Origin of the sequence: Halobellus rarus (assembly GCF_024494595.1) — an archaeon.
In the GTDB taxonomy this organism is placed as follows: domain Archaea; phylum Halobacteriota; class Halobacteria; order Halobacteriales; family Haloferacaceae; genus Haloquadratum; species Haloquadratum rarum.
Window position 1 is genome coordinate 168,776 of the sequence record NZ_JANHDI010000010.1, and the last position, 43,384, is coordinate 212,159.

Here is a 43,384-nt window from a genome sequence, read left to right on the forward strand (position 1 = left end):
GCTATCGGTCTCCAAATGTTCGGTGGCTGGTCTCGTGGCGGCCGAGCGCGTGGAGATTCTCATATTCTCTTGTTGGGTGATCCTGGCTGCGGGAAGTCGACATTCCTCCAAGCAGTTGATAAGCTAGCCCCACGGTCAACATACGCATCTGGAAAAGGAGCAACAGCAGCGGGCATTACGGCTGCTGCAGTGGCCGATGACTTTGGTGACTCCGAGTGGGGACTTGAAGCCGGAGCACTCGTCTTAGCCGATGGAGGGATCGCCTGCCTCGATGAGATCGATAAAGTTCCAGAGAAGGCGGTCTCCTCAATGCACGACGCTCTTGAGAGCCAGAAAGTCCGAGTCAACAAGGCAGGCATCAACGCGACGCTAAATTCACGGACGGCGCTGCTTGCTGCAGGAAATCCATCAGAGGGTCGGTTTGACCCGTTCCAATCCAGAGCTCAGCAGATCGATCTGGGGCCTACGTTGATGAGCCGATTCGATCTGATGTTTATGGTCTCTGATTCGCCGGATTTGGCCGATGATCGAGAGGTGATCGACCATATGATTCGCTCACGGCGGGCAGCAGCAAAACAAGAACTCGGAGACGAACTAACCGAAGAAGAACGACAGAGCGTCGAGCCAGCAATTCCGGCGGAGACGCTTCGAGCGTATGTCGCGTATGCGAAAGAGGAGGTAACACCGTATCTCCCCGAAACGAACAGTGATGCGCGGGAGTATCTCCGTGAAGAGTTTCTAAAGCTCCGACTGGCTAACGAGGAAGACCAAGAGAATCCGGTTCCAGTAACGTTTCGACAGGAGGAGGCAATCGAGCGGCTAGCAGAAGCTTCTGCACGGGTTCGTCTCGATGATAACGTTTCGAAAGACGATATCGAGCGAGCCCTAACCCTCGTTAGAACGTCGATGAAACAAGTTGGGATTGACCCTGAGACGGGGTCATTCGATGCAGATGTAATCGAGACAGGACAGTCGCAGAGTCAACGGACACGGCGAAAGCGGATTCTCGCCATTATCGAGGACCAACAGGAGATCACGGTTGCAGAGATAGCCGACATCATAGATGAGGAAGAGACGAAGATCAAAAACGACATTCAATCGCTGAAAAATCGGGGCCAGGTATACGAACTACAGGGCCAGCTCAGGGCAACCTAGCGGCAGGATCTGTATTCAAGTCATCAATGACCGAGATAGTCTCCTAAAGAATTATACTATCATAGATAGCATAAGCGTCTAAAATAGTTATGACATCAAAAATAGCAATAAGCAATCAGAAAGGCGGTGTAGGGAAGACAACTGTCGCGATCAACGTTGCGGGAGCGCTTGCCAATCGTGGCCACGAAGTACTGCTCGCCGATTTGGATCCCCAAGGTCACGCAACCGAGGGAGTAGGATTAGCAGACACGTATGATTCCGCCAAACCACACTTCGGAAGCGTTCTCGAGACGATCGACGAAAATCGAACAGTTGCGGAGATTGTCTATTCACACGAAGCGTTTGATGTCATTCCCTCAAACGTCGATATGTTCACGCTTGAAACGGATCTGACGGGTGCGATGCGATCTCGGGAACGACTGGAATTACTCTTCGATAATCTCGATCACGACTACGATTTCATAATCGTCGACTGTCCACCCTCGTTGGGGCATCTCACCGATAATGCGCTACTCGCCTGCCAAAACGTGTTGATCCCAGCGCTTGCAGAAGGAACCTCCATTCGTGCGCTTGAGATTCTGTATGACCAAATAGAATCAATCGAACGGGGCTACGACGTCCAGATTACCCAACTTGGACTCGTGGCGAATCGCGTGGAACACGATGGGGAGGCAAAGGAAATGATGGAGTGGTTTGAAGATACATTTGAAGGACAGCTTCCTGTCTGGGAGGTTCGAAAGCGCGTCGCATTAAAGCGAGCGTGGAACAACGGTGTTTCTATCTTTGAACACGAGGAAGAATCCGATATGGAATCCGTATTTACTGCCGTTGCGACACATTTGGAGGGGACAGTATGACGGACCGAGGCAACCGATCAGACCGTCTCCGGGAACGGTTTCAGGGAGATACAGAAGATCAGGAAGACCCCAACACAGAAGAGATATCGTCTAATACGTCTAAGACGACTATGACGACCGACGATAGCGATTCTACTCTGTCAGAGACAGGTAGTGCTGTCAAGGACCGACCAAGCGTTCTGATGTATCTTCCCGAGGAGATCCGGCAGGAACTCGATATTCGATTTGATGAACTCAATGCCAAACACAAAAGACAGCACGGCGAAGCCCTCGAGAAGAATCGAGATTATTACCCGGCTGTTATCGAGGCAGGCTTAACTGATAAAGACCTCAAAGACATCTTAGACATCTAAAGACATTAGACAGGAAGCGTAAGGCATAGTCCTTCGACAGAGGGAGCTAACGAGATTACCTGTGCCTTCCGATGGAGTTCTGCTCGCCGATCCTCAATTCGTTGTTCGAGTTTAGAGAGTCGCTCTCGCTGACCCCGAATTGCGATGTCCATATTGGAACCGGCCTCGGCCTTCCGCTCGTACTCGTCGATGAACTCCTCGATTCGTTGCCGCTCAGCATCGGCGTATTCCTCGAGGTCATCGAGCTCTTGTTGCGTCTCTCTTCTGCGACGCTCGTGGAGATCTTCTCGAAGCGACTCGACGTGCTTGCTAACGTAGCTATCCGCAGCTTCGCGTAACTGCGGCTGTTCCTGAATGAGCGATCGAACACTTTCCGCATCCGGCGTTCCCTTGATGCTATCGCCCTGTATGACGCGTTCTCCCAGTCGATGCCGTGGATCGTGGTGGTTTCGGTCAACGAAGACCGGGAGCAACTCTTCGCGGATGACTTCGCCAGTCCCGTCTTCGAACCCTACCCGGTACGTGTAGGTGAGTCCAGGCTCGTCGACGAACGGGAGGAGCTTCAAACCGACATTGCCGTTCTCGGTCGCGAGGACGTGTTCCATCAGTCGCTGGACGAGGTCGGCATCGGGAGAGACGTAATCAATCCCCTCGTGATCCATCGCGAATTCCCGGCTGAACGTGAATGGTCCATATTCCTCGTCCGTGCCGTCGTAGAGCGGTTCAGGAAGCGTTGCTCGATAGAGGTTCGTTCCTGCCTTTTCAACGTCACCACCGAGCGTCTCGACGCCACGTTCGACGAACTCATGGATGTCTCCCTCGCTGCCATAGACATCCTCGGAGTCATCCATTACCTCCTGAATCTTCTCGCGACTCTCTTGATCGAACGTACTCGTATCGATGAGACTTCGCTCGTACCACTCCTGAAGCGTCTGTTGGCGCTCGTCGATGAGGTCTTCGAGTTCCTCCTTGGTTGCACTCGGAGGCTCCTCGTTCCGAATGGATCGCATAATGAGCGAGTCCATATTGATGTCGTCGAGCATCCCGAGGACATCGGCAGTGTTGCCGAGTTGGCCGCGAATGCTCTCAACTTTGCTCTGGAGCATCTCAAAAATCTCTCCCTCTCGAGTGTCCTCGAACGAGAAGTTCCAGACCTTGACTTCCTTGTCTTGCCCGTAACGGTGGATGCGCCCGATCCGTTGTTCGAGACGGTTCGGATTCCACGGCAACTCGTAGTTCACCATAATATGGCAGCTGTGCTGGAGGTCGATTCCTTCACTCGCCGCGTCGGTCGCAAAGAGTAGACGGGACTGGCCGTGGTTGAACTCCTCTTCGATGCGAGCACGCTCCTCCTTATCGACGTCGCCGTGGATGACGAGAATTTCGTCAGCCCACGGTTCGTCTTTCACGAGGTCCAGAAGATACTCGAGGGTATCGCGGTACTCGGTAAACAGTAGTACCTTCTCGTCGGGCTGTTCCTCCAGGAGCTGTTGGATGTACCTACGAACTTTCTGGGCTTTCGAGTCGACAGGAATGCCTTCGGCGAGTTCGACGAGATCCCGAAGCGTTTCGATCTCCTCTTCGAGTTGGGCGTCGCTTTCGGTGACGGTCAACCCAGCGAGTTCTTCTTCGGCGTGCTGTTTGTCGTCTTCGTCGAGGTCTTCACCGTCAAGATACGCAGCCGCTTCTTCCGAAAGATCCGTCCCCGTCGACTGTTCGTCAACGAGATCTCGCAATCGACGACTCAACGTCGCCTGAATCGCTCCGATACTACTGACGAGCCGTTTTTGCATAAGCGCCATCGCGAAGCCGACTGCAGGCTCGTTTAGCTGCTCGGAGCGGTTGTAGACGTGTTTCACGTAATCGGTGACGGCGCGGTAGAACTGGCGCTCCTCGTGGCTCATCTCGATGCCGACCGTCCGGACATCTCGGTCAGGGAAGATGCGCTCGCCGTCGTCGTCATAGATCGTCTGTTTGCCACGGCGGATCATCACTCGATCGACGGCGTCCGTCGAGAGGTCGCGATCCTCCGCGACGAGGAACGGGTCGATATACTCGACGAGCGAGCGGAATGCCTCGCCCTTGCCGTCGTGGGGCGTCGCGCTGAGTAACAACAACGAATCGGAGTTGCCCGTGACCCGCTCGACCATCTTCGACGTCTGGCTCGGGGATTCACCACGCTTGGCGGCCTTGTGTGCCTCGTCGACGACGACAACATCCCAGAACGAATCCTCGAGTGCGGGCTGGAATTCGTCCTGCCGGAGAAAGGCCATACTCGTCACCATCCGTTGGTGGTCTTGATCCCAGATATTCGCCGCATCTCCCAGACGGCGTCGCTCGCCTTCGACCCACTCTCTGTCCGCCGGCGTGAGGTCGATGTCGAAGAAGCGGTCCATATCTCGGATCCACTTTTTCTGAAGGTGGGCCGGGACGACAAACAGCACGCGATCGGCACGATTTCGGGCGGAGAGTTCTTTGAGAACTAGTCCGGCTTCGATTGTCTTCCCGAGACCGACGTCGTCGGCGATGAGCGCCCGTTGACGGAGCTTTTGCATCACCCAGTTGACCGCGTCGAGTTGGTAGGGTTCGAGTCGGACTAACGAATTCGAGATGCTCAGTAGCTGGCCCTGTTCGTGCGCGATCTGGAGCTGAAGCGCTTGGGATCGGAGATCGAACCATTCGGCCGAGACGAGATCGTGGTCGGGATGGAGTTGGTCAGCTATCGACGGCTCCAACTCGGCGAGTGAATCGCGTTGCGGTTCGATTTCGACGTCATCGATACAGACCGTTTTGACGCCTTGATCCTCGACGTACGCCCGAAGGTAGTCGAGATCTCCGACCGAGTAGGTCTTGATGACCTCTGCGGCGGTTCCGTTGAGGACGATCGCATCGCCCGGATTGAACGTACTCATAGATCACTCGAGTGGGCAGATGTAGTCTCCTCATCGCGCTTGTCGGATGGGTCCTCAGTGTTCAGTACGAGCTCGATAGCTCGTTCGAACGTATACTCCTCGAGGAGTTTAGCTCGTGCTGCGTTTGATTTACTAAGCTCGTCTCGTTGCTTCGTGTTGATCCTGAACTCCTTAGAGCCGACATCATCGTACGTCGCGTAGAATACCTCGTCGAGATCGACGATGTAGCCGGCAAAGATGTCGACCTGTCCCTCCTCGTACCGGTCTGTGAAGATCCGATATTTCCAGGGCGACTCAGTTAGCTGATTTGCTTTCTTGACCTGGACGCGAAGCAACTCGTCGTCTTTGTCAGCAACGAGGTCGTACTTGTACAGGCCGTGGGTATAGGAGACACGACAGTCCTTGCGAACGAGATCAGCCGCGACGGCGAATTCCGCTACTTCCCCATCGACGTGGCCCGTATTACGACTCATTACTCTGTTCGCCTCCAGACGGCCAGGGATGGTAGATGAGTAGCATCATAGCTCACAGTTTGATGGGGTACTGTTGTTACTCCTGTGTGATCGTGACGAAATTCAAGATGAACTCTTGGGGGAGAACGCCACCGTGATAGAACCGGGCGTCGGGAAGCCCCTGGTTTCGGAACCGTTGGATCGGATCCGTGAGGGCACTGATCTCCGTGTTGTCGTCGAGATAGCCGAGGTGGGCGTTCTCGTCGAGGAGTACACCCGGTGCGTCGTCGAGGTCAGTGCCGGCGACCCAGCGTCTCGTCACTTTTGCGGCATCAGCTGGCGGATAGATGTCGTCGATGTCGACGCTCCGCGGTAGCGAGACGAATCCGTGGTCAGACAGGATGTACGCCCGATCCCACTCGCCTTGGTCGAGTTTCTCGCAGATGATCTCCGAGATCGTCTCGATGCGGTCCGAAAACACCGATTCGAAGTCGGTGAGTTCCTCTTCACCGGTCTTATCGAGGTCGTTCCAGTAGTAGGCGACGCGGTTCGTCCAGCCCGAATCGTCGTCCTCGCTTTGCATAATGTAGCTCCAGCCATCTTCCGCGAGGAGCTTCTCTCGTCGGTAATTGGTGATTTCCCGACCATTGCGCTTGGGAACGAGTTCGCTATCCTCGAGCTCGATAGAGAAGCTGAACTTGCTTCCCGGTGTGAGGGCCGCTTTTCCGAACTCCGTATCAGAAGGGAGCGTTCCGACCCACGGGGTCTCGTCGACTTCGAGGCTCGGGAGCTTCCGGCGGATGGATGCGGCCAGTTCGTGAGCGAGATCAAAGCGGAGCGCGTCAACGATGAACAGCGCGACGCTCTGGCCGCTCTGGAGGTGTTCTTTCTCCTGGTCGAAGAACTGATGCGCGTAGTTTTCGCCGACGAACGGGGAGCCTGCCTCGATCTGGTCGACGACCAGATCGCCGAGCTCGGTGAGGTAATCAAGATACCGCGACTCGGTCAGTGAGGTTCGTAACTCTCCGAGCGTCGCCGTCGCGGGGTGTTCCTCGTGAAGGTCAGCTTCGGGTTCGCCCGAGATGATGAGATTGTATACGGCGTTGTCGATCTGCCACGTCCCTCGATCAACGTCGCCGTACAGATCGACGACGTCAGTCGTGTCGCCGCGTTCTTCCCACGTATCGAGTTCGTGGGCGAGCCTCGCGACTTCAGTCGCTTGTGCCCAGGTTCGAGTCCACGGAACGTCGCCGTAGGTCGTCTCGAGACGATCGTGGCGCTCAGTCGCCTGATTGATACAGGTTTCGTACTCGCCGTTTCGGTACGTGCGCTTCCACGCGTTCCACAACTGGTGTTCAAGCGTCGCGTCGACCGGACAGTCGGCGAGTTCCCACGGGTCATCATACGTTCGGAGGACATCGTGCCAAAAGATTGCGTTCGGGTCGAGGTAGGTTCCAGCCAGCTCCGCGGCTCGGTCGCTATCGACTTTGCTCAACAACGACTGCAGGTCCGGGCGAGAAATCCCGAGTCCCGAACTGGGCTCCGGACGGTACTCGGCTGGGAGCGCTGATTCATCGAGGCCAGCGTCGACGAGCCACTCGGCGACCGCAAAGCGTCGAGTTCGATCGACAATCACCTCCGCGTCCGTCACGCCCTCGACCGCGGCGATACCCTCGTCAACGAGCAAGTCGCGGATCTGAAGCAGGTCATCGTGGTCATCGGGGAGGTTCTCGGTGCCGTGTTCGAGGACGATCCTTACGGGATCATCGTTGCCGTCGAGGACAATCTTCGTCTGAAGACCTTTGAGCGAGGGGAGTCCACCGTCGCCATTGAGTTCCTGGTAGAGCGTCGTCGCGACTTGTTCGCGGTCGTCAGCCTCCTCGTAGGCGGTACGGATGGACGCCGACTGGAGGCGGTCGTTCTCGAAACACCGTGCCGCGAGCTTGCCGATATGGGCCTCAACAACGCCGCCAGTGTTCTCGACATCCCGGAACCAATCGACGTCGTCGCGTTTCGGCTGGGGAACGTACCAGACGGTTCGATCGCGGGGAGCATCGGTCCGGAGTTCGAGCGGGGTCTGCTCGGCCGCTCGGAACCGACAGCCGAGTTGGTGGCTGACGTTCTCGACGATCTCCGCGAGGTGGCCACCGTCGTCCCACCAGAGGACGACCGGATCGTCGTCCTGAGCGTCGGTGATTGCCGTCTCGATGGCGTCTCGGGCGCACTCGGGGAGGGTTTTCGTGGCGGGCATAGTTATTGCTCCCCGTCGATCAGAGGATGGTTCACTTGGAGATCTGGAATCAGCTGAGGACCCAAACGGCTCCCAATTGAAGTAGAAAACTGGCACAGAGGAGCATCACGTTCCATGTGTGGTAGATTCGTGTACTAGCAGAGCCACACAATTGCCTTTAATGTATCTCAACAATCAGAGGCTGGGGCTACACAGACTGTGAAAACTAGGGGGCCGCTGACGTCCTTCGGAACTCGGAACATCAGAATCGTCTGTGTCTCCCTGAGCTACTGCGGCGGTTAGAAAGGAGCCACTCGATGAAGGAGATCCAACTCCAAAGCCTTGCTCCGATGACGATGATCCCCGCACCAATTGCGAACATCACCAGCCCGGCGATGGGGTTAGAAAGGAACACGCTCGTTCCCGCTGCTTCGAAGACGAACCCCAGAATACCGAATAGACCAGCGGAGAGAGTGACAATAGCCAGCCCGGCGAGAGAGATGATCAGGGGATAGTTTTGGAGAACAAAGAGGAGCGTGGTAATTGAGCCATCGGCTGTAATACTCCCCGTAGATTCGGAAACCTCAGCCAGCGATTCCCCCATTATAGAAAAGGCTCCAGCGAGGAGAGCGACAGCGACGCCTTCGATATTACCGAGGAACCGATCTCCGTATTCTTGGTCGAGAGACATTATCGTTCGAGTATTCGTTCATTTACCTTGAAACCAGCCACGGCCCGCTTCGTTGCTACACAAGCCTGTTAGCAGAGTGGATTGACTGGGTCATCCCCAAGTTTGGGCCTTCTCCTCTGCCCCTTCAGCTATTGATCTCGTATCCTCAAGTTCTGACCGAGCATCCTCGATCTCATATTTCGTTTGTTCAACCTCATCTCGGATCTGGCTGATTTCACGGTAAACGAGATAGACAATCCCCCAGTCAGTTACCAAGCCCACAAACGTCAGAGAGTACCCGAGGAGAGGATAGTCGATCCGTAGCTCAGTACCCCAGGGTGTCATAGAAGAGTTGTCACGGTGTTTATTTCACGGTTGCACGGCTGAATCACCCGTGAGACTCTGATTGCGTATGGAGCGTCAAGGTTTCTGCCAGCTCAAAGAGGTGTCCCGATAGTCGTGCGAGATACAGGGCGCGTATCTTGCACGCGGGTCTTGACAAGACTTGGACGGGCAGAGCCGTGCGAAGCTTTCTATGACAGGCTCTGTATTTCACTCACGGCTATGGACACCGAACTCAAACGCCTGATAGACGGTCTCTTCGCTGACATAGCCTGCTACAACTGCGGAACAGAATTCGTCATACAAGCAAACCGGCTCACCAGAGAGGACGACGGCCTGTACACCACCCCACACTCCTGTCCCGGATGCGAAGCGGAGTACGAAATTACCGTAGAAAACGACAGACAGCTCCTCAGCTACGAAGCCAACCGACTCGACGAAGACGATAATCACGTGAATATGTTTTCCAGCTCACGGAAGGAATCACTCCACAGACAGACGCACCCGATGAGAGAACTCGTAGAGGGCTTCGGTGAACTCAATGTGGCACTTGCCATCCTTTGGGAGAACAGAGACCGCATCCACGACGCTTGTGACACCTTCAGAGACGAGGGATTCGACGACAAAGGAGCAGAGTTTGGCCGCCGGGTTAACACTGATGTCCACAACTACATAGCAAGCGCCTACACCTTCAACCAAATCCTCCAAACAATCGAACCAAACATCCCGACCGACGGCCCCGTAGAGAAAGCGAAGGAAGAATTTGAGGAAGAAGAACGGTTAATAATGGGGCTCAGAGTATACGCGCAGCACAACCTCTCACTTCCCTTCCGCTACGGCCAATTCATCGACGAGAATACGGGTAGTACAGAAATGACGTTGAGTGTAGGCTTGGAGGAAGTGAACGTCATCGAATCCGATATCGACACTTACGGGCCCGACGGATACAGAAAAGGCGCGGATCATCACTACGAGAAAGTCGAAGGCGACACAATCAACATCGAACGTCGCATCAATTTTCACTACGAGGCCGCCGAAGAACTCGTTGAAGCCATCGGTGAACACGCCGAGGCAGAACACGGTGACGAGTTAGAAGATTACCGCGAGTCAGCGACCTACGACGCAGAACGCTGATGTGATCATCTGTATCTCGCACGCCGATTCTATCACCTCTTAAGGATTTCAACAGAGCCGCGATGGAGATTCTTCTAATTGGTTTTCGGCTTCTCAATCCAGATCATCATTTAGATGATTTCCTGATAGTGGGGTTCGCTCTACAGGGGTCGGGGCGATCTTCCCACCGTTGTATTAACAGAGACATCCTCACTCCGTTGATGACTGGGCTGATGTTCAGCTGCGTAGTTCATCGTAGCCAGTCTTCACTGCGATACCGACCGCTGGGAGCAGGTAGCCCCATACGTAACCCGCCATATGTCCGTAAATCCCTCCAGGCGCAGACGGCGGAAATAGGAGTAATAAGCCGTAGAGGTACAGTACAACGGAGCCCCCAAGAAATGGTAGCCCCGGTTCAGCTAGCGTTTCGGGCGATTGAACCAGTTGATAAGACATATACAGGAGTCCCGCAACCCCGAGCACTCCGAGGAGAATTACGGTATTATTCACTTCGCCGAGACTATAAAACGCGACGGCGAATCCAAGTACGAACAATCCGAGTGAAACTTGTATGCAGCGCGTGTCGCCGGTCAATTCGGAGTAGTAGTATGCTATGGCGATTGGCAAGAAGCCTGTAACGGCACCGACTGTTTGTGAGAACCCGACGCTCTCGAACCGGGAAAGAATATCTGGACTATCGGAGAAAATTTGAAGAATCGTCCAACTGGCAAAGAATGGCAGAATCAGGATGTAAGCGACGAATGCGTATCGGTAGATGGCAGCGGAGCCAGATACGCGCATCAAAAGTAGGGAGGCACCGCCGAGAATCCAATAGCCAATAATGTTTGACTGGATGTGTGAAATGTTCCGATGCGCGAGGTTTGACCCGATAATGCCGACGACAGTCGGGTTCCGTGCTTCGTATTCCAACGCCTGCTCGCTTCCGGGATACAGGTAGATTGCGATCAAAATCAACGAGGGCAACACGAAGAACAACAGTATGTCCCGAATAAGATTGGAATCGACGTTACCCCGGAACTGCTCACGGAGCGATTGGTCGTTTGCCATTACAGGATATCTGACTGTCCGGTGTTAGGAATTTGCCGGTATAATATAAAGTGGCTCTGTTGAAATCCTCAGAAAGTGAGATGTTCTGACCCGATGGGAGTCAATACGAGGAGAGAGATACTATAGACTACTTTTTCAGTCATCCGTACACTTTATCGGGTCGAACTCTTGCTTGTAGGTATGGGGATATTCTAGCGGGTAGTGTTTCGTAAGCCAGATGGACGAAGGAAAGGACTCATCTTTTTGTCCTTATCGTCCATCTGCCTCATTGCGTGGGTGTACACTGGTATCGTACTCAATAGTTCCCACTTCTTCCTCTTTACTGGTCTCGCGTTTGGATTCTCTGGGTTCGCCGAATCGCTGCCTCTAGAGCGACGCGAACCGGGATCAGCATAATTTTGGTGTATGATAGATCCGACAGCTCAAAATATGACGAAAAGCGGTTACAGTACCGTGTCGTCGACAGTCTTCGGAACGAGGTCGGCCTCCGCGAGCGGCGTGATATTGATCTCGACGCCGTGTTTATGGTTCGGCCGGTAGCCAGCGGTCGTAATCTCCGAGAGGGCTCGGTCGGCCCAGTCGGACGAAATATCGGCTGCAACCTCATCGCACGTCTCGCTGATCTCCTCAGCGAGTTCCCTGTACTCCTCAAGGTCGCTTGCGAGTTCGGCGAGTAGTTCAGCGCGCCGAGTGTCACCACCGTCAGCGATCGTCGTCTGTCCGGCGTCCTCGAACTGCTCGTAGTAGTAGGTGGTGAAGAGAATCCCGTTGGAGGCGTAGTGCGCGGAGCCGACGAGATCATCGTAGTACTCGAAGAGATCGTACAGATGTGCCTCCACTGGCTCGGAGCCGTCCTCCGCGTAGGCCTCGAAGGCAGTTTCCAGTTCCTCGAGCGCATCGATCCACTCCTCGCGATTCTCTTCGACAGTCTCGTAGAAGGAGGGGCTGAAGAGGTCCTCCATATCGACGTCGTCCATACTCGCGAGTTCCTCCAACGCCTCCAATCGATCGGCAGTCTGTTCGCGGAACGCTGCGACCTGTTCGGCCGCCGCGGACGCCGCCGCTCGGTTCTCATCGGACCACTCCCGCGGGGTCGACTGTGCGAGTTCGGCAAGGCGGTCTTCGAAGACAGCGATCTGTTCAAGACCGCTCTCACAGCGGGCGTACTCATCGGCAGCCTCGGCCTGCTCGGAGGCCGACAGGGAGTCATCACTCCGTCGGCGGTTAGCCGCACTGCGGCGCTCTCGGAGGAGGGCTTTCCGGGGTTCGAGATAGCGATTCTGGAGGCGGTCAAAGACGCCGTCGTCGAGCTGGTGGTAGTCAATCAGGCAGGCGAAGCCCTCGCCCTCGGGATCGGAGACGAGCCGTTCGGTGGTCAGCCGCCAGAGGATCGGTGTTCGGTCGAACTTCGAGACGTGGTACTCGAAGAGGTCGTCTTCGAGCCACGCCCGGAGGTTGGGATAGGCCTCCTCGTCCGCAGGTCGGCTCCCGAGGAGGTCGTCAACTTCGGCGAGGCGAGCGTCGGCGTATTCGCCCCAGATCCGTTCGAACTCGTCCTTGATCCGCGCGAGGAGGTCGCTCTCGCGGTCGACATCCGAGAGGGCGACGATACCGTCGTCGTCCTCGTGGACGATTCGAAGCGTGAGGTGGAGAAGCAGGTCCTTGACCATCTCCGGGAAGTCATCTCCGGGCTCGGTGATGGATTCAGGATCGTACGCTTCTCTCTCACGAGGGTCCTCAATCGTTCGAAGCGCGATCTCTTGGAGGATCGTTTCGCGTTGGTCGTCGTTGATATCGAAACAGTCGAAGACTGCGTTATCGATGGCGTCGGAGTACGAATGAATTTGCTTCTCAATATATTCAAGATGCTGTGCTGCTGCAACCCCAATGTTCTTCAGCGATTCGGACCGGTCCACATAATCTCTTGGTTCGATGGTATCGACCTTAGTTCTGAGATCTCGATGAGGATGCCGGTACTGGGGAAGGCTATTACCACTATCCAGTAGATCCAGAAGGATAGGTACAGTATAATGGGGCGAATCAAATTCATATGAACGTTTGGCAATTATCCCTCCAACAGAATCTTTGGCAAGCTTTTTGAGTTTTTCATTTTCAAGCGCTTTGTTCCAAGGTACGCCACCAAGAATACCTACTTGCCACATTCTTTCAGAAGTTTTGCACAACATAAGGTAGGTGAAAAGGCGACTGTTTCCGTATGATAGGAGTTGCCATTCGACATCATCAGCAAAGATAGTTGGCCCATTGCTGCCAAAAACCGATTCAGAATGTAGATACCCAAAGCGACGACCATCGCGCTTGATACGATTATATGTAATCCCACCCGTGAAGTACCGATTTTTGCTTGGTGTTCCGTTCCCGACAGACCTACGTTGTAGCTCTTTTCCATCTTCCCCCCATAAAATCGTCTCCTGAATCCGTGGTAGTATCCAGGTATCTTCTCCACCGGTTGAGTACGGAGCCCAATACTCGTCAGAGGTTGCCCAAAACTTTCTCACAAATCGTAGATCGTTACCAGAGGCTATCCCTTGCCGAATTACGCCAATCCCTGATTGGTCTTCAGACCCGCGACCGCCGTCAAGGATGTGAGGAGTATCATATAATTTACGTATTTCTAGAGGGACCCAATATGATAGGGGGGCACCAGGAATAATGCTTAATTCAGTCAGATCACGACGGTACAGACGCTGGATAGGAGGGTCTTCAGAGGGAACAAATATAGAATTGAGATATTCTTTTTCTTTGTCTGATTTGTCAACATCCGGTAGTCGAATAAACGTCCCTGTTTCCCCACTCGTTGCACGAGATCGAACGACTGTACCAACTGTACCAACTGTGGCGTTGTCCAGAACATCATATCCAAATTCTGTGAAAAAGTCGAACGAACCCCGATCTCCAATGAAATCTTCTCGAAAGTTACGAAATGAGCTATTGAACATAAAAGACCAGGGAACGAGCATCCCGACGCGACCGTTCGTACTGACGAGTCGATCACACGCTTCGAAGAAATTGATATAGTACTCCGTCGTGTAATCGTAGTGCTCCTCGACGTACGCTTGTACGCCATCGGGCATCCGTCCTCGTGATCCATACGGCGGATTCATCAACGCAACGTCGTAGTCCTGCGTCAGTACCACCAGGAGGTTGAGGAAGCTCCGAAGATTCTGCTCACCGAAAGAATCCGATGTCCGCTCATCAACGGCGTCTTCCAACTTCCGCAGAAATTCGTTCAGGGTATGCGGGCCGTCGCCGCCCCACTCCATCACGTCGGTCTGGTCTTCCATAAACTCATCTTCGAGTGCGCCTTGGACATCCAGTAGACTTCCGAGCGCCTCCGTCGTCTGGAATTCCTCGATGACCTCGTCGAGCGCTTTCCGGACTTCTGTCCCTTCGCCCGTGATCTCATCGAGGACGTCAAGCGCTTCCTCGACCTCCGCAACACGGGCGTCGGCGGCGACGATCCCAAGATTCGGCATCTCGAAGGCATCGTTGTCTTCGTCTTCCGCCCGCGTTCGCGCCTTCAGATAGAGGTTGAACGCCGAGAGCTGACAGGAGCGCAGGTCGATGTCGACGCCGTAGAGGTTGTGTTTGAGAATCTTCGCGGGAATCTCCCCACGGTCGAGGTCGGTTTCGGCCCACCAGATGCGCTCTAAGATGTCGAAGGCATAGAGGAGGAAGTGGCCACTTCCGCAGGCCGGGTCGATGACGCGGAGTTCACGCGGATGGTCGAAACTGGGAGCCTCTTGATCTTCCTCGTCGGGAATCAAATACGTACAGAGTTCAGCGACCGACGGTGAGTCCTCCGGTGTGACGAGACGCTCCTTGCGTTCTTCGGGGGACAGCGTCTCCGGCTCAGGAACTGTCGACTCCTTTCCGGTCGCTTCGAGATAGAGCTTTCCGAGAGAGTTGTCCGCGAGCATCCGGACGACCCAGTGTGGCGTATAGAACTGGTTGGCAGGACCGACGTCGCTCGGTTCGAGCGTATTCTTCGCGTCGAGCGCCTCGACGACTGGCCGGTTGTAGTACTCGTAGACCCATCCGAGGACGTCGTCTGCTCGCCAGACTTCGTCGGGCACCTCGTCGAGCATCCCACAGAGTTCCTCGAAGGTGTCGTCGTCCGGATCGAGCTGACTGTAGGCCGTCTCCCGGTCGAAGAGGATCTCGATTTCCTCGGCTAACTCGTCACAGACGTCGTGGTACGCCTGGAGGATCGCCTCGTCCTCTAAGAGGAATTCCTTGTGAACGAGCGTCTCCGCGGCCGGTGTGAGGCCGTTCTCCTTGAAGACGGTGACCTCCTCGTCGACGAAGTCCCGGACCTCCATACAGCGCAGCGCCGCAAGGCGGTTGACGATCGTGTAGCCGACGCCCGTGACGTACTCGTCGAACGCCTCCGACCACGACTCGCCGTCGACGACCTCGAGTTCGATCGCCTCGGCGATCTGTTGTGCGTCCTCCTGGAGGGCGTTACGGTCTTCGGGCTCGTCGTCAAGTCCCTTCTGCGTCAGTTGGAACTCGACGTTGTCCTCGACGCGGTCGCGCATTTCGGCGACGACGTCCTCGAGATACTCACGTTCGGCCTTGTCCAGTTGCGCCTTCCGTTGAGAGGGAGAATCGTGTTCCATACGAAATACTCAGTATACCTCTATCGAACCGCAGGAATGTCTTATAGGTTGGCGATAAAAGGAGTCACCGCGACTGCGTAGCGATGGTCTGAAAGTTATCTGAGTAAAACAAGTGGCCATCGTATGGAATGGATCGACGTTCTACGGACGTGGGCACCGATCATTCAGGCAGGAGCGATTATGGTCGCAGTAGGAACTGTATCATTGACCTACAGACAGGTCAAGCTCCGAAAAGAGCAAGCTACAACTCAATTTGAGGACGAGCTGGCTCGAGAATATCGAGAGTTGGCAAGGGATCTGCCGGTGAAGGCACTCTTGGGAGATGAACTAACGGAAGAGGAATTCAAAGATCAGTTTTCAGATCTCTACTACTACGTTGACCTTTCAAACGAGCAGGTGTTCTTGCGGTTTGAAGAACGAGTGAGTAAAGAGACGTGGGAAAACTGGCAGGCAGGCATTGAGTCAAACCTAAATAGGCCTGCATTTCGAATGGCATGGAACGAGATCAAGGAACGCTCCAATAGCTTTCAAGAACTTCGGCGATTAGAGCAGAATGACTTCCAAACAGACCCAGCAGAATGGGATCAAATAGACTCTGAATAGTTCACGTACGAAGAGTACTATACCGTACCGTTGATTGTATGATCAATCGCCAGCGTCTTCCTTCGCTAAAGAAACGTATCCCTGTTCGGTAATCGGAGAATTCAGATGGTCATCGTTGAAGAAGCGGAGGACCTTCCACACGTCTAGTTTGTTCTCCATCGTAATCGCAAGTGTCCCGTCCTCACGCTCCTCAAACTCTAAGTCAGTATCAAACTCCTCTCTGACTAACGATGCATCGTCAGCGTCCATATCCTCGTAAACCCCGCGCTCTTTGACTTCTTGTAGAAGACGAAGCGCATTCGGGTTGCCACGGACTGCATCGGAAAACATCTGAAAGTTATCGAATGGGATGTCTCCATCCTCTAATTCAGTAAGCATCTCTTCGGCATTCTTTTTATACGCATCCATATAACCGAAGGCGTTCTCGAACTTCGTGTGGTTGAACACAAATAACATCCCGTCATAATAGACGGCATCAAGGCGGTTAGGAATCCCCAAGAGCGAATCGTCAACCTTGCGGTGGGTTTCGGATCCAACCTTCATCCTTAGCCACGAAGTCCGACCTAAGATTTGACGACGACTGTAGTTGATGAACGCAATAATTGGCTGGTCGAGATCATTATGTTGGATTCGGATCGACTGGAACTCTGGCTTCGGTGATTCCGTGTATCGCGTGCTAGAGAAGCGCTGCCCGTTGAAGAGTCGCTCAAACCTCTCAAATTGGGGAATATTTTCTACTGGTTCATACTCAATAACATCCTCATCCTTGTGCCGATTCTGGATGTCATACTCGGCAATCCGCTTTGTGTCGTTATTGAGTGCAGAGACCTTATTATCTACTTTGTCACGAATGAGGTCTTCCAGTTCCGTAGCAATATTATCGTCAATCTTGATACGCTCGAATTCGTACTCGATATCCTCTTCTCCGATACCGTCGTTGTTCTCGAATCTTCTTGCAACGAGTAGATCACGACCCTTATTGTCTGACTCTGATTGTTTGAGTTCGTCCAGTAGGGTGTTGAGTTCTCGAAGCTTATCCCCCATCGACATTATCTAGTTGAAAGACACACATCCTTACTGATAGTTGTTGTCTTTACTGACACCTCTTTGCCTTCAAGATGATCTTTGGAGAGCAGAAGCAACTCATCGCCATCAACGCGTACTTTGTATACATCATATCGAAGAGCGGCTAAGACGGGGTTGATGTATAGACGGTTTGATCGGATCTGTAACGCTCCAACGGTGAGAAATAGAACAATGAACGACAGCATATTCGAGAGTTGAGAGTAGTCCAAGACGACAAACGGGAAAATGTACACGATAACATATTCACTAACGAGGTCACCTCGGTTTTCGTAGTGATCTAGCTCTAGGAGTTCGCCCTCATCATCGCGGTTGATATAAATTAAGGCCAAGAGAAACGTAACGCTGATAGCTGAGAGTAGAAGGGCTACGATAGCGATTAGCGATAGCTGTATACCGAGAAAGTGATAGACTGGGGTGCTAATTCCGAATAGTTCGTATCTGACTATCTGGGTCTGAAACGCAATAACTAGGTATAGCGGAGCGTATGAACTGGCGAAGAGGAGCGACTTCCCCCAGCTGGGGATATTGCTCATTATAGCCTCTTAACACTAGTAGGGCAAACATCTTCCGAAGGCATCACGACCGCGTGAATGCGTCGTTCCTGCCTGTATCCCGAATTCCCTCAGAAGTTCGTTCAGCAAACCCGTACTGTTCGAGGTACTCGAAACGACGTTCGATCTCCTCGTCAGAAACGCTCAACTCCGTGGCCAGTGCGCTCACGGACTTCGGAGTGTCCTCCTCTAACTGCATACGAAGTTCGTATCCTTCCATATACCGCAGATAGTACTCTTGAACGGCGTCATCGAGTGGCGTTTGAATTCCTTCATTTTCGTCGAGTCGCTCCAGGGATTCGGAGACCACCGTGACGAAGAATTCCCCGCCCAGGAGTTCCACCTGGCGTTCGAGTTCGGATTCGATGACGTCGAAGTCGAGATTCGTCTGGACGAGCGTGGCCATATCGCCGATGTCGTCCGTGCGTTCTGCGACGGCTTTGAAGAGAAAGATGTCCTCGAACGAGACGAGGCCGACCGAGAAATACTCCTCCGAGAGAAACGGTTCGCTTCGCGCTTGCATTCCATCGCTGAAGAACAGCTTATCGGCGATTTGGCGATAGAAGACGTCGAACTGGCAGCCGGCGTCGTTTCGTACGCAGTGGCGTGCGCCCAACCGATCGTACTCGTCACCGAGATCCGTGACTTCCTCGTACCCGAGGTCGTTGAGTACCCCCATCAGGCGGCTGAGAGCCGCTTCGTCCACGACAACGAGATCGATATCTTTGGTCGTGTCCTTGAGAGACGGTTCGTGGAGTGACATTGCGCCACCGCCGATGAGGTACGCCTCGACGTCAGTCTGGAGGTGATCTGCGATCCGCTGGAGTTCGGCCTCGATATAGTCACGGCCGAATCGTTCACGAGAACTCATAGAGTGACCTCATACTCTCTGGCTGTTTGTTTGAAGTCTTCCCATTCGGGTAGTTTCTCAGCCGTGACGGTGCCTTCCGACTCCAGGAATTCGATGAGTTCGTCAATGATAGCGCGTAGATCGAGCGTTGCCTCGGATACGTAGTATTCAGCGCGCTCGCGGAGCACAGTTCGATCGATTCCCTGTTTCTGTATCAGTAACAGACAGTAGGTTCGGTATCGCGAGTCATCATCGATGAGCAGCGTGTGGCAGACTAACTCTGCGGGAGTGATTTCCGAGAGTCGATCCGTCTGGAAGTAATGCCGACGATCACGGGTGAGAAGCGGGACGCCGAATTCACCGAACAGTGCTGGCCCGGTCAGATGAAACCTATCAGCGCTAACGTCGGAGTCGCACGCGAAGAGATACTCGTCGTGTGTTTCCCAGATGAAGTTGAGACCAGTCGCATATTTCTCTGCTTCGCGCCGGTGTTTCTGGTGGAACAGCCCTCTGGCGATCGAGACCAATACTGTAAACGGATCGTTGAGACGATACCGAGACTTCGATTTCCCGACGACACCAACGCGCTGGAGATCATCTAAGCGACGGTACACCGTTGCTTGGCTAACACCACTTTGTTCGGCCAACTCGGTCGCAGTCCGTCCTTGATCGAGGTAATAGAGAATCTGTAACCCAGAACCGGCGATGAGGCCGGAGAGATCCATATGGCTGTATTCGGTGAGGAGCCCCTCGAGTTGCTCGATCGGTTCAATGTCCGTAAGCGAGACCAGCTTTTGCCGACCGCTCTGTTTGGTTTGGACGTATCCGTACGCTTCTAGTTCGGAGACGATGCGTGAAGCGTGGCCAGGGCTCCATTCGAGTTGATCAGCGAGCGTGCTGATACTCACTTCCGACTCACCCTCTTCTATGAGGTGTGATACAACCCGGAAGTGACTCTTTTCGACCATATCGTCTCAAATGAGGCAAACGATATATAAATCCCTTTCGTAATTTGAGACGATTGGTCTGCCTTCCAATAGATAGAGGCTCAGAAATTACTGATGAGATATCTATCTCAGAGTCCGTGAATTGTCTTTCGGGACCCGTGTTATGTGACTCCAAGAATAGTACTCCCGCAAACCGTCCTAGTCTTCGATCAGTACGATATCTCCCTCGTCCAACTCATCAAGTGCCTCGGCTACTGCTGCTTTTCGACTCAGCATCGTCCTTGCTTCGTCAAGCAATTCCTCAGCCCGTTCTTCAGGTGGCCGGTCGGTAGTATCGACAGCTGCGGTCACCTCGTCAGTAATCGTTGCGTTCGGGAGCTCCCCACGGAGGCGGTCGGCGACCCGCTGCAGTTCATCCCACGTTTCGTCACCAGTTCCTTTGGGTTTCGGATCCGCAGCCTGTTCGAGGAGTCGTCGAGCACGTTGTTCCGTCGGTGGCCGTGCAGATGCGATCATTGTTTCGACCGTCTCGGTGGTCGGCGAATCTGGGTGTTTCCTCCGTAGCCGCTCTCCAGCACGTTGTAGCTGGACCCAGAGACTGTCTCCATCGTCTTCCTCGAAGAGCGGACGGACTGTCTCGAACGTTTTGGCGTCCTGAACTACAACCGAGTCAACGAGATCTGCTTCCGAGACGTCCTCACCGTCCCAGGCGGACTGGAAGACGGCTTCAAGCGCATCGAACGTGGCGTCACCGAACGTAGTGGTTACAATATCGACTCGCTGTCGGACACTATCCTCGTTCGTTCGAAGCCAGTCGGTGAGGTCCTCACAGATAGTATTCGGATCCGATCCCTCGGCCGGTTCCCCGGTTATGCGCTGGTACTGCGCTTCGACCGTTTGGAGACGGTGAGCCTTCGCATCCTCGAGACGTGATTCGACAGTCGGAGTGCTGGGCACGACATCGCTTGTTTTAGTCGCGCGCATACTGGCGGTGATCGAGGCGTTCGGGTACAGCGAGGACATCACGTTCAACTGCTCACTGAAGCGCCTCCAGAGCGTGTTGCCATCCTCGTCGGTGTCGAAGAGTTCGCGCGCGTCTGCGAATGTCTCAGCCTCCGCGAGTATCGTCTCGAGATCGAAGTCACCGCCAACGTCGGCCGTCGAAAGCTCCTTGCCGGCAAGAGCAGGTTCGATCGCGGCTTCGAACGCCGGCAAGGAGACGTCGAACTCTCGGGAAGCGTGTTTCAGCGTTCGCTTGACCAACGTGCTGTGTTCGTCCACCCACGTTCCGAGTTCGGCTACCCACTCATCGGGGCCATCTCCGTCTGGCTCACGGTCAAGGACAACTCGGGCCAGCTTCTTCACCGCTTTCGGATCGATGACCTTGACGCCGAATCGAATCTGAATCGACGTCAGCCCACCCTTGGTTCTGACCTGCCGCCCGATCGCTGCAGGTTCCGTGAGATATTCGGTATCTTGCTTGAGCACAACCGACTCGTTCGAGGTCGCGAGTGTGATACACAGCGCAGCAATCGATTCCTGTGGCGTCCCGCGATAGTCACCATTAGCAGTTCTAGTCTGCTGAAGGAGCGCTTCAACGTCGACAGATTTCTGTCTCTCATACTGCTCGATGAATTCGGGAACCCATCCCGAGTCAGCGATCGTCGCAGTTGCTGTGTCGATACCGAGTATTGCGGCATCAGTTTCTGAGAGTGGCCAGTCTCCGCTGCCACGAAAGAAGGAGGCCATCGACGTCGCGTCATCGACTTCGACGAGCGGCTGTGACAGCACACGCCGTGAGGAACCAAACACGGCCGCGAGTTGGTCTGCAATAACGTCCTCAAGGACAGTAGTGCGTTCCCCACGATGCTCGTGGACTGTGTAGACAGATGCGTCTTCGAGAATCTCAGACACAGACGCCTCGAGTCGACGCTTGTCCGTGCGATGCTCGCGTTCGAGTTCTTCGTGTGACTCGGTCTCCTCGTCTAACACCTGCCCCATCCCGATGACATTCTGGATCCGTTCGAGCATTGTCTCGGGTATCTCGACCGTGATCAGGAGGTGCTCTCCGCCCTCACGACCGTCGTTAACGCTCTGCCAGGTTTCGACCTGTTCGGAGATGCTGTCTTCGCTGTCCGCAAGAATTCGAACCCCAAGTGCGTCGTACGACGGTGTCGGTGCCCGATCGACCGGATCAAGTACTGAGTACTCGTATCGGAGTGGGACAAGCCGTTCGTCGCCGAGATCAACCTCGTGGCGGCTCCCATCGCTCTTGAAGAACTCGTCGTTCTCGCGGAGACGGGATTCGATCCACGCGGAAAGCTGGTGTGGCGAGATCTGCGCCGCCTTATCCTGTGCGCGGCCGAGAATACTCTCCTGTTCTTCGGAGACGAGTGTGTACACTTCGTCGCCCTCGTCGTTCGTTTCGGTCAGTACCTTCTGCTTGTTGACCAGCGTTTCCAGACCGGATTCGGTTCGGTCGACGACGTCCGTAACCGAGAACGTGACGTCTTTGACCATCAACCGCCCGAGGTTCTCCGGTGTCGACGGTACAGCAGGGGTCTGATTCAGGAGATACAGAGCTTTAGCGAGGCGGACCTCCCAAGCGTCCTCATCGCCATCGAAGGTTGGGATCAACGTGTTGTCGATCATCTCCTGAACCCACAATGGGAGGTACGTCGTCTCCTCAACCAACAGGTCGAACAGGACGTCCCACGTGACGAGTGCTCCCTCCTCTTTCTCGGCCCAGTCGAACTTTGTGAACAGCGACCTGACGAGGACGAGCAACGCACGTCCCTGAATGTACTCTCGATCGGTTGACCGGCCCTGTGTGATGAGCTCCTGCATTACGGCTCTGAGGAGTGAGAGGTCGTACTCACGGAACGGGTAGGACTCGATGGGATTTGGATCCGAACTCGTGATGGGGGCATACGTCGCGAGTGAGAGATCAGACATCGATGAGAGCAGTGACTCAACGCGCTCTTCGCCGTCGGGAGTCGCCTTCTGAAGCCAGCGCTTTCTGACGATGATCTCCGTATCTGCCCCTTCGAGTGGTACCTGCTGGCCCGTCCAGTGGTCAGCTGACGCTTCACCGATGAGGTTCTCTCGTGTAGCCGGTAGCGAGTACTGCCCCGTTGTGACGACGACGGGGTTTGGACCCCGCTGGAGCGCCTCCATCGTTTCCTCGAACTCACGGTATCGATGCCGACTGTCGCCAACGAACAACGCGACCTCGTCGAGTCCAAGTAACAGCTCGGTCTGTTTTCCACCCGTATTCAACGACTGCGTCGCCGTCTCAACGCGCTGAACGAGGTCTGCCGGGTCGAATGCCTCAGGATCGATATCCGTCTCCGCCTGCTCAATGGAGGCTTTCACACTCGATTCGTCATCAAGATCGGTTCCTGCGGTCTCGTCCAAAGTAGGGACGACCGCATAGAGCCAGCTACGGAGTGACGCACGTTCGGAGAGTACGTCGTCGAACGTTTTCCCGTCGTATTCGGCTTCTTGAATTGCGTCCCAGACTCCATCGTACTCCATATCAAGTCGCCAGGCCCATTCGAGCAGCCAGTTTGGATCCGTCGGGTAGCCGAGTTCACGACCGATCGCTTCGTAGATGAGAAACGGCAACGGCGGCTCTTTCGAAGCGTCCCGGTCGAGAAGATTGAGGAAGACCGGTTTGAGTCGGTCAATATGTGACTCAGCGATTGAACGCTGTAGTTCATCGAATCCAGCCCATTTGGTCGCGAGTCTGTCGCCCAATTCGGCGAACTCGGAGTCGTTGTCAACGACGAGCCCGACGAGCTTCAAGAGATGTGTCTTCCCCGACCCGAACGTGGCGTGGATATAGAGGAACCGAGCTGCCTCACTCGGGTGCGTCGTAATGGTGTCGGCGAGTTCCGTGAGTACCCGCTCGGAGCTTTCCGTTTCGTGGAACTCACGAACGTCAGTCTTCGCTCGCTCACGGGCGTTGACTTTCTGTACTTCTTCGAGTTGCCGGGTAGGGTCGCTGTGGAAGAGGTCTCTGATCGTCATTGGAGATGCACCTCCTGTATGGGGTCATCGATCTGATGGGCAGGATAGTAATGTCGTGAGTCGCCACCAAAGAAACTCAAATTCCCGCCGACAACATCGCCGGGGAAGGGAACGCCGATTGTACACTTCACGTTCCGGCGGTCGAGTTCATCAAGTAGCTCAGATGCACGGGTGAACGGATACAGACTGCCGAGGTTGAGCAGCAGAACGATATGACTCTGCTGTTCCAGTCGTTCCGCATCGATCTCAGACGAGATCATCTGTTGGACGAGTTCCGCTGCCAACCGGTCCTGCATCGTCTCTTCAATCCGCTCTGCCGATGAAACGCCATCTGTGAGTCCATTCAACGGTTTGCCGAGATCAACGAGAAGCCGATACACGTCCGTTTTTGGGAGTAATTCATCGAGCCAAACCGACTGCACGGTAACGTCTTCGGGAAGTTCCGGTGGTTCGGCTGAATCACTGGCCCACGCGTTGAGCCGATCCGCCGTTCGGTGTTCGAGCGCAGGGTCGACAGCGGTGATAACGAACGGGTTTCTGATCCCGTGTTGACCCTGGGCAAAGGTCCGTAGTTTCGTTTTGAACTCGCGATACGGTGAGGAGCTACCGCGACTCATCGGATGATCACCCCCGAGTCAAGAGTCTCAGTACTCACGTCACCCTCCTCGATGAGCCGTGTGATACGGCGATCCAACTCTCCGCGGTCGTCTGGGATAATTCCGATTCCATCGATATCCTCGGGTGTTCGATCCCCAACGACTGTCGAGAGAGTACTGAGCCGTGTCTCCAACTCACTGGGGCTGTGGTCGAACGCAGTATTGAACGAGTTGACAGCCGCAAGTTCGTCAGTAGCCTCGACAACGTCGTCGACAGATGGGTCAGAAGCAAGGGTTTCGAGCGCGTTACTGATCGTTTCGTACCACTGTTGCAGTCGGCGCATTGGGGTGATGTACTTCCGTTCGAAGGCGACGTGAACACTAGTCGGGAGCTCCGTCGGCGGGAGTACCCAGGGGTGATCATCAATTTGAGTAACCAATTCCTGTAATTCGTACTGATCGACAAACGTCTCCCAGCAGCGTTCGATTTTCGGGAGTGGATCAGGAACCAGTTTACTGGAGAACGTACTCCAACCGTCTGGTGTCCACCAGTCGCCGTCGAAAGACGTGACGTCTGTAGCCCGAGATTCTATCGTGTTGCGTGTATCCGCGTCGATCCACTCGAACTCGACTGTGCGGATCGTGAGAATCGCATCAAGACGCTGTAATGCGCTGAGGCGGCGGTTCCAAACGTCGGAAACCTCTGCGATCCAATCTTGAGCCCTGTTCGTCTCTTCGATAACGTCCCCAATACTGTCGTCCTGTGATTTGATCGTCTCGAGACGCTGATCCGTCTCTGCAATCCGGTCATCCAACTCATCGACAAACGTTTTCAGAAGCGTTCGAACCTCCGAACTCTGGACGTCGGCGTCGACGACGAGAGAGACGTCTTCCCGAAGTCCCGTGATCGTCGAACGGATACTTCGGTTCGCTTCGCGAAGAGAGATGAGGCCATCAGCGACGGTTTCGGTCGTTTCCTTGAAGCCGCCTTCTTCCAAAATCTTCCCGATCGGCTCTCGGGGTAACAACTTCAGTCGTGTCGTCGACAATCGATTCAGGTCGAGGACAGCCTCATCCGCTAACGTGTTTCCGTCTTCATCGAGAGGGACGAGACGGCCATTGCGGCAGAATCCCCAGAGAATGGTGCAGAGAGCAGGGCGAGCATCGCTGTAAAACGGCTTTTCATCGGTAATGCCCTCGAGAACAGTCTGCATCGTGAGTCCGTCGTCACGGTCTTTGAGCTGGCGGCCAGTCAACGACAGAACGTTCCGCTGAATCGTCTGTTTTCCGCTACTCCGCTCACCATTTGGTGCCGGCACTTGGATCGTCTGTGCCCACGCTGGCAGCGGCTCGTTTCCGTCGAGCGTTTGAAGTTCGCGGAGCCGGTCTTCGTCCACCTGTAGCAGCATCGGATGGAAGTCATCGGGATACGTGACGTCGACAGCAGTCTGGACCGCCGTCGAGACGCTAGAGAGCTCCGTTCTGTCTTTGACACGGTAGGAGCCGCTGTGTAGCGCTGCGGTCAGCTTGCTTTTGATGGTGTTGGCACGCTCGTCGAGATCTCCTTCGACGGCCGGTGGAACGTCACGAGTCGAGATCGCATCGCGAAGTGCCCACCATTCGATCAGTCGGTTTCTGAGATCATCGAGTCCGTCAGTATCGATCTCCCAGTAAAGCGCTCTCTCGTCAGTTTGGTCAGAGGATTCATCCGGACGAAGGCCACGAATAGCGATATCGACTTCCAATCCATCTTCGGCGTCGGCAGTGGTGTCGAAAGCGTTCCCATCGAGTTCGAACCGATAGGCAACTGGATATTCCTCACCGGATTCACCATACGGGACGGACTCAGGGAGCGATAGGTCACGTGTAATCTCTCTCCAGAGATGGGTATCCAGCGTGTCGATGACCGCATCCCAATCTGGATCCGCCTCGTTCGCTTCCGTTTCGTCGTAGATCAGGCGCTCTTCTTGTGTGGCAAATCGGTACCTCGGTCCTCCCTCGGTCTGCGTCGGACGAATGAACTTCTGGAGGCGATCAAGGGAGCTCTCGACCTGGTTGGTCGTGCTGATCCACGACTGTCCATTCAGATCGGACATCACGGCGACTGCAATGTTCCCCTCGTTCAACGGAACGATGTCGTGGACGTGCTGAAGCAGGAGAATCGCTTTTGCGACCGCAAGATCGAACGCTTCGATCTCGCTATCAGGATTCTGGACCTCGTCTGCGATTCCCGTCGTTTCCTCAGTTCCCTCGACGACTCGCATATCCTGTGCGAGAGTATCTCGGAGTTCAGGCTCGATCAGATCGAAAAAGTCGACGAGCGTGACGATCCGATCGGCGTCCCCATCTTCGACCCATTCCTCGAGGAGCCCGTGCATAAGCGCCAGTATCGCGCGTGCTGTCCCAGAGAAAATCGATTTCGCAGGGTCGTTGGCCTCTCGGCGGAGGTTGAACAGAATTTCGAGGAATAGCGGTGCGTGATACGGAAGGAATGGATAGAACTCGACGAGTTCCTCTTGGTCGATCGCATCTAACGGTGGTTTCGTGTTCTGCTTGAGTTCGTTGTAGACGAGTGACTCGGACGGTTTCACGTCTGCACCGTCTAACACCGATCGAATCTGCTGTTCTCCGCTACGCGATTTCTGGAACAGCCTGCGCTTGGCAATATCGCCGACGTGCTTGCTCGGCAGTTGATACCGGTGCGGGAATCGGTCTTTTACGATGCTGAAATCAGCACCGTGTGCAGCGAACTTCGGTTGAACGTCTTCGATCTTGGCCTGTGCAGTTGCGACGAGCTGGATATCACCATCGCCGATACTGTTAACGTTTTCAGCGAGCGTCTGGAGCTCGGTGAGCCGTTCGAAATTGGTACCGATGAAGAGACTCACTTCGTCAAGCAAGAGGACGAGCTTCACCGGTTTCTCGAGCTCATCTTCCCGCTCCTGACGGAGGGATTCCAACCGCTGTACAACTTCTTCGGGGTCTATGTCCGACGGTTGAAGGTCAGTGTATCCGTCTTGGGTTCCAGTGATCTCTTTGAACAGCTCCGGGAGTACAACGTCCGATAGTGCGCCATACTGCTGGATATCAGTCCAGAGGTCGTCTTGTTCCCAGTCGTATTTCGGTGTTGACGGCGTTATGCTGTCAACTACGCTGGCAGCCCGTTCTCTCCGGTTTGTCCATTCCTCGGTCGTTCGATACCAGTCCTCGAAGTAGGCGACGTCGAGCTGGGAGGATAATCCGATGGAGATATCGTCGTCAACGCCGGTGAGTATCGGGTCTTGGTGGGCGTGGCGTAGTACGATTTCACTGAAACTGCGTTGTTTTTGCCCTTGGTACTTGAGGAGATTCACCGAGACCGGGATCACGTGATACTCGGAATGAACACGTTCCCACTGCGCGTGCAGATCATCGAAGCGCGTTCCTGAGGAAGCACGAGAAACGAGGTCTGTCCAGATCTCATCGCCCTGTGAACGAACCCATTCAGTATCCATCAGCCCATCTAAGACAGTCAGCAGGTGGCTCTTGCCGCTCCCATAGTATCCGTAGAGCCAGTAGGTAGATCCCGTTCGCATATCCTCTGCATCGTCGAGCAGGCGATCGATGAAGTCCTCCAAAAACCGTTGGGAGTCGGACGTTACGTGATACGACTCAATAGCCTGTGTGCGATGATAATGCTCGTCACCGCCCTGTTCTTTCCTGTCGATCCGAACGGATTCCTCGAAATCCTCAGGAAGGCCTTCGAACCAGTTCCGTTCCACCATTAGTTCCGCACCTCTCGATCAATCCAGCTATACGACTCAGAGACCGGTCGAAGTTGGAGGACACCGTGCATCTCAGAAAACGTCCAGGAATCGGTTTCTGCCACTCGGTCGTATAGTTCCTCCCAACGAGTCTCCGGTTGGAAGAGATACTGAAGGCCGAGGGGGGACGTGAGCCAATCGTCTCCGCCCTGCTCGTATGAGTAACCCACCGCAACGAGGAGTGGGACGTCGCCGATAGAAGGTGGATTACCCGTAGTGGTTTGCTGACTCTCTAATACGCCTATCTCACGCATTACAGATCGGAACCCCTCACACCACCGTTCTGTGGTGGATTCGGCGTAATCAAACGGTGTTCCGTCGGCATACTCGAAGTTCGAAAGGAGATCCTTGAGAGTCTCATTCGAGAAGTCGAGTGCAGCCGTGGGACTTGATGCCTGCCGCCGGGCGTATTCGTGGACCGCGTAGCGAACGAGCGGATCGTCTGCAACCAGATAGAGATACAGAATCTGTGCCTTGTCGGTTGGCGTAGTAGAATTATCTAAGACTACGGGAAGGTCTCGCGGGTTGGGGAGCGAGGAAGGGGCGTTTTTCAGCCGTGAGGAGAGGACACGATAGATCTTCTGTGAACTTCCCTTCGTACTTCGCTCCCCTCGGCGCTCCTCGAACCAGATCTCCTTGACCGTATTCCAGTTCCCGTGTTTACGGTACAACAGAGAGAGGTCCTCAGCTCGTTCGACGAGCAGGCCGCACATTGTCAAATCCATCGTAACTGCCTCGGAGGAATATTCACGGGAGAGTGATGGCGGCCCCCCGTTGCCGTCCGGGAACGTGTTCATAAGGTAGTGGAGTTGAGCAACTCACTTTATTATTTGTCATCGGATATTGACAACCAGATCGGTCGCTATACCTTTTTGTCATCGGACCGATCATGTCAGGTCGTGCCTATTCGACGAACGAAGGATCTCGATTCCCTCTACGACGAGGTAGCAGACTACGACCTCGTCATCGTCCCCGACGCTCCGTTTGCGAGTGCGCTCAATCGACGCCTTGATCGACCCCATTTCGGGAATTTCGCGATCACGCCACGGCGTCTCGCCGCCGGCCGACGTGAACAGGCCGAAGACCGCCTCGCATTTCTCGAGGTTATCGACGAGTCCGATCACGATTGGCGGGCTGTCGCCTATGCGATTGGGAACGTCCTCCAGTGCTGGGAACACCAGGGAAGTCTCGATACAATCCTTGAGTACGACGGCTATAGTGACGAGACGACCCACGAAGTCGTCGATGTGATGCGAACACTCCGGACGACCTCGAAACGGCTCACTGAGACTGTCATCGACGACGAGCAATCGATCGCCGTTGTCGGATACGATCAGTTGACCAGGTTGGAGCGGAGCATTCTCCCAGAGACGTTCGACCGCGTTGAGTTATTCACGGACGAGGAATTCGAACATCCACAGTTCCACGTCTTCGATTCGGCAACCGACATAGTCTCCGCGCTCTTGGATACGATCACAGACCAGAACGCCGAGCGTGTTGCTGTCGTTCTCGACGGCGGGGGCCAGTATTCATCGCTCGTCGAATCCGCACTTGAAGCGGCTGATATTCCCTTTTACGGTGGGCCGGGGTTCATCGAGGATCCACATCATAGAGCGTTCATCTGTCTTCTTCGCATCGGGTTCCGAGGCACAGAAACGACAGTCGGAGATTGCCAGCCGATACTCACGGAAATGGGTAGTGACGTCCCGATCGACGACCATCAAAAGCGACTCGATACAGTAGAGATACCAGAGGTTGAATGGTTACAGGAGTTCTGTCGGTCTGTCGAAGAGCAGACGTTTTCGGAGGCGCTCGGTATGTACGCGAGGAAAGCCGACGTCGAGCTCGCACGCTTCGATGAAGAGTTGCGAACGCTCGGCATCGCTGACGAGCCCGTGACCAGCGGCGGCGTCGATCGCCTTTCCTATTACCTACAAACGTACGAGGTACCCGTCGACAGGGACAACAAGGGCATTCTCCTCGCTGATGCGAAATCCTCCGCCCACGTTGACCGCCCCGTGGTTTTCCACCTTGGGATGGGACGGGAGTGGACGCATTCGGCTCCACAACGGCCGTGGGTCGATACTGAGGCGCAGTTCGAGCGCTATATCGGCAACTTCCAGCGGTTGCTTCAGAGCGGCGACCGGCAGTACTACTTCGTCCAAGATACGGCCGGCGGCGAGCCGGTCACGCCCTGTCTGTACTTCGGCGACCTCATCGACGAGGAGTTCGAACGGTTCGGCGACCTCGACTCGGTCCACCACCGACGACGACCGAGATCGACGGGGGTCGGCTTCGATCGAGAATCGCTCGACGTCGAGTCCGAGGCCGTCGAGACGATCAGCCAATCCAGCCTCAACAACTACGTCAACAGCCCGCGGGACTACTTCTTCGGGAAACTCCTCGATGCGCCCGATCAGGAACGGTTCGTCGAAGGGAATCTCTTCCACGACTTCGCGGAGTTCTACGTGAACCATCCCGACGTTGTCGCGAACACGAATGTCGACGAACTGATCGATGCGATGCTCGAGGAGGCGAAGCCCTTCTTTTCGAGTGCAGATGAAACGCTTCGTCGACGAAAGTACCGAATCGGACTAGAGCTGGTCACGGAGTACTTGGACGACCACGGACCGGAGTCGGACGCCTTTCTCACGGAGACTTCGGGATGGGGTGAGAACTTCTTCGCGGCGTATTTCGACGAAGCGGTCGACTCGCCGCTCACCGAACGGTGGTTCGAGGACTACGCGCTCGGCGTCAAGGGGAAGATAGACCTCGTGAACGCCCCGGATCGCCTCCTCGATTACAAAAGCGGAGGGAAGAAGCGAACCTCTCAGATCGTCAAGCGCGCGGCGATCGATCCACCGGCGGATACACCGAACTTCCAGGCGGCGCTGTATCTGACCTACTATCGAGCGGTCCAACCGAACGAGCAACTGGAGTTCATCTTCTTTCACTTCCTCGAACCGATGGACGACGTTATCGCGGGCGAGGCCGACCTCGACGACGCGCTCACGACCGTCACGTACCATCCGTTCACGTTCGACGAGTACGTCGGATCTCGAGACGCATACGAAACGCTTCTCGACGGGTACAACGACTGCCAAGAGACGTTCGGCGAACTCGGGTATTCGGCGTATAGCGACATTATGAGGGAACAGACGTTCCCCGAGACGACGGACCGAACCGAGCTGCGCGCCTCCGAGTTTGCCGAAGAGTTCACGGTTGCTGTCGACAGCGGAACGTCCGATGACGTCGACGCCGAGAAGGGTGCAGATCAGGCAATCCGCGAACTCAACGGTGTTCGCAAGCGGACGTTCTTCCGCGAAGACTTGGACGCGTTCGAATCGTTCGTCGACGAGCGCCTCAAGGAGCTCAACGACAGGCGAGCGGGCGATGGGCGCTTCCCCGTCGATGGCCTCGCTGGCGAGCCCAACTACCGTCGTGTAGATAACCGTGATTTGCTATTAGCGGGGGGGAGCGATGACTGACCCGACACCAAACGACGGGCAGCAGGAACTCATCGAGAACACGAACGGACTGTACCTCGTCGATGCGGGACCTGGGACGGGAAAGACGTTCGCCATCACCCGTCGCTACGGGACGATCGTCGATCAGCCCGACGTCGAACCCGAAGACATCTTGCTGGTGACCTTTACGCGGAGCGCCGCGACAGAGATGAAAGAACGGATCGTCGAGCACAGCACCTACGGGCTCAGAGAGCTGGCCGATGCCCCGATCCAGACGTTCCATTCGCATTGTCACGACATTCTCCGAGAGCACGGCTACGCCGCCCCGACGCATCTCGGGCTCGACGAGCAGATCACCGACTCGACGCAGCTCATCGACGACGAACTGATCGAAGCCGAACTGTTCCGCGAGTTCTTCAGCGGGTTCCGTGACGATCATCCCGAGTACGCCGACTTCTATCGAGTACTCTCGAATCCAGGTGAGCTACTCGATCTGATCAAAGAGCTCGCCTCGAAAGGCGTCTTTCCCACCACCAAAGGCTGGTATCGAGACGGCGAATCACACCTCGACGGCGACTTCGAGGCGTTCAAAGAACAGTTCGATGCGGTGAACGAGCCGCGCAACGACGGTCGAAAGCAGTCGGTGTTGCGCGATGATCTGAGTCGCTTCGGCCGCAACAAGACTTATCTCTCGGACGCGCCGTCGAAATCGGAGCTACGCGGCGGTCGCGGGACAAAACAGTTAGGCGACGACGTCGCCGCCGACGTCTTCCACGAGGACCGCGAGGACCTCAAATCATTCGTTCACGACGTCTACATCGAGTACCTCCGGTTCGCGTTGCGCCGTAACTATCTCAATTTCGGCTTCCTTCAGCTGTTTGCGTTCGTCCTGCTCTGTGAGGACCAGCGCGTCCGGCAGCTGGCGCAGTTCGAGTACGTGATGGTCGACGAGTTCCAGGACACCAGCGAGATCCAGTTCAAGCTCGCACTGCTATTGTCCGGGACGGACAACTTCTGTGCCGTCGGAGACTGGAAGCAGAGTATCTACTCCTTCCAGTACGCGGACGTTCGGAACATCCTCGACTTCGAGGACCGGCTGGCGCAGTTCAGCACAGATCTCAACAGCGACGCCGAGCGAGTTGCCTTCGGCACGAGTGATCTCACCCGAATTGAACTACAGGAGAACTACCGCTCGACGGAGTCGGTCATCGGCCTCTCCGAGCAGGCGATCATAACGCCAGCCACTGGCGGCGAGGAGGTCGATACTTCCCTCGACGACGTCGTCGAACTCTCCTCGAACGCTGCCTTCGACAACACCGCCATCGAGGGGATCACCCACGAAGACGAACACGAGGCAGTGCTCTCGACGATTCAAGAGATCGTCGGGAACGACGACTACGCCGTCGAAGGAGACGGAGGCGACCCACGCCCGCCGGAGTACCGCGACATCGCGGTGTTCACGCGGACGCGAGACTACGGTCGAGAGCTACTCGAGGTCGCCGACGAATACGACTTCCCGATGGCGTATGACGGCGGGATCGAACTCTTCCGAACCGATTCGGCGAAGCTGCTACTCGCGTGGCTCCGAATCCTCGATTCGGACGCCGACCGCGGCTGGGCGGTCGTCCTCGAACAGATTGGGTACACGTACGACGAAATCGAGCATATTCTGGAGACCAGCGCGTATCCGTCCGACCCAGCCGCGTTCCGCGATGAGCTTCGTGGGTTGGAGTCGATCGGCGCGGTCGCTCGTCGGGTTCTCGATCGCTACGGATACACGGACGATACAGCGGACGTCCTTCTCCACACGATTCAATCGGTCTATGATTCGACGACGCTTACTCGGGGAGAACTGATTCGGTTCATCGAGCGCGGCATCGAGAACGGTACAACAGTAGACGTTCGCGCGAGCGCGGGGGATGACTCTGTGACCGTCCAGACGATTCACACCGCGAAGGGACTCGAATATCCGATCGTCATTCTCGCGAATATGAACGACGGGAGCTTCCCGCCACGTTCGAGCGGTTCGAGCGTGATTCAATATCAGGATCCAGTCGGGCTCCGGCAGCGGAAGATCTACTCAGAGGAACGTACCTATCCCCACATCTACGATAACTGGCGATCTGACGTGCTCCGGCGCTGCCTGCCACAAGAGTACGATGAAGAGCGCAGATTGCTCTATGTCGCCGTCACGCGCGCGAAGAATCACGTCGTGTTCGCAGCTGGATCGGAACCAAATACGTTCTTCGAGGAACTCCCAGCCGATGCCAAGGCAATCGATCCGAGTGTCGAATCACTCAATCGCGAGGAGTTCACCGACGCGGAGCTGCCGTTCACGGTAACGACTCCGCAGGGGCCGATCAATCAGACACCACATTCGCTGATGGACGAGACTGTCTTCGAGGAGATTGGCGCACGAATGGAAGCGACGCTCGAAACGGAGCCAGAAACCCGAGGAATGGACTTCGGTTCACGGGTTCACGAGTTCGCCGAGGCGTACGTTCTCGGTGAGGAAGTGACGCCGTCGAATCCCCACGAGAGACGGATCGTCGACTTTGTCGATGATCTCTCTGGTGAACTGCACGTTGAAGAGCCAGTCACGCTCCCAATCGAGGTCGATGGTCATCGAGTTACCATCTCAGGAATCGTCGATCTCGTTCACGTGACGGCTGATCAGGTTGAGATCATCGACTACAAGACGGACAGTACGCGACACGCACAGCCGGAGTACCGGAAGCAGCTTAGCGTGTACTACCACGTCCTTTCCGAGTGGTTTGTCGAAAAAGACGTCACAGCGAGTCTGTTCTATACGACGGATGGGACACGCGAACAGGTTACTCCGCTCACGTTTGAGGAGCTACGCTCGCTGGTACAGACGACAGGAGTAGCAATAGAGTGACCTAAATTCACCAGTTTGGACAGAGAGAGCGTGTCCCAGAAAGGTTACCACATTTTAAGCGTGAATCATTCAGCACAGCAAAACAATCTTGTGGATGGTGAGCAGATAACAAATTTGAATGAGTCATCCCAGAAACGATACCCCATCAATTTTCTGGAAAACTACTCCGATCGGGTATGGATATAGCAATCGTAAGTCAGAGCCCTTCGTTGCATCCGGGTTTTATTATCGCCATCAGTGGGGTGTTTCAGAGCAGGATAGGGCTGGAGACTTACCCGATTTGGGCCCATATCTTGTAACAAACAAGCATGTTGTTCAGCCCTCAGATTATCCTCAGCCAGACTCTGTAATCGCATATACTCGAAATCCTGGAAAGGTTCAGGAAACGACCAGGCACCATATTGATCTTTATAGATCAGATGGAGAGCCAAAGTGGCGCGACCATCCTGAAAACGAGAATATCGATATTGTCTTAATACCGCTTAGCTTTGAGATCAGAGAAACTGCAATGTTTCACAGAGCCAACATAGTTTCAGAGCCTTCTTCTGTATCTGGAGGTGATCTTGCGGAGGTAGTTGGGTATCCTGCTGAAATGCGTAATTTCCATAGACTGCCAATTCTTCGACAAGCACTAATATCTAGTTCATATCAGGTATCATTCTACGATTCCCCATATTTTGTAATTGATGCAAGGCTTCACGATGGGATGAGTGGAAGCCCTGTTGTCTATGCGCCATCTATTGTGGATATTGAAGTTGAAGAGCAAGAAGTTGATCCAGATTGGGATACAGTTGAACCGTTTAGAGTAGAAGGTACTACTGAAAGAAAACACACAAGTTTGCTTGGAGTTCATTCAGGAGAACGTCTAGAATTTGATGACGAAATCTCTATGGAAGATATTGAATCAGATCTCCTTAGTCGTGATTCCAACCCAGGATTGAAAGATTTCTTGAGCGAATTAGAAGATCGTTTAGAGAATATTGAGCGTGAAACAGGTATTAATCGCGTCTGGCATGCAAAATATATCGATGAAATAATTAGAAATCATTAATTATTTCGGGAGGATTAACCATACAAAATATGCTCTGAATGTTCTAGGTGATGAATTGTAGGCTCTGAACGCCGTCAGAACACGCCGTGATGGATATAATGCGCGAATCGATCACCGACGAAGATCGTGATTGGGTCTAGGTCAATCGGTAGAGATGGAAGATACCTGTCGAACTTCACTTTCAGTCCGAGGCCATCATCTTTGACTATCGCTGTTGAATACTATACTAAGAACAGCTCTCACCAGCAGGTATCGAACTGCCGAAGTAGTATCACAAAACCTATCCGGACCATAACAGAAACACTCTAATTATGACTCCTCCCACACCGGGGCCAAACAACCCATATAGTGAGGAGGAACCCTATGCAGACGCGCTTCTACGCGGTATTGAACTTGCGGTAGAGGACGTGTTCGACGACCCTGGTCGAAACATCACGCGTACGGAGCAAGAGAAGCTGTGCTACTTCGCAATTAAAGAGTTCGACCTCCCGGTCACCTACAGCTGGTACCTTGCTGGCGCATACACGAAGGTTGCCGGCGAGCCCGACAACGTCCCGGGACGGATGACCACCAACACGGGTGGGGTTCGACGCGATCACGGTGAAACCGAGGAAGTGCAACAGTATCGGGACTACTTCGGGTCCGAGGTTTTCTTCGACGATTACGACCTGCGAGCAGTTTGGTATACCGGGAAATTCGACTTCCTCCGCGACTTCTACCAGGAATGCGCTCCCAACGAGTACACCGATCTATATCTCACGTCGACGGACATCCGGGAGCACCTCGAAACCCTTGATGAGACGATTGAACAGGAAACAACGAACCATTCGCTGTCGGATTTCGGCGGGGGCTCGCAAGAGGGATTGCTGTCTGAATCGGACGAACAAGAGTTCCGATTGCTCATCTCTGACTTCCATCTCGAGCTTGCGGAAATCGACGAGCTGTCCGAGATAGTGGACTTAGTCACTCGTGGAACAGATGTTATTGAGCAGGTGTTTGCGCAACTCACGACCCTCGAGTCAATATCGAGCGAGCAAGAAACTGTGTTACAGGATCTCGCGCCGTACTTCTACTATGATGTCTGGCGGTACCCGGCGTTGTACATTTCTACGCAAACTGCAGAGGGTCCGAATCGACACCACTTGGTCGAGGAGCACGCAGGCCGGTTTACGAGCTTTCACGAAGACCTACTCTCGCAACGGAATCAACTGAGTGAGCGATGTACTGATGCGGATTTGTACCCGCGCGCTGGCCATCACTCCCAGCGAGTTGACGAAGAGCAGATGGCGCATCTACACGAGATGGCAAGAGGGGTTCTGGAGGGTATTGAATGAGCGAAGCCGCCCGGCTCAATCTGGATACATCGGTAATAGTGAATTACGTCTATTCACAACTTCCGGGCGACCTCGAGGAGGATCGCGGCTGTCAGCGACTCATTGATGGCGAGTCGTTCTATACCGTGATTGGTGGGAAGGCCAACGGCGAGTTCGATGCGCTCTGTGAACGCCGGTACAACCTCTACGATGACGTGATTGCCTACCTTCGCGATACTGACAACGAGATTTTCGACTACGAGCCACGTGACCGGGATATCCACGTCAGTCCGAACGACCGGAGTCATTTCCGGGACGATATCCAGATGAGCTGGTACGATATGGATAAGCGAGAGCAGTTGTCGACGCTGCGTCGCTGTCTCCAAGATATAGAACTGTATCAAGTGCAGCTTCCAGAAGAATTGATTGACTGCAGTTTCCCGCAACAGAGCAACGATCAGTTGTTACGTCGGTTCAGGCGTGATCTCGATATCGGCCATGATTGTGAGATTCTCATCGATGCTGTCGAAATCTCTCGCCAGCATTCGATATCGACACTTGTTGCTGTGGATTCGCATCTTACCAAAAGAGAGCACATCGAGGTCGTGCATAAAATCATTGAGGATGTACTCGGTGTCTCAGGGTTACTACGGATTTCGGAACCTGCGGGTGTTAGCGCTGCTAGCAGCGATTGAAAGTCTGTAGACAGTACAAAGGCACGTTTATCTCCCACCTCTTTCGACTATCTCCACGTGAAATTAACATCCTGGAGAGATCGTTCTATGACTCTATCTGGACAGAGGTGAGGGCTGGCAGATTGCACACAGTTGGACTTAGAGTTCGTAGGAGGCGATTTCTGGGATCCGCATTCGGGGCAAGAATCATCCTTCTTATCGAGTATTGTCCCGCAGTGTCGACATTCTACGATAGGTACAGAGGACGTTTCTCGTGAAATTACTCTCTTCAGCCGTTGTATCGTATTCATTCGGGAGTTACAACGTCTTGGCACTGTGGGCATTCAGCAAAGACTGCTGTTTGGCCATCTGTTTCGTATGTAATCAGCACATCGACTGTGCTAACACTAGTACTACAGAAGGGGCAGCAGCCGATTCTTGAGGAGTTTGTCGTAGACATATAATTTTGCTAGCGGGGGAATGGACGTGTGACACTGAGGGTCAAGCACCCTCGAGTGGAATGTCAGTATGGGCAAATAAATAATTCCTCCAACCGGACTGAAAGTAGAATCCCAGGATTGAGTACTCTAACCAGTGGGTCAACTAATGTAGAAATTGCTGCTGGAGTTTGTTTATATCTACCCAGAGAAGTGGAGCGGACTCGTGGGATGTAGTAAACATACCTGAGAGGTCCGTCCACGACAGAACATATGAGTAGAGTAGGTACTCCAAGTCGAGGTCGGCGTAGCGCCAAGAAGCAAGAACCCGAAGCAGCGATCGCATTTACCAGTCGTGTGGATGGAACTCGCCATCGGTTCCGGTTCCTCCATCTCGAGGAACAGACTGGGATGTGGCGAATCCACGAAGTCAAAGAGAATCGGAGCTGGCGTATCATCGGCTGTGAACCCATCCAGCAGCTCCGGGTAGGTCGAACTGAGCCCCATCCCGATCACGCTGAACAGCATTCCATCGAGTGATGAGTAAGTCCAAGCAATCATCTACAGAGGCATCGTGTCTACGACCGACTCAATCTAAGCCAGCAGACGAAACAACTCCCTACGGTGACCGGGCCTACGTACTTGCTGGAACGGACGACACGGAGATCTTCGAATCAACACCAACGGTGATTCTCTGTCCGAACTGTGGTGACATCGTTACGGCGTACGAACAGGGACTTCCAAGGGTTATTCCGCAATTTGATCTGTGCTGTACGACCTGTCAAGTCGAACTTCGACGTTGGTGTGCAATTGCCGTCGACGCAGCATACAGCGAACTGGTTGAGCCACCAACGCTAACGGCGATGACTCAAGCGTACTGGAACGAGTGGCTCTGGTCTGGGATTACCAACTACAAAGACCAGCCCCGTAATGACGAGTTCACGGAGCGATTCAGCACGAAGGCGTCAGAGTTCGGTTGGGACTGGGAACTCACCTGTCCGCTCTGTCGACGGGGGATCAACTACCTCAAACGAAACGCTCCTGGTGCCCACGATAGCCTCGACTATCATCACTGGTCGACAAACCCTGACCAGGGGATTACCCTCTGTCGAGAGTGCCACGACGTCATCGGCTTCGATAGCTATGATAATCAGGTCGAAGAGCGGGCGCACGAGTGGGGTTTCCGGACACGGAACGACCTCCAAATCGTTCGGATCGGACTTCGAGAAGCGATCGTGACTGAAGAGTCACTTCGACCTGAAATGGCTGAACAGCTCGTCGACCGCTATAATCTCATTCAGTCTCCGGGAGAAGTTCGGACGCTACTCGAAGTCGTCCTACAGGATGGGGAACTGTACAATCGGTTCGCTGACGATACGCTCTGGAAAGGTATCGACCGAGATCAATAGCAAAGTCTACTCTATCGAGAGAGTAGGAACTATTTGAGAAATGGAGACGATAACTCACGAGTATGTGTGAAGAGGATATTAGAGAATCATTGGACGAGGCAAAACGGGTCTTCGGATTATCTGATGGCGATCCGGACCACGTTGAGGAATGTCCGGGTTGTGGCGGTGAGGTCCCGGTGTGGGATCTCGACAACCTACCTATGGGATACGAATGCTACCAATGCGGAGCAAACTATACGATCAAGGAACGAGGAGTTGTCGAACTCATTCGAGAGTGGTGACGGATATCCGTCCTCAAGAACGTCCCATAGGTCTTGAATATCGCTCAGACCGTTAGTGAACTCAGCAGCAGATATGCTCGTCACAGTGAAGAGAGGTAACTATCGAAGATCTGATTCTATCCTGCGAGAGAAGGTAGACGCCGATAGATAGTCGTCTTCGGCTTTAGGGTATCGTGTGAGAGCCAAGGGCCGGATTTGAACCGGCGATGGGCGGCTCTGCAGGCCGCTGCGTTAGGCCGAACTCTGCCACCTTGGCGCACCTCACACTATTGCGTTTCAGCGTTTAAGCCTAGCGGTACGACGTGAAAGGCGAAGCGGGCGCTCGGGGGGTGCTCCGCTTCGAAATGAAGAGAGCCCACGAGACACCGCGTCTCGTGGGCTCTTTGAATGAGTGTATGAGTGGGAGGCGGCGAGCCAGTGTTCCCAGAGGATCGCTCACTCCAGTACTTGCTGACACCGAGTCGTTCTATACCGTGATTGGTGGGAAGGCCAACGGCGAGTTCGATGCGCTCTGTGAACGCCGGTACAACCTCTACGATGACGTGATTGCCTACCTTCGCGATACTGACAACGAGATTTTCGACTACGAGCCACGTGACCGGGATATCCACGTCAGTCCGAACGACCGGAGTCATTTCCGGGACGATATCCAGATGAGCTGGTACGATATGGATAAGCGAGAGCAGTTGTCGACGCTGCGTCGCTGTCTCCAAGATATAGAACTGTATCAAGTGCAGCTTCCAGAAGAATTGATTGACTGCAGTTTCCCGCAACAGAGCAACGATCAGTTGTTACGTCGGTTCAGGCGTGATCTCGATATCGGCCATGATTGTGAGATTCTCATCGATGCTGTCGAAATCTCTCGCCAGCATTCGATATCGACACTTGTTGCTGTGGATTCGCATCTTACCAAAAGAGAGCACATCGAGGTCGTGCATAAAATCATTGAGGATGTACTCGGTGTCTCAGGGTTACTACGGATTTCGGAACCTGCGGGTGTTAGCGCTGCTAGCAGCGATTGAAAGTCTGTAGACAGTACAAAGGCACGTTTATCTCCCACCTCTTTCGACTATCTCCACGTGAAATTAACATCCTGGAGAGATCGTTCTATGACTCTATCTGGACAGAGGTGAGGGCTGGCAGATTGCACACAGTTGGACTTAGAGTTCGTAGGAGGCGATTTCTGGGATCCGCATTCGGGGCAAGAATCATCCTTCTTATCGAGTATTGTCCCGCAGTGTCGACATTCTACGATAGGTACAGAGGACGTTTCTCGTGAAATTACTCTCTTCAGCCGTTGTATCGTATTCATTCGGGAGTTACAACGTCTTGGCACTGTGGGCATTCAGCAAAGACTGCTGTTTGGCCATCTGTTTCGTATGTAATCAGCACATCGACTGTGCTAACACTAGTACTACAGAAGGGGCAGCAGCCGATTCTTGAGGAGTTTGTCGTAGACATATAATTTTGCTAGCGGGGGAATGGACGTGTGACACTGAGGGTCAAGCACCCTCGAGTGGAATGTCAGTATGGGCAAATAAATAATTCCTCCAACCGGACTGAAAGTAGAATCCCAGGATTGAGTACTCTAACCAGTGGGTCAACTAATGTAGAAATTGCTGCTGGAGTTTGTTTATATCTACCCAGAGAAGTGGAGCGGACTCGTGGGATGTAGTAAACATACCTGAGAGGTCCGTCCACGACAGAACATATGAGTAGAGTAGGTACTCCAAGTCGAGGTCGGCGTAGCGCCAAGAAGCAAGAACCCGAAGCAGCGATCGCATTTACCAGTCGTGTGGATGGAACTCGCCATCGGTTCCGGTTCCTCCATCTCGAGGAACAGACTGGGATGTGGCGAATCCACGAAGTCAAAGAGAATCGGAGCTGGCGTATCATCGGCTGTGAACCCATCCAGCAGCTCCGGGTAGGTCGAACTGAGCCCCATCCCGATCACGCTGAACAGCATTCCATCGAGTGATGAGTAAGTCCAAGCAATCATCTACAGAGGCATCGTGTCTACGACCGACTCAATCTAAGCCAGCAGACGAAACAACTCCCTACGGTGACCGGGCCTACGTACTTGCTGGAACGGACGACACGGAGATCTTCGAATCAACACCAACGGTGATTCTCTGTCCGAACTGTGGTGACATCGTTACGGCGTACGAACAGGGACTTCCAAGGGTTATTCCGCAATTTGATCTGTGCTGTACGACCTGTCAAGTCGAACTTCGACGTTGGTGTGCAATTGCCGTCGACGCAGCATACAGCGAACTGGTTGAGCCACCAACGCTAACGGCGATGACTCAAGCGTACTGGAACGAGTGGCTCTGGTCTGGGATTACCAACTACAAAGACCAGCCCCGTAATGACGAGTTCACGGAGCGATTCAGCACGAAGGCGTCAGAGTTCGGTTGGGACTGGGAACTCACCTGTCCGCTCTGTCGACGGGGGATCAACTACCTCAAACGAAACGCTCCTGGTGCCCACGATAGCCTCGACTATCATCACTGGTCGACAAACCCTGACCAGGGGATTACCCTCTGTCGAGAGTGCCACGACGTCATCGGCTTCGATAGCTATGATAATCAGGTCGAAGAGCGGGCGCACGAGTGGGGTTTCCGGACACGGAACGACCTCCAAATCGTTCGGATCGGACTTCGAGAAGCGATCGTGACTGAAGAGTCACTTCGACCTGAAATGGCTGAACAGCTCGTCGACCGCTATAATCTCATTCAGTCTCCGGGAGAAGTTCGGACGCTACTCGAAGTCGTCCTACAGGATGGGGAACTGTACAATCGGTTCGCTGACGATACGCTCTGGAAAGGTATCGACCGAGATCAATAGCAAAGTCTACTCTATCGAGAGAGTAGGAACTATTTGAGAAATGGAGACGATAACTCACGAGTATGTGTGAAGAGGATATTAGAGAATCATTGGACGAGGCAAAACGGGTCTTCGGATTATCTGATGGCGATCCGGACCACGTTGAGGAATGTCCGGGTTGTGGCGGTGAGGTCCCGGTGTGGGATCTCGACAACCTACCTATGGGATACGAATGCTACCAATGCGGAGCAAACTATACGATCAAGGAACGAGGAGTTGTCGAACTCATTCGAGAGTGGTGACGGATATCCGTCCTCAAGAACGTCCCATAGGTCTTGAATATCGCTCAGACCGTTAGTGAACTCAGCAGCAGATATGCTCGTCACAGTGAAGAGAGGTAACTATCGAAGATCTGATTCTATCCTGCGAGAGAAGGTAGACGCCGATAGATAGTCGTCTTCGGCTTTAGGGTATCGTGTGAGAGCCAAGGGCCGGATTTGAACCGGCGATGGGCGGCTCTGCAGGCCGCTGCGTTAGGCCGAACTCTGCCACCTTGGCGCACCTCACACTATTGCGTTTCAGCGTTTAAGCCTAGCGGTACGACGTGAAAGGCGAAGCGGGCGCTCGGGGGGTGCTCCGCTTCGAAATGAAGAGAGCCCACGAGACACCGCGTCTCGTGGGCTCTTTGAATGAGTGTATGAGTGGGAGGCGGCGAGCCAGTGTTCCCAGAGGATCGCTCACTCCAGTACTTGCTGACACGCTGGCAG

Annotated in this window: 33 protein-coding genes and 2 tRNA genes (1 of these 35 only partly in view); 16 read left to right on the forward strand and 19 right to left on the reverse strand. The window is 54.3% G+C overall.

Going from position 1 to position 43,384, the window contains the following annotated elements; translation table 11 throughout:
* From NO876_RS13005 to NO876_RS13015, 3 genes are all read left to right on the forward strand, one after another.
* Window positions 1–1,155, forward strand: the 3' portion of a protein-coding gene (locus tag NO876_RS13005; protein WP_256422094.1) for a minichromosome maintenance protein MCM. It extends 876 nt beyond the left edge of the window; the window shows 1,155 of its 2,031 coding nt (coding positions 877–2,031); its start codon lies off the left edge, out of view; its stop codon occupies window positions 1,153–1,155.
* Window positions 1,156–1,244: 89 nt separating this feature from the next.
* Complete coding sequence (locus tag NO876_RS13010; RefSeq protein ID WP_256422095.1) at window positions 1,245–2,012, forward strand: ParA family protein; 768 nt, start codon at window positions 1,245–1,247, stop codon at window positions 2,010–2,012.
* Entirely contained in the window at window positions 2,009–2,365 is a 357-nt protein-coding gene (locus tag NO876_RS13015; protein WP_256422096.1) for a DUF8160 family protein, read from the forward strand. The genes NO876_RS13010 and NO876_RS13015 overlap by 4 nt, the downstream gene beginning before the upstream one ends.
* A 5-nt stretch (window positions 2,366–2,370) precedes the next feature.
* Here NO876_RS13015 and NO876_RS13020 read toward each other — a convergent pair whose 3' ends face one another.
* From NO876_RS13020 to NO876_RS13040, 5 genes are all read right to left on the reverse strand, one after another.
* The gene (locus NO876_RS13020; protein ID WP_256422097.1) at window positions 2,371–5,277 is read right to left on the reverse strand and encodes a helicase-related protein; all 2,907 of its coding nucleotides are present in this window, start codon (window positions 5,275–5,277) and stop codon (window positions 2,371–2,373) included.
* Window positions 5,274–5,750 (reverse strand): group I intron-associated PD-(D/E)XK endonuclease, encoded by a 477-nt coding sequence (locus NO876_RS13025; protein WP_256422098.1) that lies wholly within the window; start codon window positions 5,748–5,750, stop codon window positions 5,274–5,276. Before NO876_RS13025 ends, NO876_RS13020 begins: the two co-directional genes overlap by 4 nt.
* Window positions 5,751–5,826: 76 nt before the next feature.
* Window positions 5,827–7,980, reverse strand: coding sequence for a BREX-5 system phosphatase PglZ (gene pglZ, locus NO876_RS13030; RefSeq protein ID WP_256422099.1), 2,154 nt, complete (start codon window positions 7,978–7,980; stop codon window positions 5,827–5,829).
* 241 nt (window positions 7,981–8,221) lie between these two features.
* Entirely contained in the window at window positions 8,222–8,650 is a 429-nt protein-coding gene (locus NO876_RS13035) for a hypothetical protein (protein ID WP_256422100.1), read from the reverse strand.
* A gap of 90 nt (window positions 8,651–8,740) precedes the next feature.
* Window positions 8,741–8,974, reverse strand: coding sequence for a hypothetical protein (locus tag NO876_RS13040; protein WP_256422101.1), 234 nt, complete (start codon window positions 8,972–8,974; stop codon window positions 8,741–8,743).
* Window positions 8,975–9,193: 219 nt separating this feature from the next.
* On the opposite strand from NO876_RS13040, the gene NO876_RS13045 reads away from it, so the two are divergent.
* Window positions 9,194–10,105 carry a hypothetical protein gene (locus NO876_RS13045; protein WP_256422102.1) on the forward strand — a complete coding sequence of 304 codons (912 nt, stop codon included), beginning with the start codon at window positions 9,194–9,196 and terminating at the stop codon, window positions 10,103–10,105.
* A gap of 216 nt (window positions 10,106–10,321) precedes the next feature.
* Here NO876_RS13045 and NO876_RS13050 read toward each other — a convergent pair whose 3' ends face one another.
* Window positions 10,322–11,152 (reverse strand): hypothetical protein, encoded by an 831-nt coding sequence (locus tag NO876_RS13050; protein ID WP_256422103.1) that lies wholly within the window; start codon window positions 11,150–11,152, stop codon window positions 10,322–10,324.
* A 201-nt stretch (window positions 11,153–11,353) separates the two neighbouring features.
* On the opposite strand from NO876_RS13050, the gene NO876_RS18200 reads away from it, so the two are divergent.
* Window positions 11,354–11,548 carry a DUF8011 family protein gene (locus NO876_RS18200; RefSeq protein WP_465260934.1) on the forward strand — a complete coding sequence of 65 codons (195 nt, stop codon included), beginning with the start codon at window positions 11,354–11,356 and terminating at the stop codon, window positions 11,546–11,548.
* Between the two features lie 47 nt (window positions 11,549–11,595).
* Here the strand turns inward: NO876_RS18200 and pglX are convergent, their stop codons facing one another.
* Complete coding sequence (gene pglX / locus NO876_RS13055) at window positions 11,596–15,792, reverse strand: BREX-5 system adenine-specific DNA-methyltransferase PglX (protein WP_256422104.1); 4,197 nt, start codon at window positions 15,790–15,792, stop codon at window positions 11,596–11,598.
* A 123-nt stretch (window positions 15,793–15,915) separates the two neighbouring features.
* Between pglX and NO876_RS13060 the strand changes: the two genes are divergently transcribed.
* Window positions 15,916–16,395, forward strand: a complete 480-nt coding sequence (locus NO876_RS13060; RefSeq protein WP_256422105.1) for a hypothetical protein — start codon at window positions 15,916–15,918, stop codon at window positions 16,393–16,395.
* 42 nt (window positions 16,396–16,437) lie between these two features.
* On the opposite strand, the gene NO876_RS13065 is transcribed toward NO876_RS13060, so the two are convergent.
* The 8 genes from NO876_RS13065 to NO876_RS13100 all read right to left on the reverse strand — a co-directional run bounded on the left by NO876_RS13065 (window position 16,438) and on the right by NO876_RS13100 (window position 29,057).
* Window positions 16,438–17,445: a Kiwa anti-phage protein KwaB-like domain-containing protein gene (locus NO876_RS13065; protein ID WP_256422106.1), complete on the reverse strand. Its 1,008-nt coding sequence runs from the start codon at window positions 17,443–17,445 to the stop codon at window positions 16,438–16,440.
* Window positions 17,445–18,014, reverse strand: coding sequence for a hypothetical protein (locus NO876_RS13070; protein ID WP_256422107.1), 570 nt, complete (start codon window positions 18,012–18,014; stop codon window positions 17,445–17,447). The genes NO876_RS13065 and NO876_RS13070 overlap by 1 nt, the downstream gene beginning before the upstream one ends.
* A gap of 43 nt (window positions 18,015–18,057) precedes the next feature.
* Window positions 18,058–18,903 (reverse strand): DUF6036 family nucleotidyltransferase, encoded by an 846-nt coding sequence (locus tag NO876_RS13075; RefSeq protein ID WP_256422108.1) that lies wholly within the window; start codon window positions 18,901–18,903, stop codon window positions 18,058–18,060.
* A complete protein-coding gene (locus NO876_RS13080) occupies window positions 18,900–19,850 on the reverse strand; it encodes a helix-turn-helix domain-containing protein (protein WP_256422109.1) in 951 nt (316 codons plus the stop codon). Before NO876_RS13080 ends, NO876_RS13075 begins: the two co-directional genes overlap by 4 nt.
* A 177-nt stretch (window positions 19,851–20,027) precedes the next feature.
* Entirely contained in the window at window positions 20,028–23,861 is a 3,834-nt protein-coding gene (locus NO876_RS13085; protein ID WP_256422110.1) for a hypothetical protein, read from the reverse strand.
* Window positions 23,858–24,478, reverse strand: a complete 621-nt coding sequence (locus NO876_RS13090) for a BREX protein BrxB domain-containing protein (RefSeq protein ID WP_256422111.1) — start codon at window positions 24,476–24,478, stop codon at window positions 23,858–23,860. The genes NO876_RS13085 and NO876_RS13090 overlap by 4 nt, the downstream gene beginning before the upstream one ends.
* A complete protein-coding gene (locus NO876_RS13095) occupies window positions 24,475–28,221 on the reverse strand; it encodes a hypothetical protein (RefSeq protein ID WP_256422112.1) in 3,747 nt (1,248 codons plus the stop codon). The genes NO876_RS13090 and NO876_RS13095 overlap by 4 nt, the downstream gene beginning before the upstream one ends.
* The gene (locus tag NO876_RS13100; protein WP_256422113.1) at window positions 28,221–29,057 is read right to left on the reverse strand and encodes a hypothetical protein; all 837 of its coding nucleotides are present in this window, start codon (window positions 29,055–29,057) and stop codon (window positions 28,221–28,223) included. The genes NO876_RS13095 and NO876_RS13100 overlap by 1 nt, the downstream gene beginning before the upstream one ends.
* 102 nt (window positions 29,058–29,159) lie before the next feature.
* Between NO876_RS13100 and NO876_RS13105 the strand changes: the two genes are divergently transcribed.
* From NO876_RS13105 to NO876_RS13125, 5 genes are all read left to right on the forward strand, one after another.
* The gene (locus NO876_RS13105) at window positions 29,160–31,748 is read left to right on the forward strand and encodes a PD-(D/E)XK nuclease family protein (RefSeq protein WP_256422114.1); all 2,589 of its coding nucleotides are present in this window, start codon (window positions 29,160–29,162) and stop codon (window positions 31,746–31,748) included.
* Complete coding sequence (locus NO876_RS13110; protein WP_256422115.1) at window positions 31,741–34,626, forward strand: UvrD-helicase domain-containing protein; 2,886 nt, start codon at window positions 31,741–31,743, stop codon at window positions 34,624–34,626. Before NO876_RS13105 ends, NO876_RS13110 begins: the two co-directional genes overlap by 8 nt.
* Before the next feature lie 118 nt (window positions 34,627–34,744).
* Window positions 34,745–35,677 carry a S1 family peptidase gene (locus tag NO876_RS13115; RefSeq protein WP_256422116.1) on the forward strand — a complete coding sequence of 311 codons (933 nt, stop codon included), beginning with the start codon at window positions 34,745–34,747 and terminating at the stop codon, window positions 35,675–35,677.
* Between the two features lie 311 nt (window positions 35,678–35,988).
* On the forward strand, window positions 35,989–37,011 hold the full coding sequence (locus NO876_RS13120) for a DUF8098 family protein (RefSeq protein WP_256422117.1): 1,023 nt from the start codon (window positions 35,989–35,991) through the stop codon (window positions 37,009–37,011).
* Window positions 37,008–37,685 (forward strand): DUF8169 family protein, encoded by a 678-nt coding sequence (locus NO876_RS13125; RefSeq protein ID WP_256422118.1) that lies wholly within the window; start codon window positions 37,008–37,010, stop codon window positions 37,683–37,685. Before NO876_RS13120 ends, NO876_RS13125 begins: the two co-directional genes overlap by 4 nt.
* Window positions 37,686–37,971: 286 nt before the next feature.
* On the opposite strand, the gene NO876_RS18205 is transcribed toward NO876_RS13125, so the two are convergent.
* Window positions 37,972–38,124, reverse strand: a complete 153-nt coding sequence (locus NO876_RS18205) for a DUF7837 family putative zinc-binding protein (protein WP_465260935.1) — start codon at window positions 38,122–38,124, stop codon at window positions 37,972–37,974.
* A gap of 840 nt (window positions 38,125–38,964) precedes the next feature.
* Here NO876_RS18205 and NO876_RS13130 point away from each other — a divergent pair.
* Window positions 38,965–39,510 carry a hypothetical protein gene (locus NO876_RS13130; RefSeq protein WP_256422119.1) on the forward strand — a complete coding sequence of 182 codons (546 nt, stop codon included), beginning with the start codon at window positions 38,965–38,967 and terminating at the stop codon, window positions 39,508–39,510.
* 62 nt (window positions 39,511–39,572) lie between these two features.
* Entirely contained in the window at window positions 39,573–39,791 is a 219-nt protein-coding gene (locus NO876_RS13135; protein WP_256422120.1) for a hypothetical protein, read from the forward strand.
* A gap of 180 nt (window positions 39,792–39,971) precedes the next feature.
* On the opposite strand, the gene NO876_RS13140 is transcribed toward NO876_RS13135, so the two are convergent.
* Window positions 39,972–40,047 (reverse strand) — tRNA-Cys (locus tag NO876_RS13140).
* Between the two features lie 139 nt (window positions 40,048–40,186).
* Between NO876_RS13140 and NO876_RS13145 the strand changes: the two genes are divergently transcribed.
* Window positions 40,187–40,813, forward strand: a complete 627-nt coding sequence (locus NO876_RS13145; protein ID WP_256422121.1) for a hypothetical protein — start codon at window positions 40,187–40,189, stop codon at window positions 40,811–40,813.
* 286 nt (window positions 40,814–41,099) lie between these two features.
* Here NO876_RS13145 and NO876_RS18210 read toward each other — a convergent pair whose 3' ends face one another.
* On the reverse strand, window positions 41,100–41,252 hold the full coding sequence (locus NO876_RS18210) for a DUF7837 family putative zinc-binding protein (RefSeq protein WP_465260935.1): 153 nt from the start codon (window positions 41,250–41,252) through the stop codon (window positions 41,100–41,102).
* Window positions 41,253–42,092: 840 nt separating this feature from the next.
* Between NO876_RS18210 and NO876_RS13150 the strand changes: the two genes are divergently transcribed.
* Together NO876_RS13150 and NO876_RS13155 are read left to right on the forward strand one after the other, a co-directional pair.
* Window positions 42,093–42,638, forward strand: coding sequence for a hypothetical protein (locus tag NO876_RS13150; RefSeq protein WP_256422119.1), 546 nt, complete (start codon window positions 42,093–42,095; stop codon window positions 42,636–42,638).
* Window positions 42,639–42,700: 62 nt separating this feature from the next.
* Window positions 42,701–42,919 carry a hypothetical protein gene (locus tag NO876_RS13155; RefSeq protein WP_256422120.1) on the forward strand — a complete coding sequence of 73 codons (219 nt, stop codon included), beginning with the start codon at window positions 42,701–42,703 and terminating at the stop codon, window positions 42,917–42,919.
* A 180-nt stretch (window positions 42,920–43,099) separates the two neighbouring features.
* On the opposite strand, the gene NO876_RS13160 is transcribed toward NO876_RS13155, so the two are convergent.
* Window positions 43,100–43,175: transfer RNA gene (locus NO876_RS13160), tRNA-Cys, on the reverse strand.
* Window positions 43,176–43,384: the final 209 nt, after the last annotated feature.

Coding starts and splice junctions, on each gene's coding strand:
- NO876_RS13010 (WP_256422095.1), top strand. CDS start 1,245: ATGACATCAAAAATAGCAATAAGCAATCAGAAAGGCGGTGTAGGGAAG.
- NO876_RS13015 (WP_256422096.1), top strand. CDS start 2,009: ATGACGGACCGAGGCAACCGATCAGACCGTCTCCGGGAACGGTTTCAG.
- NO876_RS13020 (WP_256422097.1), bottom strand. CDS start 5,277: ATGAGTACGTTCAATCCGGGCGATGCGATCGTCCTCAACGGAACCGCC.
- NO876_RS13025 (WP_256422098.1), bottom strand. CDS start 5,750: ATGAGTCGTAATACGGGCCACGTCGATGGGGAAGTAGCGGAATTCGCC.
- pglZ (WP_256422099.1), bottom strand. CDS start 7,980: ATGCCCGCCACGAAAACCCTCCCCGAGTGCGCCCGAGACGCCATCGAG.
- NO876_RS13035 (WP_256422100.1), bottom strand. CDS start 8,650: ATGTCTCTCGACCAAGAATACGGAGATCGGTTCCTCGGTAATATCGAA.
- NO876_RS13040 (WP_256422101.1), bottom strand. CDS start 8,974: ATGACACCCTGGGGTACTGAGCTACGGATCGACTATCCTCTCCTCGGG.
- NO876_RS13045 (WP_256422102.1), top strand. CDS start 9,194: ATGGACACCGAACTCAAACGCCTGATAGACGGTCTCTTCGCTGACATA.
- NO876_RS13050 (WP_256422103.1), bottom strand. CDS start 11,152: ATGGCAAACGACCAATCGCTCCGTGAGCAGTTCCGGGGTAACGTCGAT.
- pglX (WP_256422104.1), bottom strand. CDS start 15,792: ATGGAACACGATTCTCCCTCTCAACGGAAGGCGCAACTGGACAAGGCC.
- NO876_RS13060 (WP_256422105.1), top strand. CDS start 15,916: ATGGAATGGATCGACGTTCTACGGACGTGGGCACCGATCATTCAGGCA.
- NO876_RS13065 (WP_256422106.1), bottom strand. CDS start 17,445: ATGTCGATGGGGGATAAGCTTCGAGAACTCAACACCCTACTGGACGAA.
- NO876_RS13070 (WP_256422107.1), bottom strand. CDS start 18,014: ATGAGCAATATCCCCAGCTGGGGGAAGTCGCTCCTCTTCGCCAGTTCA.
- NO876_RS13075 (WP_256422108.1), bottom strand. CDS start 18,903: ATGAGTTCTCGTGAACGATTCGGCCGTGACTATATCGAGGCCGAACTC.
- NO876_RS13080 (WP_256422109.1), bottom strand. CDS start 19,850: ATGGTCGAAAAGAGTCACTTCCGGGTTGTATCACACCTCATAGAAGAG.
- NO876_RS13085 (WP_256422110.1), bottom strand. CDS start 23,861: ATGACGATCAGAGACCTCTTCCACAGCGACCCTACCCGGCAACTCGAA.
- NO876_RS13090 (WP_256422111.1), bottom strand. CDS start 24,478: ATGAGTCGCGGTAGCTCCTCACCGTATCGCGAGTTCAAAACGAAACTA.
- NO876_RS13095 (WP_256422112.1), bottom strand. CDS start 28,221: ATGGTGGAACGGAACTGGTTCGAAGGCCTTCCTGAGGATTTCGAGGAA.
- NO876_RS13100 (WP_256422113.1), bottom strand. CDS start 29,057: ATGAACACGTTCCCGGACGGCAACGGGGGGCCGCCATCACTCTCCCGT.
- NO876_RS13110 (WP_256422115.1), top strand. CDS start 31,741: ATGACTGACCCGACACCAAACGACGGGCAGCAGGAACTCATCGAGAAC.
- NO876_RS13115 (WP_256422116.1), top strand. CDS start 34,745: ATGAGTCATCCCAGAAACGATACCCCATCAATTTTCTGGAAAACTACT.
- NO876_RS13120 (WP_256422117.1), top strand. CDS start 35,989: ATGACTCCTCCCACACCGGGGCCAAACAACCCATATAGTGAGGAGGAA.
- NO876_RS13125 (WP_256422118.1), top strand. CDS start 37,008: ATGAGCGAAGCCGCCCGGCTCAATCTGGATACATCGGTAATAGTGAAT.
- NO876_RS18205 (WP_465260935.1), bottom strand. CDS start 38,124: ATGTCTACGACAAACTCCTCAAGAATCGGCTGCTGCCCCTTCTGTAGT.
- NO876_RS13130 (WP_256422119.1), top strand. CDS start 38,965: ATGACTCAAGCGTACTGGAACGAGTGGCTCTGGTCTGGGATTACCAAC.
- NO876_RS13135 (WP_256422120.1), top strand. CDS start 39,573: ATGTGTGAAGAGGATATTAGAGAATCATTGGACGAGGCAAAACGGGTC.
- NO876_RS13145 (WP_256422121.1), top strand. CDS start 40,187: ATGAGTGGGAGGCGGCGAGCCAGTGTTCCCAGAGGATCGCTCACTCCA.
- NO876_RS18210 (WP_465260935.1), bottom strand. CDS start 41,252: ATGTCTACGACAAACTCCTCAAGAATCGGCTGCTGCCCCTTCTGTAGT.
- NO876_RS13150 (WP_256422119.1), top strand. CDS start 42,093: ATGACTCAAGCGTACTGGAACGAGTGGCTCTGGTCTGGGATTACCAAC.
- NO876_RS13155 (WP_256422120.1), top strand. CDS start 42,701: ATGTGTGAAGAGGATATTAGAGAATCATTGGACGAGGCAAAACGGGTC.